At 68.4% G+C, this 56,649-nt stretch carries 53 protein-coding genes (1 of these 53 cut by a window edge); 24 read left to right on the top strand and 29 right to left on the bottom strand.

Going from position 1 to position 56,649, the window contains the following annotated elements:
* The 3 genes from AL072_RS10535 to sciP form a co-directional block, all read left to right on the top strand.
* Positions 1–1,666: the 3' portion of a flagellar hook-length control protein FliK gene (locus AL072_RS10535; RefSeq protein ID WP_045580373.1), read on the top strand. 230 nt of this gene lie to the left of the window's left edge; only the last 1,666 of its 1,896 coding nucleotides appear in the window; its start codon lies beyond the left edge, outside the window; the stop codon is at positions 1,664–1,666.
* A 72-nt stretch (positions 1,667–1,738) separates the two neighbouring features.
* A complete protein-coding gene (locus tag AL072_RS10530) occupies positions 1,739–2,479 on the top strand; it encodes a flagellar hook assembly protein FlgD (protein ID WP_045580374.1) in 741 nt (246 codons plus the stop codon).
* Positions 2,480–2,667: 188 nt separating this feature from the next.
* Positions 2,668–3,000, top strand: coding sequence for a CtrA inhibitor SciP (gene sciP, locus AL072_RS10525; RefSeq protein WP_045580375.1), 333 nt, complete (start codon positions 2,668–2,670; stop codon positions 2,998–3,000).
* A 59-nt stretch (positions 3,001–3,059) separates the two neighbouring features.
* Here the strand turns inward: sciP and AL072_RS10520 are convergent, their stop codons facing one another.
* Positions 3,060–3,668 carry a TetR/AcrR family transcriptional regulator gene (locus AL072_RS10520; protein WP_245636653.1) on the bottom strand — a complete coding sequence of 203 codons (609 nt, stop codon included), beginning with the start codon at positions 3,666–3,668 and terminating at the stop codon, positions 3,060–3,062.
* Positions 3,669–3,826: 158 nt separating this feature from the next.
* On the opposite strand from AL072_RS10520, the gene AL072_RS10515 reads away from it, so the two are divergent.
* On the top strand, positions 3,827–4,270 hold the full coding sequence (locus AL072_RS10515) for a MaoC family dehydratase (protein ID WP_045580377.1): 444 nt from the start codon (positions 3,827–3,829) through the stop codon (positions 4,268–4,270).
* A gap of 83 nt (positions 4,271–4,353) precedes the next feature.
* Here the strand turns inward: AL072_RS10515 and AL072_RS10510 are convergent, their stop codons facing one another.
* The 3 genes from AL072_RS10510 to AL072_RS10495 form a co-directional block, all read right to left on the bottom strand.
* Positions 4,354–5,442 (bottom strand): TRAP transporter substrate-binding protein, encoded by a 1,089-nt coding sequence (locus tag AL072_RS10510; protein WP_045580378.1) that lies wholly within the window; start codon positions 5,440–5,442, stop codon positions 4,354–4,356.
* A gap of 786 nt (positions 5,443–6,228) precedes the next feature.
* Entirely contained in the window at positions 6,229–7,104 is an 876-nt protein-coding gene (locus tag AL072_RS10500) for an S-methyl-5'-thioadenosine phosphorylase (RefSeq protein ID WP_045580380.1), read from the bottom strand.
* A gap of 63 nt (positions 7,105–7,167) precedes the next feature.
* On the bottom strand, positions 7,168–7,806 hold the full coding sequence (locus AL072_RS10495; protein WP_245636799.1) for a rhomboid family intramembrane serine protease: 639 nt from the start codon (positions 7,804–7,806) through the stop codon (positions 7,168–7,170).
* A 279-nt stretch (positions 7,807–8,085) separates the two neighbouring features.
* On the opposite strand from AL072_RS10495, the gene AL072_RS10490 reads away from it, so the two are divergent.
* Positions 8,086–8,883 carry an oxepin-CoA hydrolase, alternative type gene (locus tag AL072_RS10490; protein ID WP_045580382.1) on the top strand — a complete coding sequence of 266 codons (798 nt, stop codon included), beginning with the start codon at positions 8,086–8,088 and terminating at the stop codon, positions 8,881–8,883.
* Positions 8,884–8,919: 36 nt separating this feature from the next.
* On the opposite strand, the gene AL072_RS10485 is transcribed toward AL072_RS10490, so the two are convergent.
* Complete coding sequence (locus AL072_RS10485) at positions 8,920–10,371, bottom strand: methyl-accepting chemotaxis protein (protein ID WP_245636652.1); 1,452 nt, start codon at positions 10,369–10,371, stop codon at positions 8,920–8,922.
* A gap of 319 nt (positions 10,372–10,690) precedes the next feature.
* On the bottom strand, positions 10,691–12,034 hold the full coding sequence (locus tag AL072_RS10480; protein WP_245636798.1) for a DUF3422 family protein: 1,344 nt from the start codon (positions 12,032–12,034) through the stop codon (positions 10,691–10,693).
* A 297-nt stretch (positions 12,035–12,331) separates the two neighbouring features.
* Between AL072_RS10480 and tldD the strand changes: the two genes are divergently transcribed.
* The 4 genes from tldD (at position 12,332) to AL072_RS10460 (ending at position 15,436) form a co-directional block, all read left to right on the top strand.
* Positions 12,332–13,765, top strand: a complete 1,434-nt coding sequence (gene tldD / locus AL072_RS10475; protein WP_045580384.1) for a metalloprotease TldD — start codon at positions 12,332–12,334, stop codon at positions 13,763–13,765.
* A 147-nt stretch (positions 13,766–13,912) separates the two neighbouring features.
* Positions 13,913–14,482 carry a polymorphic toxin type 46 domain-containing protein gene (locus tag AL072_RS10470; protein WP_045580385.1) on the top strand — a complete coding sequence of 190 codons (570 nt, stop codon included), beginning with the start codon at positions 13,913–13,915 and terminating at the stop codon, positions 14,480–14,482.
* 41 nt (positions 14,483–14,523) lie between these two features.
* Positions 14,524–14,811: an immunity protein Tsi6 family protein gene (locus tag AL072_RS10465; protein WP_045580386.1), complete on the top strand. Its 288-nt coding sequence runs from the start codon at positions 14,524–14,526 to the stop codon at positions 14,809–14,811.
* 100 nt (positions 14,812–14,911) lie between these two features.
* Positions 14,912–15,436, top strand: coding sequence for a glycine cleavage system transcriptional repressor (locus AL072_RS10460; RefSeq protein WP_045580387.1), 525 nt, complete (start codon positions 14,912–14,914; stop codon positions 15,434–15,436).
* A 194-nt stretch (positions 15,437–15,630) separates the two neighbouring features.
* Here AL072_RS10460 and sugE read toward each other — a convergent pair whose 3' ends face one another.
* Positions 15,631–15,948 (bottom strand): quaternary ammonium compound efflux SMR transporter SugE, encoded by a 318-nt coding sequence (gene sugE, locus AL072_RS10455; RefSeq protein WP_045582310.1) that lies wholly within the window; start codon positions 15,946–15,948, stop codon positions 15,631–15,633.
* 249 nt (positions 15,949–16,197) lie between these two features.
* Here sugE and AL072_RS10450 point away from each other — a divergent pair, with 249 nt between their 5' ends.
* The 3 genes from AL072_RS10450 to AL072_RS35570 are packed head-to-tail and all read left to right on the top strand — an operon-like array spanning position 16,198 to position 21,172.
* Positions 16,198–16,521, top strand: a complete 324-nt coding sequence (locus tag AL072_RS10450) for an FAD assembly factor SdhE (protein ID WP_045580388.1) — start codon at positions 16,198–16,200, stop codon at positions 16,519–16,521.
* A gap of 54 nt (positions 16,522–16,575) precedes the next feature.
* Positions 16,576–20,217, top strand: coding sequence for a transcription-repair coupling factor (mfd, locus tag AL072_RS10445; RefSeq protein ID WP_045580389.1), 3,642 nt, complete (start codon positions 16,576–16,578; stop codon positions 20,215–20,217).
* Between the two features lies 1 nt (position 20,218).
* Positions 20,219–21,172, top strand: coding sequence for an ACT domain-containing protein (locus AL072_RS35570; RefSeq protein ID WP_245636651.1), 954 nt, complete (start codon positions 20,219–20,221; stop codon positions 21,170–21,172).
* Positions 21,173–21,340: 168 nt separating this feature from the next.
* On the opposite strand, the gene AL072_RS10435 is transcribed toward AL072_RS35570, so the two are convergent.
* Together AL072_RS10435 and AL072_RS10430 are read right to left on the bottom strand one after the other, a co-directional pair.
* A complete protein-coding gene (locus AL072_RS10435; RefSeq protein ID WP_045580390.1) occupies positions 21,341–21,538 on the bottom strand; it encodes a hypothetical protein in 198 nt (65 codons plus the stop codon).
* A 56-nt stretch (positions 21,539–21,594) separates the two neighbouring features.
* Positions 21,595–22,005, bottom strand: a complete 411-nt coding sequence (locus tag AL072_RS10430) for an HIT domain-containing protein (protein WP_045580391.1) — start codon at positions 22,003–22,005, stop codon at positions 21,595–21,597.
* Positions 22,006–22,261: 256 nt separating this feature from the next.
* On the opposite strand from AL072_RS10430, the gene AL072_RS10425 reads away from it, so the two are divergent.
* Together AL072_RS10425 and AL072_RS10420 are read left to right on the top strand one after the other, a co-directional pair.
* Positions 22,262–24,874 (top strand): glycosyltransferase family 2 protein, encoded by a 2,613-nt coding sequence (locus AL072_RS10425; protein WP_045580392.1) that lies wholly within the window; start codon positions 22,262–22,264, stop codon positions 24,872–24,874.
* Positions 24,875–24,962: 88 nt separating this feature from the next.
* The gene (locus tag AL072_RS10420; RefSeq protein WP_045580393.1) at positions 24,963–25,544 is read left to right on the top strand and encodes a hypothetical protein; all 582 of its coding nucleotides are present in this window, start codon (positions 24,963–24,965) and stop codon (positions 25,542–25,544) included.
* A 299-nt stretch (positions 25,545–25,843) separates the two neighbouring features.
* Here the strand turns inward: AL072_RS10420 and recA are convergent, their stop codons facing one another.
* The 8 genes from recA to flgB all read right to left on the bottom strand — a co-directional run bounded on the left by recA (position 25,844) and on the right by flgB (position 33,397).
* The gene (gene recA, locus AL072_RS10415; RefSeq protein WP_045580394.1) at positions 25,844–26,923 is read right to left on the bottom strand and encodes a recombinase RecA; all 1,080 of its coding nucleotides are present in this window, start codon (positions 26,921–26,923) and stop codon (positions 25,844–25,846) included.
* Between the two features lie 310 nt (positions 26,924–27,233).
* Entirely contained in the window at positions 27,234–29,747 is a 2,514-nt protein-coding gene (locus AL072_RS10410; RefSeq protein WP_052710017.1) for an ATP-binding protein, read from the bottom strand.
* 131 nt (positions 29,748–29,878) lie between these two features.
* Positions 29,879–30,955 carry a flagellar biosynthesis protein FlhB gene (flhB, locus tag AL072_RS10405; RefSeq protein WP_045580395.1) on the bottom strand — a complete coding sequence of 359 codons (1,077 nt, stop codon included), beginning with the start codon at positions 30,953–30,955 and terminating at the stop codon, positions 29,879–29,881.
* Positions 30,956–30,968: 13 nt separating this feature from the next.
* Entirely contained in the window at positions 30,969–31,739 is a 771-nt protein-coding gene (gene fliR, locus AL072_RS10400; protein ID WP_060721701.1) for a flagellar biosynthetic protein FliR, read from the bottom strand.
* Positions 31,736–32,095 (bottom strand): flagellar biosynthetic protein FliQ, encoded by a 360-nt coding sequence (locus AL072_RS10395; protein WP_045580397.1) that lies wholly within the window; start codon positions 32,093–32,095, stop codon positions 31,736–31,738. Before AL072_RS10395 ends, fliR begins: the two co-directional genes overlap by 4 nt.
* Before the next feature lie 46 nt (positions 32,096–32,141).
* Complete coding sequence (gene fliE, locus AL072_RS10390; RefSeq protein ID WP_045580398.1) at positions 32,142–32,441, bottom strand: flagellar hook-basal body complex protein FliE; 300 nt, start codon at positions 32,439–32,441, stop codon at positions 32,142–32,144.
* A gap of 77 nt (positions 32,442–32,518) precedes the next feature.
* Positions 32,519–32,929: a flagellar basal body rod protein FlgC gene (gene flgC / locus AL072_RS10385; RefSeq protein ID WP_045580399.1), complete on the bottom strand. Its 411-nt coding sequence runs from the start codon at positions 32,927–32,929 to the stop codon at positions 32,519–32,521.
* 63 nt (positions 32,930–32,992) lie between these two features.
* Positions 32,993–33,397 carry a flagellar basal body rod protein FlgB gene (gene flgB, locus AL072_RS10380; RefSeq protein WP_045580400.1) on the bottom strand — a complete coding sequence of 135 codons (405 nt, stop codon included), beginning with the start codon at positions 33,395–33,397 and terminating at the stop codon, positions 32,993–32,995.
* A 255-nt stretch (positions 33,398–33,652) separates the two neighbouring features.
* On the opposite strand from flgB, the gene AL072_RS10375 reads away from it, so the two are divergent.
* From AL072_RS10375 to AL072_RS10350, 6 genes are all read left to right on the top strand, one after another.
* Entirely contained in the window at positions 33,653–34,060 is a 408-nt protein-coding gene (locus AL072_RS10375) for an EscU/YscU/HrcU family type III secretion system export apparatus switch protein (RefSeq protein ID WP_082108792.1), read from the top strand.
* The gene (locus AL072_RS34910; RefSeq protein WP_045580402.1) at positions 34,057–34,464 is read left to right on the top strand and encodes a hypothetical protein; all 408 of its coding nucleotides are present in this window, start codon (positions 34,057–34,059) and stop codon (positions 34,462–34,464) included. The genes AL072_RS10375 and AL072_RS34910 overlap by 4 nt, the downstream gene beginning before the upstream one ends.
* 23 nt (positions 34,465–34,487) lie before the next feature.
* On the top strand, positions 34,488–34,877 hold the full coding sequence (locus tag AL072_RS10365; protein ID WP_082108793.1) for a FliO/MopB family protein: 390 nt from the start codon (positions 34,488–34,490) through the stop codon (positions 34,875–34,877).
* Entirely contained in the window at positions 34,874–35,683 is an 810-nt protein-coding gene (gene fliP / locus AL072_RS10360; RefSeq protein ID WP_045580403.1) for a flagellar type III secretion system pore protein FliP, read from the top strand. Before AL072_RS10365 ends, fliP begins: the two co-directional genes overlap by 4 nt.
* 249 nt (positions 35,684–35,932) lie before the next feature.
* Positions 35,933–37,831, top strand: coding sequence for a potassium transporter Kup (locus AL072_RS10355; protein ID WP_045580404.1), 1,899 nt, complete (start codon positions 35,933–35,935; stop codon positions 37,829–37,831).
* Between the two features lie 180 nt (positions 37,832–38,011).
* On the top strand, positions 38,012–38,557 hold the full coding sequence (locus AL072_RS10350; protein ID WP_045580405.1) for a fasciclin domain-containing protein: 546 nt from the start codon (positions 38,012–38,014) through the stop codon (positions 38,555–38,557).
* Between the two features lie 88 nt (positions 38,558–38,645).
* Here AL072_RS10350 and AL072_RS10345 read toward each other — a convergent pair whose 3' ends face one another.
* From AL072_RS10345 to AL072_RS35975, 5 genes are all read right to left on the bottom strand, one after another.
* Positions 38,646–42,158, bottom strand: coding sequence for a tetratricopeptide repeat protein (locus AL072_RS10345; RefSeq protein WP_045582314.1), 3,513 nt, complete (start codon positions 42,156–42,158; stop codon positions 38,646–38,648).
* A 2-nt stretch (positions 42,159–42,160) separates the two neighbouring features.
* Positions 42,161–42,880, bottom strand: coding sequence for an OmpA/MotB family protein (locus AL072_RS10340; RefSeq protein WP_045580406.1), 720 nt, complete (start codon positions 42,878–42,880; stop codon positions 42,161–42,163).
* Positions 42,877–43,689 (bottom strand): flagellar motor protein MotB, encoded by an 813-nt coding sequence (locus tag AL072_RS10335; RefSeq protein WP_082108794.1) that lies wholly within the window; start codon positions 43,687–43,689, stop codon positions 42,877–42,879. Before AL072_RS10335 ends, AL072_RS10340 begins: the two co-directional genes overlap by 4 nt.
* Positions 43,690–43,693: 4 nt before the next feature.
* Entirely contained in the window at positions 43,694–44,398 is a 705-nt protein-coding gene (locus tag AL072_RS10330; RefSeq protein WP_045580407.1) for a protein phosphatase CheZ, read from the bottom strand.
* Between the two features lie 330 nt (positions 44,399–44,728).
* Positions 44,729–44,860, bottom strand: a complete 132-nt coding sequence (locus AL072_RS35975; protein WP_281178630.1) for a hypothetical protein — start codon at positions 44,858–44,860, stop codon at positions 44,729–44,731.
* Between the two features lie 319 nt (positions 44,861–45,179).
* On the opposite strand from AL072_RS35975, the gene AL072_RS10325 reads away from it, so the two are divergent.
* Together AL072_RS10325 and AL072_RS10320 are read left to right on the top strand one after the other, a co-directional pair.
* Positions 45,180–46,196: a patatin-like phospholipase family protein gene (locus AL072_RS10325; protein WP_052710018.1), complete on the top strand. Its 1,017-nt coding sequence runs from the start codon at positions 45,180–45,182 to the stop codon at positions 46,194–46,196.
* 110 nt (positions 46,197–46,306) lie between these two features.
* Positions 46,307–47,887: a matrixin family metalloprotease gene (locus AL072_RS10320; protein ID WP_045580409.1), complete on the top strand. Its 1,581-nt coding sequence runs from the start codon at positions 46,307–46,309 to the stop codon at positions 47,885–47,887.
* Positions 47,888–47,923: 36 nt separating this feature from the next.
* Here the strand turns inward: AL072_RS10320 and AL072_RS10315 are convergent, their stop codons facing one another.
* A complete protein-coding gene (locus AL072_RS10315; RefSeq protein ID WP_245636650.1) occupies positions 47,924–48,901 on the bottom strand; it encodes an SAM-dependent methyltransferase in 978 nt (325 codons plus the stop codon).
* A gap of 232 nt (positions 48,902–49,133) precedes the next feature.
* Here AL072_RS10315 and AL072_RS10310 point away from each other — a divergent pair, with 232 nt between their 5' ends.
* Together AL072_RS10310 and AL072_RS10305 are read left to right on the top strand one after the other, a co-directional pair.
* The gene (locus AL072_RS10310) at positions 49,134–49,412 is read left to right on the top strand and encodes a (2Fe-2S)-binding protein (protein ID WP_045580410.1); all 279 of its coding nucleotides are present in this window, start codon (positions 49,134–49,136) and stop codon (positions 49,410–49,412) included.
* Positions 49,413–49,921: 509 nt separating this feature from the next.
* Positions 49,922–50,227, top strand: a complete 306-nt coding sequence (locus AL072_RS10305; protein WP_045580411.1) for a hypothetical protein — start codon at positions 49,922–49,924, stop codon at positions 50,225–50,227.
* Between the two features lie 62 nt (positions 50,228–50,289).
* Here AL072_RS10305 and era read toward each other — a convergent pair whose 3' ends face one another.
* From era to AL072_RS10275, 6 genes are all read right to left on the bottom strand, one after another.
* Entirely contained in the window at positions 50,290–51,195 is a 906-nt protein-coding gene (gene era, locus AL072_RS10300) for a GTPase Era (protein WP_082108950.1), read from the bottom strand.
* 295 nt (positions 51,196–51,490) lie between these two features.
* Positions 51,491–52,318, bottom strand: coding sequence for a ribonuclease III (gene rnc, locus AL072_RS10295; RefSeq protein WP_045580412.1), 828 nt, complete (start codon positions 52,316–52,318; stop codon positions 51,491–51,493).
* Complete coding sequence (lepB, locus tag AL072_RS10290; protein WP_045580413.1) at positions 52,319–53,086, bottom strand: signal peptidase I; 768 nt, start codon at positions 53,084–53,086, stop codon at positions 52,319–52,321.
* Entirely contained in the window at positions 53,083–53,568 is a 486-nt protein-coding gene (acpS, locus tag AL072_RS10285; protein ID WP_045580414.1) for a holo-ACP synthase, read from the bottom strand. The genes lepB and acpS overlap by 4 nt, the downstream gene beginning before the upstream one ends.
* Positions 53,565–54,314, bottom strand: a complete 750-nt coding sequence (locus tag AL072_RS10280; RefSeq protein WP_045580415.1) for a pyridoxine 5'-phosphate synthase — start codon at positions 54,312–54,314, stop codon at positions 53,565–53,567. The genes acpS and AL072_RS10280 overlap by 4 nt, the downstream gene beginning before the upstream one ends.
* A gap of 141 nt (positions 54,315–54,455) precedes the next feature.
* A complete protein-coding gene (locus AL072_RS10275) occupies positions 54,456–56,615 on the bottom strand; it encodes a RelA/SpoT family protein (protein WP_045580416.1) in 2,160 nt (719 codons plus the stop codon).
* Positions 56,616–56,649 lie beyond the last annotated feature (34 nt).

Genomic DNA, 56,649 nt, shown 5'->3' with positions numbered 1-56,649 from the left:
CAGGGACGCACGCGAGGCCCGCGCAGCCGACGCGCAGCGCAAGGCCGCGGTGCGGGCCGAGCCACGCAACGATCCGGGCCGTGACCGGGCTCTCCAGGCCGCCCGTTCCGATGCTGACGACGCGGACGCCGCCCGCATGCCGGACGCAACCAAACGGCAAGCCGACGGAACCGACGACCGCACCGCCCAGGCCCGGCGCGACGACCGCAAGCCGGCCGCGACCGACAAGCCGGCGAAGGCCCCGGCAAAAACCGACGCGGCAAAAACCGCCGACGGCACGGATGCTGCCGGGAAGGCGGCCGGCGACGACGCCGATGCGGCGCCTGCCGACGGCACCGGACAGCAGGAGGCGGACGCCGCCGCCAATGTGGCCGGGAACGGCGATCCGTCCAAGCAGGACGGTGCCGCCGAGGAACAGGCCGCGGCACCGGCCGAACCCGAGCCGACCCAGCAGACGGCCCAGCCGCCAGCCCAACCGCCGGTCCCCCAGGCCAGCGACCTGATCCTCGCCGCGCTGATGCCGGGAGCCAAGTCCGCGGCCGGAGATGCGGCCGATGCCGGGAGTCCGGGCGGCGACGCGGCCGGCGGTGCGGGCGGCGCCGTCGATCCGGCGGCCCAACTGGCGCAGGCGCAGGCGCAGGCGCAGGCCGCCGCCGGCCAGGCCGCCAAGACCGCGGCTGGCGACGCCGGCCGGGTCGACGGCCAGACCGCCGCCGGCCAGGGCGCCGTCGCCGCCCAGGCCGGGATTGCCCTGGCCGGAACTGCCGAAGCCGATGCTGCCGAGGCCGACGGCTCGTCGGCCGAAGCCCTGCCGACCGAGGACGGGGTGCTGCCCGACCGCTTCGCCGACCTGCTCGCCGCCGCCAAGGCAAAGAGCGGCGGCGCCAGGCAGGGCGGTTCCGACGGCAGCGGCAATGGCGGCACCAATGGCGGCGGGCGCGGCGATGCCCAGCCCCAGGCGATCCCCCAGCCGGCCGCGCAGCCGGCCCCGCTCGCCACCCCGGCCGCCCCGACTGCAGCGGCGATCGCCGCGGCCCGGGAGGCCGGCGCGCTGGAAGGCGGATTGGAGGGGGTCGGTGCGGCCGGCGCCACGGCCGGCAGCGGCTCCACCACCGCGGCCGGGCCGCATCTCCATCCGGCGCTGGCGGCGATGGAAGGCGTCCACACCATCGCGGCAGGCATCGACCAGCCCCATGCCACGGCGACCCTGCGCCCGTCGCGCGGCAGCGCCGGCATGCCGCTGGGCGTCCAGGACCAGATGGCCGTCCACATCAAGAAGAATGTCGGCGACGAGATCGACCAGTTCACCATCAACCTGCACCCGGCCGAACTGGGGCGGATCGACATCAAGCTGGACATCGGCGCCGACGGCCGGGTCAGCGCAATGGTCGCGGTGGAAAAGGCGCAGACCCTGGAACTCCTGCAGCGTGACAGCCGCGGCTTGGAACGGGCCTTGCAAGACGCTGGACTGCAGACGGACTCCAACAGCCTGAACTTCAGCCTGCGCGGCGAAGGCAACCCCTTCGCCAATGACGGGCGGGGAGACGGACGGGGAGGGTCGGGCCGGCGCGGCCGCGGCGTCGGCGGAAGCGGCGACGAGGAGGTGGCCGACGGTGCCGCCTACACCGCCACGCTCGGCAACGGGCGACTGGACATCCGCGCCTGACGCCTCATCCCGGCCACGGCCGGCGAGCGCAACCGAGACACAAGGCCAGAAGGGCCATAGAGGACGACCGCCATGACCACGACCGATCCCACCACCCCGACCCTGAACCAGTACGGCACCTATTCGGGTGGGAAGTCGACCGGGTCGACGACGTCCAACACCAAGGCGCCCCAGACCGATGCCGACAAGACCGCCTCGGCGACCAAAGGGCTGGGCGACAATTTCCAGACCTTCCTCACCCTGCTGACCACGCAGATGAAGAACCAGGATCCGCTGAAGCCGCTCGACACCAACGACCTGACCAAGCAGCTGGTCGACTTCGCGAACGTCGAGCAGAACATCGGCACCAACAGCCGCCTGGACAAGCTGGTGCAGTTGCAGGGCGCCGGCACCGCCTCCACCAACCTCGCCTATCTCGGCCGCCTGGTCGCCTTCCAGGGCGACACCTTCCAGTACACCAACGGCATGACCCAGGCCCCGCTGGGCTACGAGCTGGAGACCTCGGCCAAGTCGGTCCGCGTCGACATCCTCGACGCCAAGGGCAACATCATCCGCTCCATGAAGGGCGAGTCCACGGCCGGCACCAAGCATTCGGTCAATTGGGACTTCAAGGACAACGACGGCCGCGCGGTGCAGCCGGGCAGCTACCGCATGAACGTCGCCCCGGTTGCGGAGAACAAGGACGACACCATCAAGGCGACCACCTACACCTTCGGCACCGTCGCCGGCATCGGCAGCAACAAGGACGGCGAAACCGTGCTGAACATCGGCGCCAGCGAAGTCCCGCTGTCGAAGCTGACGACGGTCTACTGACCGGGATGCGGGGGACGGCAGGGTCGGCCCCGTCCCGCGCTGCCCCCTGCCCCGCCCTGTCATAACCTTCCGGAGGAGGCCTTATCCACAATAAATCATTAACTCTATCGTTTAGCCATTTGTTAAGTGCCGGCGCCTAGAGTACCCCGAAATCGTGGAATCCACAGTTTGGGTTGGAGCGTCCGCGCATGGCACTCGTAGAACTCGACATCGGCGACGACAGCGCAGCCGGTGCATCGGTCATTGGCCCCGAAGGGCGTCCCATGACCGAAAACGACCTTCCCCCGCCCGACACCAAGCGTTGGGTGATGCGCCGCAAGGCGGAAGTGGTCGCCGGCGTCCGTTCGGGCCTGATCAGCCTGGAGGAGGCCTGTCGCCGCTATACCCTGTCGGTCGAGGAATTCCTGTCCTGGCAGCGGCTGATCGACAGCCACGGCATGCGCGGCCTGCGCGCCACCCGCCTGCAGGACTACCGTCCCGGCCAGCAGCCCGTCCGCGACCGCCTCACCGTGGCGGAATAGCGCAACAGGCGGAGCAGCGCCGACCGAACGCCGCAGATCCGCCTGCGGCGTTCCTGCGTTTATTGGCCTGCGTTCAGGATTTTCCGGCCGGCAGGTCCCGCGCCACAGGCCCTGTCTATGAGGGCCGCCGCCGCGCTCGCCACCGCCCCGTTGCCCGCCCCCAGATCCAACGCCCGGCCGGCGGCATAGGCGCCTTCCATCAAAAGTTGCAGCTGCGCCGTCAAACGCTCCGGACAGTCCGCGCCCGCGGCGGCGGCCAGCGCGCGCAGGCGGTCGCGGACCATGCGCTTGTGCGCCACCGCCAGCGCATGCGCCGGATTGGCGGGATCGCGCAGTTCGGCGGCGGCGCTGGTGAAGGGGCAGCCCTGGAATTTCGGATGGTCGATCCAGTGGCCGAGCGCCGTGAACAGCGCCTGCATCTGGGCGCGCGGGTCATCCGGATGGCGGGCGGTCACCCTGTCCCACCACGCGGCATGCTGGGCGATGTTGCGCTCCAGATAGGCGCAGACCAGCTCATCCTTCGATGCGAAGTTCCGGTACAGACTCATCTTCGCTACGCCGGACCGGGCAATGACCGTATCGACTCCGACCGCGCGGATGCCGTCGCGGTAGAACAGCTCCGCCGCGGCGTCGAGAATCCGCTCGCGCGCCGGCTTCTTCACGGTCACGGTCTCTTCCATTCCAATCCCCGCCCTGTGGCAGCCGGCCCGGCCAAGCCGGCGGTTGACAATGATACAGACCTGTCTCACTCTGACTGTGATGAGACAGGTCTGTATCATAGACCGTCGGCACAGGCCTGACCACAATGACGAACGGAGCCCGGGGGATGCGCTATTTCGAGGATGTCACGGTAGGCGACCGCTTCACCGGCGGACCGTTGACCGTCGATGCGGCGGAGATCGTCGCCTACGCCCGCCAGTTCGATCCGCAGCCCTTCCACCTGGATGCCGACGCGGCGAAGGACACGCTGTTCCGCGGGCTGGCGGCCAGCGGCTGGCACACCGCCGGGCTGACCATGCGGATGATCGTCGGCAGCGACGCCCGGCTGGCCGGCGGCTATATCGGCATGGGGGTCGATCAGATCGGCTGGCCGCGGCCGACCCGGCCCGGCGACGTGCTGCGCATCGAGATGGAGGTGCTGGAAGCCCGGCGCTCGGCCAAGCGGCCCGACCAGGGCATCCTGCGGGTGAAGACCACCACCCTGAACCAGGACGGCGAGGTGGTGCAGACCATGATCGCCAACCTGCTGGCGCCCGGCCGCCCCGCCTGAAGAAGATGGCCTGAAAGGAAAGACCCCCGCGACCGGTCGGGTCGCGGGGGTCTTGGGCGGGGCTTTTTCGCCGGCGCCTGCCGTCAGCGCTTCAGGCCGGCGGTGAAGGCGAAGTTGTCGAAGGAGTTCTCGGCAACCCGGAACCACAGATATTCCTCGTCGCGGAACTTCTTCCACGGCTCGTAGATCTTGGCGAACTTCGGGTTCGTCTTCGCGGTTTCCTCATACAGCTCGGTGGCGGCCTTGTAGCAAGCCTCCATCACGTCTCGCGGGAACGGGCGCAGCTGGGCGCCACCGGCGACCAGACGGCGGAGCGCCGCCGGATTCTCGGCATCGTACTTGGCGTTCATGGTCAGGTTCGCCTCGAAGCAGGCGGCCTCCAGGACGGCCTTGTACTGCTTGGGCAGCTGTTCCCACTGCTGCTTGTTGACCAGCAGCGAGACGTTCAGCCCGCCTTCCCACCAGCCCGGATAGTAGTAGTATTTGGCGACCTTGTTGAAGCCCAGCTTCTCGTCGTCGTACGGGCCGATCCATTCGGCGGCGTCGATGGTGCCCTTTTCCAGCGACGGATAGATGTCGCCGCCGGCGATCTGCTGCGGCACGGTGCCCAGCTTGGCCAGCACCTGCCCGGCGAAGCCGCCGATGCGGAACTTCAGGCCCTTCAGATCCTCGACGGTCTTGATCTCCTTGCGGAACCAGCCGCCCATCTGCACGCCGGTGTTGCCGGCCGGGAAGTTCATGACGCCGTAGCCGTCGAAGAACTCGCGCAGCAGGGCCATGCCGCCGCCATTGTAGATCCAGGCGTTCTGCTGGCGGGCGTTCAGGCCGAACGGCACCGTCGCGTCGAAGGTGAAGGTCGGATCCTTGCCGACATAGTAATAGCTGGCGGTGTGGCCGCACTCGACCGTGCCGTTCTGCACCGCGTCCAGCACCTGCAGGCCGGGGACGATCTCGCCGGCGGCAAAGGGACGGATGGTGAACTTGCCGTCGGTCGCCGCGGCGACGCGGGCGGCGATGGTGTCGGCGGCGCCATAGATGGTGTCCAGGCTCTTGGGGAAGCTGGACGCGAGGCGCCAATGGATCTCCGGCTGCGACTGCGCGATGGCGGGAGCCGCCAGCGTGCTGGCGGCGACGCCGACGCCGGCCGAGGTCAGGAAGGAACGACGCTTCATGAACGTTTCCTCATCGTTATGGCCATGACGCCTGTTGCGGATGGCGCCATTTGCCGAACAGCGGACACTATAGTGGCCGAACAATCCTAGAAATCGAAGCGGGCATCCGGCAATTCTTCAAATTGCATGGCTTCCATTCCACAGCCGGTCCGCAGCTTTTCCATTCCGTGGAAAAGACCATCTGGACGCATTACAGCACCGGCAACGGATCGCCGCCGCCGCTTCCCGGAATTACAGAAGCATTGCATCGCAGGCCGGCGCGAGCATTGGCGATTGTTCCGGACAACCGCCATCTGCCGCATCGATCAACCGCAAAACCGTCTTGCCGTTGCCCGAATGGTTACGTGTACCGATGATATATGCGACGTCCGGTGAGGGTCACACCCCTACTTTCGTTCAGGGGGTGCAGGCCGCCGGCCCGTCAGGCGCCCTCGCCAAGACCTTTGCCATTGGCAAGTGTTTTCCGCGCGCACAAAAGCGAGCATGCAAAATTACATGCAACTTACGTCGTGCAAACGGCAGGGGTGCTTGGCATGGTTGCCGGGCGGTCGGGGCGGTGGACCGGCCACCGCCCGCGCCGCTCTGACGGAGGGAACGAGGATGAATCAGATCCTCACTCTCCTGATCCTGCTGTTGCAGCTGCTCAAGCTGGTGCTCGAGTATCTGAACCGCTGATCGGGCGGGCGTGCCGGGGGTAACGACCCCGTCACGCCTTCCCCGAAAATAGTGCTTTTCCGCGTTGTCGGCAATGTCCCGCAAGATCTCCGGGCACCGCGGCGCTCCGGCTCAGCCCAGCACCCGCTTCACGATCAGCGCCAGTTTTTCCAGCATCGCCGGGTCGCGGTGGGCGGGCGCGGTCATGATGGCGTTGTCGAGTGCGGTATGGCAGCCCTGGGCGCACAGCCCGTCGCGCGCCGCGACCTTCGGGGCCAGCGCCGCCACCAGCGAGCGGGCCTTGCCGGCATTGGCGACCACCACCTTGATCACCGCATCGACCGAGACATGGTCATGACCCTCGTGCCAGCAATCATAGTCGGTGACCATGGCGACGGTCGCGTAGCACATCTCCGCCTCGCGGGCGAGCTTGGCCTCGGGCATGTTGGTCATGCCGATGACGTCGCAGCCCCAGCTGCGGTAGAGGTTCGACTCGGCGACGGTGGAGAATTGCGGCCCCTCCATCACCATGTAGGTGCCGCGCCGCTGGTGCGGGATGTCCAGCTCGACCAGCGCCTCCTCGATCAGGTCGCCGAGCCGGCCGCAGACCGGATGACCCAGCCCGACATGGGCGACCAGCCCGCTGCCGAAGAAACTCTTCTCGCGGGCGAATGTGCGGTCGATGAACTGGTCGATCACCACGAAGCTGCCGGGCGGCAGATGCTCCTTCAGCGAGCCGACCGCCGACACCGACAGGATGTCGGTCACGCCCAGCTGCTTCAGCGCGTGGATGTTGGCGCGGAAGTTCAGCTCCGACGGCGGGATGCGGTGACCGCGGCCGTGGCGCGGCAGGAAGACCAGCCGCCGGCCCGCCAGCTCGCCGGTCAGCAGCGCGTCGGATGGGGCGCCGAAGGGCGTCGCCACCTCGACCCATCGGGTGTTCTCCAGCCCGTCGATGTCGTAGAGACCGCTGCCACCGATGACGCCCAGGACCGTATCGCCGCTCATTCCTCACCGCCTCCCGCTGAAATCCGCGGGAGTATTCCGGTCATGTCCAGCAATTGCAACCGTTCAGGTGCCGCCCGGTGCCGGCCGGCCCGACCGTCCCGGCCGGCACAGCAGCGCCCCCAGCAGCAGCCCGGCGGCCAGCCCGCCGGCATGGGCGCCCCAGCCGACCTCCGACAGCGGCGAATCGGCGGGCGGCGGCATCAGCATCATCGCCGCGTTCAGCAGCGCGAAGACCGCGATCACTCCCTGGACCAGCCGCCGCAGCCAGCGCCGGGCCAGCGGACCGCGGCGCGGACGCAGCCACAGGAAGGCGCCCATCAGCGCGCAGATCGCCCCGCTCGCCCCGATCAGCGGCGCCATGCGGTCGGCCGCCAGCACCCCCTCGGTCAAGGCCGCCGCCACGGTGCCGCCGGTGAACAGCAGCAGATGTCGGACATGCCCGGCCTCCCGCTCGACCGCGTCGCCCAGCAGCCACAACACCGCCATGTTGGAGGCCAGATGCGTCAGGTCGCCATGGATCAGCACATGGCCGAACAGCCCCCGCCACAGCGCCGCGGTCGGCAACGGGCCGGCCAGCTCGACGGTTCCGAAGAAATAGGCGGGGACGAAGGCGAAGGATTCCGGCGGCAGCCGTGCCACGAAGGCCAGGACGCAGAGCAGGATGACGGCACGGTTGGCATAGGGCGGCACCGGCGCCGCCATCACGTACCCACTTCCCCGTCCCTTCCCCTGTCCCTGTCCTTGTCCTTGCCCGCCCAGTGCCAGAGCCATCCCCCGCCATCTCCGCGTCGATAAGCCTCACCCCAAGGTAGGACGGGGTATTGCGGAAAAACAGGCGCTTCCCGCGCATGCCGCCCGCTTCCTATACCGGTCGGACGGATTGGAGCCGCACCGCGCCACTGACACAATGCCTCCACCAGTCGGCGAGGTTCCCTCCGCCGGGCACTCCGCCGGACAACGACAACCGGGGATGAAACGACCATGAACGAACGTCAGGATACCGGCAGCATGACGGTTGAACGCCAGGGCCGCGTCATGGTGCTGACCATGAGCGACGCCGGCACCCGGAACGCGCTCGGCCTGCGGATGATGGCGGCCGGCCGCGACGCGCTCGACGAGGCGACGCACGATCCCGGCATCGGCGCCATCGTGCTGACCGGTGCAGACGGGGCCTTCAGCTCCGGCGGGCACCTGAACAACCTCTATCACCACGGCAGCCGCTCGCGCTCGGAGAACCGGGACGGGATCGAGCGCTTCCACGGCTGGGTCCGCTCGATGCGCGAATGCCCCAAGCCGATCCTCGCCGCGGTGGAAGGGCCGGCGGCGGGCGCCGGCTTCTCGCTGGCGCTGGCCTGCGACCTGATCGTCGCGGCCGAGGACGCCCGCTTCCTGACCGCCTATGTCAAGGTCGGCCTGACCTCCGACGGCGGCGCCTCGGCCTCGCTGGCCCGGGCCTTGCCGCCGCAGCTCTATGCCGAGCTGATGCTGACCGGCGGACCGGTCGATGCGGCGCGCCTGCATGCCGCCGGCGTCGTCAACCGCGTGACCGCCCCCGGCCGGGCGCTGACCGCGGCGATCGACTGGGCGGCGATCATCGCGGACGGACCCGCCGGCGCCATGGGCCGGGCCAAGAAGCTGATGGAACTGGCCTATGGCAGCTTCGCCACCCAGCTCGCCCGCGAAAGCGACCTGTTCGTCGAGGCGCTGCACCATGGCGAGGCCAAGGAGGGCATCACCGCCTTCTTCGAGAAGCGCCCGCCGGAATTCCACCGGCGCTGACCCATCCTGGCGGCCCCCTTCTCAACGGCCCCCTTCTCAACGGACCAGGACCAGCGCCGCCTCCTTGGTTCGCGCGACGGCACTGCTGACCTGTTCCACCGTGGCGGAGATGGCGGTGATGTTGGCGGTCACCGTCGCCACCGCGGCGGATGCGGTCTGCATGCTGGAGGACATCGTCTGGGTGACGGCGCTCTGCTCCTCCACCGCGGACGCCGTGCCGGTCACATGCTCCCGCACGGCGGTGACCTCCTCGCGGATCGCGGTCAGCGCGTTGGCGACCTCGCTGGAGGTCGATTGGATGCCCTCGATCTCGGCGGAGATCTGCTCGGTCGCCCTGCCCGCCTGATTGGCGAGGTTCTTCACCTCGCTCGCCACTACGGCAAAGCCCTTGCCGGCCTCGCCGGCACGCGCCGCCTCGATGGTGGCGTTCAGCGCCAGCAGGTTGATCTGGCCGGCGATGCTGTTGATCAGCCCGACGATGCCGTTCATCGCCTGGGCCGCCGCCGCCAGACGCTCGGTGCTCGCGCCGACCGCAACGGTACGGTCGAAGGCGCCGTCGGTCGCCGCGCGGGCGCGGCTCATGCTCTGCGAGATCTCGCCGATGGAGGACACCAGTTCCTCGGCGCTGGCCGCCACCATCTGCACGCTTGCCGACGTCGACTCGGCGGCGGCGCTGGCCGAGCCGGCCTCCTCGTTCGACAGGAGGAGCGCCTGGTCGATCTCGCCGAAATTCCGGTCGATCATGCCCTTCAGGTTGTTCAGCAGGGAGACCTGCGCGGTGACGTCGACCGCGAACTTCACGATCTTCGTCACCCGTCCCTTCTCGTCGAAGATCGGGTTGTAGGCGCCTTCGATCCACACGTCCTTGCCGGATTTGGTGATGCGCCTGTATTGCGCCGCCTGGAACTCGCCGCGGCGCAGGGTGTCCCAGAAACGGGCATAGTCCGGGCTGTCGCGATAGGCCGGTTCGACGAACATGCCGTGGCGCTTGCCGACCACCTCGTCCAGCCGGTAGCCCATCACCTTCAGGAAATTCTCGTTGGCCTTGGTGATGACGCCGTCGGTGGTGAACTCGATCACCGCCTGCGACCGGCTGATCGCCACCATCTGGCTGGCGTAATCGACATTCTCCAGCCGCTCCTTGGCGTCGGCCCATTCGACCACGAAGCCGATGCGTTGGCCATTGTCGGTCAGCGGCGTGACCAGCAGGTCGAATTGGTGGCCGCCGACCTTGATGGTGGCGCTGTGCGGCTTGGTGAGGGCGCCAAGCATTCCGCGCTGGTGACTCGGATTCTTGTGGAAGATGTCGATGTTGCTGCCGACCAGCCGGCTCACGTCGAGCCGCGGCAACTCCTTGCGCAGGTCCGCTTCCGCCTCGCGCAGCAGCGCCGCCGCCGCGGGGTTGACATGGACGATGGTCAAATTCTCGTCCGCAATCATCACCTTCGCCCGCAGCGCGTCGAGCGCCGCCATCTTCTGCGCCAGCACCCGATTGTTTTTCCCCCGCCCGAACATCGCCCGCTCCATCCGCGTTCACTCAATTCAGGTCGATTATGCATACTCCAGTAGTGGATACTATTGGGGCAAATCCGATGTTTTGTGACAGTGCGTTAATGCCCGGAAACATTCCTGACATCTCCGTCAAACAGCGGAAGGATTTCCAGAGAAACGAAACAGAGGGGCATGAAGCGAACGAAACATTTCGCCGACCGGAAAGATCGCGTCCATTGCCTTGACATCATGCATAGCACCCTGCCGCCGGCTGAAGTTCGAGACCGTGACCCGCCCGGATAAGGGCAGGCTCCCCTCAATGCCCGCCGACCAGCACCTTGCGGATCCGCCGCACCCCCGACCAGACGAAGGCGATGACGATGGGAATCATCAGCCCGACCAGCATGTCGGGATCGACCTTCAGCCCGAACCCCTTCAAGCCCTTGGCGGCATAGCCGACGATGCCGACCAGATAATAGCTGATCGCCACCACCGACAGCCCCTCCACCGTCTCCTGCAGGCGCAGCTGCAGCTGGGCGCGGCGGTCCATCGACTGGAGCAGCTCGGCGTTCTGCCCCTCCACCGCGATCTCGACGCGGGTGCGCAGCAGGGTGCTGGCCCGCGCCACCCGCTGCGACAGCGACTCGATGCGCTGTTCGACCGCCTCGCAGGTGCGGATGGCCGGGGTCAGGCGGCGGTCCATGAATTCCTGGACGGTCTGCAACCCTTCGATCCGGATCTCGCGCAGTTCCTCGATCCGCCGCTCGACCAGCTCGTAATAGGCGCGGGCGGCGCCGAAGCGGAAGGCGGTCTCGGCGGCGATCTGCTCGGTCTGCGCCGCCAGCAGGGTCAGCCGGTCGAGCAGGTCGCGCTCGTCCTCCAGCCCGCGCAGGCCGGCGATGCGGGTGGTGACCTCCGACAGCCCGGCCTCGATCGGGCCGAGACGGGGCAGCACCCCCCGTGCCATCGGCAGCGCCAGCAGGGCCAGCACACGGTAGGTCTCGATCTCCAGCAGGCGCTGGACGACCCGGCCGGTCTGGCGCGGCGTCATCGAATGGTCGGCGACCAGCATGCGGGAGAAGCCGTCGCCATGGATGCGGAAATCGGTCCAGGCGGTGGCGGAGCGGCCGGCGATCCGCGAGCCGACATAGCTCTCCGACCCGAACATCGCCGCCATCATGTTGGCCGACGGTTCCGGCATGTCGGCGTCGAGCACGGCGACATGGATGCCGACCAGCAGATCCCCGGGCAGCCCGGCCAGCCAGTCGCGCGGCAAGGCCGACAGCGCCGGATCGACGAAGGGGTCGGCCAGGGCGCCCGCCACCATGGCGCTGGGCCGGAAGACAGTCCAGGTCGAGAATTCGGTGTGGCGCTCCCATTTCAGGTGGAAGCTGCCGAAGGACGCGCTGTGGTGGGTCGCCCCCTGCGGCGGGTGGACGACGCCGGCCCAGTCGCACAGGGCCTCCAGGTGCAGCCGCTCCGCCTCCGCCGCCCCCTCGCCCGACAGCATCGCCAGCATGGTGGCCCGCACCGGGGCGTTCAGCGATTCGGGCGGACGGGCATGGACCTCGTTGGTCAGGGTCTGGCGCAACGGATGGTCGCGCAGGGTCCGCGAACCGCCCACCGCGCCGGCCATAGCCCCGGCCATCGCCCCGGCCATCGCCACGGCAGGACCGCCGCCGACCGGCATCCCCGCAGCCGTCCGCACCGCACCGTCGTTCATCGTCGCCCCTCCCCCCACTTCGCTGGCCTTGCCTGCCCCTCGTGCCCGGCCGGACCGGCGGCGCATCGCCGAACCTCGCCGCCGAACCTTGCCGCCAAAGCTTGCCGGACGGCTCGCGCGTCGCCACACTATAGTCAGTCCGTTAGAACACATCGCAAGGCAGGGCGCGAGACCGCCCGCTATGACACTGTGTCCTACCTTGGAACCAGGCCCCATCAGACGTTCGGAGTTTCCATGAGCGCGCTTGCCGTCACCGACGACCTCTTCTTCAACCGCGCCGGCATGGACCGCGCCCGCGTGGAAGGCGTCGTGCAGGACGCCCTGCACAACGCCGACGATGGGGAGCTCTATCTGGAATATGCCCAGAGCGAGTCGCTGGGCTGGGACGACGGGAAACTGAAGTCGGCCAGCTTCGACACCACCCAGGGCTTCGGGCTGCGCGCCATCGCCGGCGAGGCGACCGGCTTCGCCCATGCCAGCAACCTGTCGGAAGAGGCGATCCGCCGCGCAGCCGCCACCGTGCGCGCCGTGCAGTCCGGCCACACCGGCACGCTGGCCGAGCCGCCGGCCGGCACCAACCGGGCGCTCTACATGCCCGACAACCCCCTGCATCTCGTCCCCTTCGAGGAGAAGGTTAAGCTGCTGGCCGACATCGACGCCTACGCCCGCGGCAAGGACGAGCGGGTTCGGCAGGTCAGCTGCTCGATCAGCGGCGAATGGCAGGCGGTGCAGATCATGCGCGCCGACGGCGTGCGCGTCGCCGACCTGCGCCCGCTGGTGCGGCTCAACGTCTCCGTCGTGGTGGCCGAGGGCGACCGGATGGAGACCGGCGGCTATGGCGGCGGCGGCCGCGTCACCTACGAGCATTACATCCAGCCGGAGACGTGGCGCGGCTTCGTCGACGAGGCGCTGCGCCAGGCGCTGGTCAACCTCGCCTCCGTCCCCGCCCCGGCCGGCGAGATGACGGTGGTGCTGGGCAGCGGCTGGCCCGGCATCCTGCTGCACGAGGCCATCGGCCACGGGCTGGAGGGCGACTTCAACCGCAAGAAGACCTCCGCCTTCGCCGGCCTGATGGGCCAGCGCATCGCCGCCCCCGGCGTCACCATCGTCGATGACGGCACCATCGAGAACTCGCGCGGCTCGATCAGCGTCGACGACGAGGGCACGCCCGGCCAGTGCACCACGCTGATCGAGGACGGCATCCTGGTCGGCTTCATGCAGGACCGCATGAACGCCCGCCTGATGGGCATGCGCCCGACCGGCAACGGCCGGCGCCAGAGCTTCGCCTACCACCCGATGCCCCGCATGACCAACACGGTGATGCGCAACGGCGACCACAGCCCGGAGGAGATCATCGCCTCGGTCAAGAAGGGCATCTACGCCAAGAATTTCGGCGGCGGCCAGGTGGACATCACCAACGGCAAGTTCGTCTTCTCGGCCAGCGAGGCCTACCTGATCGAGGATGGCAAGCTCGGCCCGGCGGTCAAGGGCGCGACCCTGATCGGCAACGGCCCGGACAGCCTGACCAAGGTGTCGATGATCGGCAACGACAGCCGCCTCGACCCCGGCGTCGGCACCTGCGGCAAGGACGGCCAGGGCGTGCCGGTCGGCGTCGGCCAGCCGACGCTGAAGCTGGAAGGCCTGACGGTCGGCGGCACCGCCGCCTGACGGCGGCCCGGGCACCGCAGCTCCCAGCCATCGGAAAGGGGTCGGGCCGCCGTTGCGGTCCGGCCCCATCCGCATTCGGGGCTTGGAACTCTCGATTTCATCGGTATCGTTCTTCCGGATATTTTCAACCTACTGGATTGAACGACCATGAAGACCTTTCATTTCCGCTCCATGAGCGGAGTGATATTCGCGTTTTTCCTGGCGTTGGCGACCGCACTGCCGGGCCAGGGCCATGCACAGTCCGCGCCGACACCGGAGCAGGCGGCCGTCGCCAAGGCCAACGGCGCCAGAGCCGACCAGTTGAACGCACGTGTGGTGGTGGCGAGCTATTTCTACGCCTCGACCGACCTCACCTCTGCCCGTTATGGCGACGACTCCAAGGGCATCGATTTCTCCAAGCCGCTGGAGGTGATCGACATTCCGGCCGGAACCGCATGGTTCCAGTATGTCCGCACCGGCTACGACAGCATCCGGTTCGGCAATTTCTTCTCGCCCGTCGTCACCGCCACCCCGGACTGCCTCGGCATCTCGGGCGCAGGCCGCGCGGAATACAAGGCGGTGCTACCCGCCGGCCAGGGGTTGAAGTCGATCGCGGCCCCCATCGTCGACAGCTGGAGCACCCCCGGCACCAGCGTCCAGACGCAGGGCGGCTGCACCCAGGTCGTGATCCCCAACAGCGTCAAGGCCGGCGTGACCAGCGGCGGCCCCGTCCAGTAAGGCCGTGACCGGCCGCCGTCCCTCTGCAACGGAGTCCCGCCATGCCCGACATCGCCACCACCGACGAGTTGCGCCAACGCATCGCCCGCGCCTCCGCCGGGGTTGCCGCACTGGCAGGGCGGGAACCGGAGAATGGCTGGCTGACCAGCATCCAGCGCCAGCTCGACTATGTGGACGGTGCGGCACGGGATGGCGCCAAGCGGCTGGACCGCGCCGACGACCTGAATTTCGGCCTGCTCGCCTCCCACTATGTCGACGATGTCGACCCGGCGCTGGCGGCGGAGCTCCATGCCATCAGCGCCGCCACCCGCCGGCTGTTCGCGGACTGAGGGCTGTTTTTCCGCTGGAGTTCCCGATAGACCGCTTCGATGATCGCGTATAACGGCCGCATCACGGCGGCACGATCATCATCGTCTAGGGAGGAACGCCATGACGGGATTGGCCCTGGTCTCCACCTTCTGCCCCGACCGGGTCGGGCTGGTATCCGGCATCACCAGCCATCTGTTCGAGCAGGGCATCAACCTGCGCGACGCCACCTTCGCCTCGCTCGGCAGCGGTGCGGAATTCTCCGCCGTCTGCGAGTTGCCCGACGGACTGACGGTGGCGGAGGTGCAGGACAGCCTGTCGTCGCTGCCGGTGCTGGCCGGCGCCGAGGTGAAGGTCACCCCCTTCGCCTTCGATCCGCAGCCCGGCCCGCAGGCGCTGATCACCCACCGGGTCGAGGTGTCGGGCGGCGACCAGCCCGGCCTCGTCGCGCGGCTGTCAGAGATCTTCACCCAGTTCGACGCCAACATCGTCCGGCTGGACGCCCAGACCCTGCCCGACCGCAGCGGCGAGCGCTATGTGCTGCGCTTTTCCGTCTCGATCCCGGCGGAACGGGCGGAGGTCTGCCTGTCCGCCATCGCCAACACCGCCGAGACGCTGGCGCTGACCTGCCGGACGGAGGCGCTGTGAGGGGTGGCAGATACGGTTTCCCCCTCGCGGCACTCTCCCCCTCTCCCCCCTGGGGAGAGGGTCGGGGTGAGGGGGATGCACATGCTGGATTTTTGGTGGAGGGCCGCCACGCGCCCCCCTCACCCTAACCCTCTCCCCGGGGGGGAGAGGGGACAAACCGCCGATGCGAGAGGGTGGGGGCACCCGGCGATCCCTCACCCGTGCAGCAGCTTCAACCCCGCGATCCCGCCGACGATGGCGGCGATGCACAGCAGGCGCAGCGCGCCGGCCGGTTCGCCGAACAGCCACATGCCGAGCAGGGCGGTGCCGACCGTGCCGATGCCGGTCCACACCGCGTAGGCCGTTCCAAGCGGCAGCGTCTTCAGCGCATAACCCAGCAGCACCAGGCTCGCCAGCATGGCCGCCGCGGTCAGCAGGCTGGGCATCAGGCGGGTGAAGCCTTCGGTGTATTTCAGGCCGACGGCCCATCCGATCTCGAACAATCCGGCAAAGAACAGCGTGACCCACGCCATGACGGCGACTCCGTCCTGGAATGGCGGGGTCGTCCCCACCCGGTTGCCCATCGTCGAGCGGCGGGGTCGTCCCCGCGGGCCACAGGGCAGATAGGACATCCTACACCCATGGTCAAGGCGGGCGGTCAAGGCGGGCGGCCAATGTTGCATCGCCGGCCCGGCCCGTGCAGGATGGGGTTCCTGAATGGTTCCCTCCTTCGCCCTCCCTTCGCCTCTGGCGCCGTCGGGGGCTTTCGACGTTGGACTGCAATGACCGAAAACGGCACCCCACCAGCTCCCGAGACGGCAGCTCCCGAGACTGCCGAATCGCTCGAGAACCGGCGCAAGCGGCTGCGCTTCCGCTCCTGGCACCGCGGCACGCGCGAGATGGATCTGCTGATGGGCAGCTTCGCCGACGCCCATGTCGTGACCTTCGACCATGACATGCTCGACCGCTTCGAGGCGCTGCTGGAACTGGGCGATCCCGACCTCTATGACTGGATGTCGGGCCGCGAGCCGGTGCCGGCCGAGCATGACGGCGATGTGATGCGCCTGTTGACGGCGTTCCAATACACACCACGTCAGGGCTCCTGACGGAGCCGGCCCAAGGCTCCAAACCCTCTCCCCGCATCCCCGAGGCATTTTCCTTTGGTCAGTTTCGATCTCCAGCCCGGCCGCGCCGGCCGTCTCCTGATCGGCGGCGCGCCCGAGGGTCACGATGCCCGCATCCTGGCGGAGCTTGCGCAGAAGGCCGGGGGCTATGGCCTGCTGCATGTGGCGCTGGACGACACCCGCGCCGCCCTGCTGGCCGAAGCGCTGGCCTTCTTCGCGCCGAAGCTGGAGGTGATGACCTTCCCGGCCTGGGACTGCCTGCCCTATGACCGGGTATCGCCGAACGGCGGCATCGTCGCCGGGCGCATCGACACGCTGACCCGGCTGATCGCCCGGCGCGACGCCGCGGCGAACCGCGACGGGCTGGCCCCGCTGATCGTGCTGACCACCGTGAACGCGGTGGTGCAGAAGGTGCCGCCGCGCAGCGCCTTCAAGGACGCGCTGTTCACGGCCAAACTGCGCGACCGCATCGACCTGGAGAAGCTGCAGCGCTACCTCGCCGGCAACGGCTACACACGCGCCCAGACGGTGCGCGAGCCGGGCGAGTTCGCCGTGCGCGGCGGCATCGTCGACCTGTTCCCGCCCGGCACCGACGAGCCGCTGCGCCTCGACCTGTTCGGCGACGAACTGGAGGGGGTGCGCGCCTTCGATCCGATGACCCAGCGCACCACCGACAAGCGCGAGCGGGTCGAGCTCAAGCCGATGTCGGAGGTGTTCCTGGACGAGGCGGGGATCGCCCGCTTCCGTTCCGGCTACCGCGAGCTGTTCGGCGCGGTGACCGACGACGACCCGCTCTACGAGGCGATCTCCGCCGGCCGGTCCTATGGCGGGATGGAGCATTGGCTGCCGCTGTTCCACGAGAGCATGGACACGGTGCTGGACTACCTGCCGCGCGGCATCGTCAGCCTGGACCATCAGGCGGCGGAGGCGCGCGACGCCCGCATGGCGCAGGTGGTCGATTTCCATGCCTCGCGCCTGTCGATGATGTCGATCGAGAAGCGGGCGGGATCGCCGGTCTACAAGCCGGTGCCGGTCGCCTCGATGTTCATCGACGCCGTCGGCTGGGACGCGCTGATGGGCGAACGCGCGGTGGCGCAGTTGCAGGTGTTCTCGACGCCCCCCGGCATCAAGGGCACGGTCGATGCCGGCGGCAAGCGTGGCCACGATTTCGCCGAGGAGCGCAACCGCCCCGACATCAACGTCTTCGACGCGGTGAAGGACCATATCCGGGCCCAGCGCGCCGACGGCCGGCGGGTGCTGATCGCCGGATATTCCGCCGGGTCGCGCGACCGCCTGTCCAACGTGCTGGCCGACCACGGCATCCCCGGCCTGGAGCCGGCGGAGAGCATGGAGGAGGTCCGCCGCTTCGACCGCGGCATCATCGGCACCATCGTGCTGGGGATGGAGCACGGCTTCACCTCGCCCGACCTCGCGGTCATCACCGAGCAGGACGTCCTGGGCGACCGTCTGGTCCGGCCGCACAAGAAGAAGCGCAAGGCCGCCAACTTCATCGCCGAGCATTCGGCGCTGCACGAGGGCGACATCGTCGTCCATATGGACCACGGCATCGGCCGCTATGACGGGCTGGAGACGCTGGAGGTCACCGGCGCCCCGCACGACTGCCTGCGCCTGGTCTATGAGGGCGGCGACAAGCTCTATGTCCCGGTCGAGAACATCGAGGTGCTGTCGCGCTACGGCTCGGAGGATGCCAACGTCCAGCTCGACAAACTGGGCGGCGCCGGCTGGCAGGGCCGCAAGGCGCGGGTCAAGAAGCGGCTGAAGGACATGGCGGAAGCCCTGCTGCGGATCGCCGCCGAGCGCATGCTGAAGAAGGCCGATCCGGTGCTGACGCCGGAGGGCGTCTACCAGGAGTTCGCCGCCCGCTTCCCCTACCCCGAGACCGACGACCAGCTGAAGGCGATCGAGGACATCTTCACCGACCTCGGCAGCGGCCGGCCGATGGACCGTCTGGTCTGCGGCGACGTCGGCTTCGGCAAGACCGAGGTGGCGCTGCGCGCCGCCTTCATGGTGGCGATGAGCGGCAAGCAGGTCGCCGTCGTCGTGCCCACCACCCTGCTGGCCCGCCAGCATTTCAAGACCTTCTCGACCCGCTTCAGCGGCCTGCCGGTGCGCGTCGTCCAGCTGTCGCGCATGGTCACCGCCCGCGAGCAGACCCTGGTCAAGAAGGAGCTGGCGGAGGGCACCGCCGACATCGTCGTCGGCACCCACGCCCTGCTGGCCAAGGGGCTGGACTTCAAGCGGCTCGGCATGGTCATCGTCGACGAGGAGCAGCATTTCGGCGTCAAGCAGAAGGAACGGCTGAAGGAGTTGCGCGCCGACATCCATGTGCTGACGCTGACCGCCACGCCGATCCCACGCACCCTGCAGATGGCGCTTTCCGGCGTGCGCGAGCTGTCGCTGATCGCGACGCCGCCGGTCGACCGTCTGGCGGTGCGCACCTTCGTCCTGCCCTACGACCCGGTGGTGATCCGCGAGGCGATCCTGCGCGAGCATTACCGCGGCGGCCAGTCCTTCTACGTCTGCCCGCGGGTGGAGGATCTGGCGAAGGTCGCCGAGCGGGTGCGCGAGCTGGTGCCGGAGGTCAAGATCGTCACCGCCCACGGCCAGATGGCGGCCAGCGAGCTGGAAGACGTGATGACCGCCTTCGACGAGGGCAGGTTCGAGGTGCTGCTGGCCACCAACATCATCGAGAGCGGCCTGGACATCCCGAATGCCAACACGCTGATCGTCCACCGCGCCGACCTGTTCGGGCTGGCCCAGCTCTACCAGATCCGCGGCCGCGTCGGCCGGTCGAAGAAGCGCGGCTACGCCTATCTGACCTATGCGCCGAACAAGCCACTGAGCGCCACCGCCCAGCAGCGCCTGCACGTCATCGAGACGCTGGACAGCCTGGGCGCCGGCTTCCAGCTCGCCAGCCACGACATGGACATCCGCGGCGCCGGCAATCTGCTGGGCGAGGAGCAGTCGGGACAGGTGCGCGAGGTCGGCGTCGAGCTGTACCAGCAGATGCTGGAGGACGCCGTCGCCAACGCCCGCGCCTCGATGCAGGAGGGCGCCGTCGCCGCGGCCGCCGCGCAGGACTGGGTGCCGCAGATCAATCTCGGCACGCCGGTGCTGATCCCCGAGGCCTATGTGCCCGACCTGACGGTGCGGCTGTCGCTCTACCGCCGCATCGCCGATCTGGTCGACCGCGCGGAGGTCGACGGCTTCGCCGCCGAGCTGATCGACCGCTTCGGCAAGCTGCCGGAGGAGGTCGAGAACCTGCTGGACGTCGTCACCATCAAGCGGCTGTGCAAACAGGCCAACCTCGACCGGGTCGATGCCGGGCCGAAGGGCGTGGTGCTGGCCTTCCACGACAATGTCTATGCCGAGCCGGCCAAGCTGCTGACCTACATCGCCCAGCACCTGACGCTGATGAAGCTGCGGCCCGACCACAAGCTGGTCTACAGCCGCGAATGGCCCGATCCGCAGGCCCGCGTCCGCAGCGTGCAGAAGCTGGTGAAGGATCTGGCGGAGATGGCGTCCGGCGGCGGCGTGCCGCGCGGCGAGACTCCGCCGCCGCCCCCTCCCCCGCCACCGCCCAAGCCGACCGGCGCCAAGCTGGTGTCGCGCCTGGGCAACAACACGCGCTTCGGCCGTCCGACCGGACGCCGGTGAGATGGACGACAGGATCCGTAACGTCCCGCTGGCCCTGCGGCTGGCGCGCGGCGACCGGCGGAGCGCGGGCGACGCCCCCTCCGTCGCCGCCGAGATCGTGGCCGACCGCGGCAAGCTGGCCGAACTGGTCGGCTGCCTGTTCGACCGCGATGCCAGCGTGCGCATGCGCGCCGCCGACGCGCTGGAACGGGTGTCGCGCGGCAATGCCGGCTGGCTCGACGCCTATGTCGACCATCTGCTGACCGATGCCGTCGCCATCGAACAGGTGGAGGTGCGCTGGCACATCGCCCAGATCGTGCCGCGCCTGAGCATGAGCGAGGAGCAGCGCCGCCGCGCCGCCGTCCTGCTGGCCGACTGGTTCGAGAACAGCCCGAGCCGCATCGTCCAGACCAGCGCGCTGCAGGCGGTGGTCGATCTGGCCGAATCGGACGCCGCGCTGCGCGCCACCTCGGCGGAGATGCTGGGCCGCGCCATGCGGTCCGGCGTGCCGTCTCTGGCCGCCCGCGCGAAGCGCATCCTGAAGCCCTTCGAGGTGGACGAGGCGACGCTGACCGCGGCACTGGTGCGCGAGCAGACCGGCCTCGCCCTGTCGGTGCTGCCCGACCGGCTGGCGGTGGCGCAGTTGCCGCCCGGCGATGGGCTGCCGGACTGGCTCGACTGGACCGACCCGCTGGTCGGCGCCACCCGCTCCGGCGACGAGCTATCGATCCTGTGCCGCGAGGAACGCGTACCCGACGGCGTGAAGGCCGAACGCGGCTGGCGCGCCTTCCGGGTCGAAGGCACGGTGGATTTCACGCTGTTCGGCATCCTGGCCCGCATCGCCGTGCCTCTGGCCCAGGCCCATGTGCCGATCTTCGCGATCTCGACCTACAAGACCGACTATGTGCTGGTGAAGGCCGACGACCTCGACAAGGCGGCCGACGTGCTGGCGCTGACCTGCACGGTGAACCGGTAGAGTCGTCGGCCCCCACCCTCCCACGCTGGCGCGTGGGCCCCTCCCTCCCCCGCTTTCGCGGGAGAGGGGAAGTTGGCTGGAGCGGCGGCAGTCCCCTCTCCCGCGATCGGACCGGCCTTCGGCCGACCGAGAGCGGGAGAGGGTTAGGGAGGGGGCAAATGGCTGCCCTCAGACCCCGCCGCCCTCCCGCCGGCTCTGCTCGGCGATGTCCTCCCGCTCGCCCATCTCGTCCCATTTCTTCTGGACCGGCTTGTCGGGATCGCCGGACGCCTTGCCGGTCTCCTCGACCAGCTTGTCCTCGATCTGCTGGGCGGCGTCCGACGGGGCATCGGAGGTCACGGATTTGGAGCGGTCCTGAGCGGTCATGGCGGCAGTCTCCCAAATGATGGTTGACCACTCAAACACCGGCGGACCGGCAAAGTTCACGCGCCCGCCTGCAATGCCTCCGCCAAACGTTCCACCAGCGCCGCGGCGGCGGCCGGCTCGTACGGCTCGGCATGGCCGGAGCCCCAGACCGGCCCCGGCCATGCCGGGTCGCCGCGCGTCCGCCCGATCACATGGACGTGCAGTTGCGGCACCATGTTGCCCAGCGCCCCGACATTCATCTTGTCCGGTGCGAACAGCGTCTCCAGCGCGCGGGACGCGCGGGCGGTCTCCCGCATCAGGGTGATCTGGTCTGCCTCGTCCAGCCGGTGGATCTCGACCGCGCCATCGCGCATCGGCACCAGGATCAACCAGGGCCACAGGGCGTTGTTCATCAGCAACACCCGGCAAAGATCCAGGTCCATGACAGGATAAGTGTCGGCTTGCAGCCGTTCGTTAAGGGAAAACATGCTTCTCTCCTGCTGGACCGGATCCTGGGGTGGAATGAACCGGAGGCTGGTCTGTTGTAGCCGCCAGTGGCGGAGCAACCGGGAAGCCTGTATAGAATGCCCCAGCGCGCCGGGCAAAGGCCGGTGCGGCATTCGTTGGATGGTGGAACGGTTTTGAGTTCGGTCCGAGGCGAAGGTCGGGGCGGCACTGGCCGCGCTGCGCCATTCCCACGGGCCGTTTCGGTTTTTTCCGGTGCGGCGAGCGAGAACGACCCACATGCGTAAATCGGCCTTCGCGGTTCTGATCCTGGTGATCCTGGGCAACATCGCCTTCTGGGCGCTGTGGAACCGCCCGGTGGACGAACGGTCCTGGGCCGGCGCCATCACCGGCGTCGCCTACACCCCCTTCCATTCCGACAAGAGCCCGTCCAAGGGCGACAAGGCGTCGGCCGACGACATCGAGAAGGACATGGACGCGCTGGAGGGCGCGGTGAAGGCGGTCCGCACCTATTCCACCACCGACGGCTCGGAGATGGTCGCGGCCATCGCCGCCAAGCACGGGCTGCCGGTCACCGCCGGCGCCTGGACCGCCGGCAAGCCCGAGATCGACGAGCCGGAACTGGCCGGACTGATCAAGCTGGCCCGCGCCAACAGCAACGTCCGCCGCGTGCTGGTCGGGAACGAGGCGATCCTGCGCGCCGACCTGACGGTCGCGCAGGCCATCGACTACGTCAAGCGGGTGAAGAAGAAGGTCAACGTGCCGGTTTCCATCGCCGAGCCGTGGCACGTCTGGCTGAAGAATCCGGAGCTGGCCGACGCGGTCGACTTCCTCGCCGTCCACCTGCTGCCCTATTGGGAAGGCGTTCCGGTCGACCAGTCGGTCGATTACGCCATGTTCCGCTACAACGAGCTGAAGGCGAAGTTCCCGAACAAGCACATCCTGATCGGCGAGATCGGCTGGCCGGCCGACGGCCCGTGGCGCCGCGGCGCCGAGGCCAGCCAGGTCAACCAGGCCAAGTTCATCCGCAACTTCCTGAACGTCGCCGCCCAGAACAAGCTCGACTACTTCATCATGGAGGCCTTCGACCAGCCCTGGAAGCGGGAGATCGAGGGCACCGCCGGCACCAGCTGGGGCCTGTGGGACTATCAGCGCAACCCGAAATTCCCGATGATCGGCGGGGTGAACGAGATCCGCAACTGGGAGGTCAAGTGCGCGACCGCGGTGGCGCTGGGCTTCCTGCCGCTGGTGTTCTTCCTGTGGCGGCGCAGCGACCTGAAGATCGGCGGCCAGATCTTCTACGGCGCGCTGATCCAGGCGGTCGCCTCCGTCCTGGTCTTCACCGTCAGCGCCGCATCGGCCGCCGGACTCGCCGTCACCACCGAGATCGCCTGGGGCCTGCTGATCTTCTGCCAGCTCGTGCTGTTCGCGGTGATGCTGATCGACGGCATGGAGCTGACCGAGGTCGTCTGGCAGCACAAGTTCAAGCGCAAGTTCATCCCCTGCTCCGCAGCACCTCTGCCCAATGCGGCGAAGGTGTCGATCCATGTGCCCTGCTACAACGAGCCGCCGCACATGGTCATGCAGACGCTGGACGCGCTGGCCGCCCTCGACTACCCGAACTACGAGGTGCTGCTGCTCGACAACAACACCAAGGATCCGGCGGTCTGGCGCCCGGTCGAGGAGTATTGCAAGAAGCTTGGACCGAAGTTCCGCTTCTTCCACCTCGACAACTGGCCGGGCTTCAAGGCCGGCGCGCTGAATTTCGGGCTGGCCCAGACCGCGCCGGACGCCGAGCACATCGCGGTGATCGACAGCGACTATCAGGTCCATCCCGACTGGCTGAAGGCGACCATCCCGCACTTCAACCGGCCGGAGGTCGGCTTCGTCCAGTCGCCGCAGGATTATCGCGAGTGGGAACACGACCTGTTCCAGCGCATGACCAACTGGGAATATGCCGGCTTCTTCCACATCGGCATGATCCAGCGCAACGAGCGCAACGCCATCATCCAGCACGGCACCATGACCATCATCCGCAAGTCGGCGCTGGAGAAGGTCGGGCGCTGGGGCGAATGGTGCATCACCGAGGATGCCGATCTCGGCCTGCGCCTGTTCGAGCATGGCTATGAGGCGGTCTATATGCCGGAGAGCTACGGCAAGGGGCTGGTTCCCGACAGCTTCTCCGCCTACAAGACGCAGCGTTTCCGCTGGGCCTATGGCGCGGTGCAGATCCTGAAGCATCATTGGCGCCAGCTGGCGCCGGGCGCCAAGGAACTGACCTCGGGCCAGAAGTACCATTTCATCACCGGCTGGCTGCCCTGGTTCGCCGACGCCGCCCATATGATCTTCGGCATTGCCGGCATCCTGTGGTCGATCGGCCTGATGGCCTTCCCCAAATATTTCGAGTTCCCGCCCAACGTCTTCATGATCCCGACGCTCAGCGTCTTCGCCTTCAAGGTCGGCGCGTCGCTGTGGCTCTACGAGGCGCGGGTGAAGTGCGGCTTCTGGGACAAGGTCGGGGCGGCGGTCGCCGGCATGGCGCTGACCCACACGGTCGGCCGCGCCATGTGGCTGGGCATCTTCACCTCCGGCCGGCCCTTCGTCCGCACGCCGAAATGCGAGAACCAGCCGGCGCTGATGCAGGCCTTCCTGATGGCGCGCGAGGAGCTGGTGCTGCTGGTGTCGCTGTGGGGCGCGGCGCTGGCCATCGTCATGGTCTTCGGCCACGAGAACCGCGACGCCTTCATGTGGTCGGGCCTGCTGGTGGTGCAGTCGCTGCCCTATCTGGCCGCCTTCATCACCGCGCTGATCAACGTCTTCCCGACCATCGGCTTCGGCAAGAGCAAGCCGTCCCCGGCCGACGGTGCCGTCGGTGCCGGGGCCGCCGACTGATGGTCATAGGCCGGCGCTTCGGCTTGGAAGGAAGCGCCGGCTATGCCAGAGTTGAGCACTGGGAGACACGGTCCCGGGGAGGCGGCTCATGTCCGGCAATCTCGCGTCCGGCCGCGGCATCGGCCCGCCGGAATTCAGCGTCCGCACCACCGCCGGGGTCGAACGCTCCGGCAGCGCCACCGACCGCAACCACCAGCGCAACCCGCGTCGGGAACAGCGGGACCGCGAGCAGGAGCGGCGGGAACAGCATCCGCCCAACCCGCAGCGCCGCCGTCTCTATGATCTTCTGTTCGACGAGGTCGACCAGTTCGACGGGCTCGACGAGCATCAGCGGGCCCGGCTGAAGGACAATCTGCGCAGCCACCTGTCCCGCCGCGTGCCGCCCTCCCCGCCGGGCGCCGCCCTGGCGCCGCAGCATGACGAGGAGGCACTGGCCGAGGCGCTGCTGAAGGACCCGGCCGCGCCACTCCCCGTCGACCCCGAACACATCGTCCAGGCCGCCACCGCCGCCGCAATGTCGGAGCCGGACCCGGAAACCGCGCGTCTGGCCGAACAGCTGCGCGACTGCCTCGCCCGCAACACCGACCGCGCCCGCAAGGTGGCGGTCTACCTGCACCTGCTGCTGACGCTGGAAGGCGCGTTCAGGCCGCATATGGTGGTGGATGTGTGAGGAGCCGGCCGCCAAATGCCCCCTCCCCATCCCTTCCCCCGCTCTCAGCGGACCTTCGGTCCGCCTGTCGCGTCAGCACAAACCGAAGGTTTGTGCGAGAGCTTGGCGGTGGAGGGGGTAGGACGCTTGTAAGCGTAGCGTAAATGCCCAGGCAGCAGGGTTCCCTCTCCCTCGAAGAGGGGGAGGGTTAGGGAGGAGGCAACCGCCGCCCGCAAATTTCCTGTCAGCCTGAAAATGCGAAAAAGCCCCGCCTCCCTTTCGGAAGGCGGGGCTTTTATCATCACACATACCCTCTGCGATCACTCCGGCGTGGAGGCTTCGGCGTCGCTTTCCGGGGTGCCCATCATGGCGTCGGCGACCAGACCAGCGTTGCCACGGATCTTGGCCTCGATCGCGTCAGCCATCTCGGGATTGTTGCGCAGGTAATTCTTGGCGTTCTCGCGGCCCTGGCCGATGCGGGTGCCGTCATAGCTGAACCAGGCGCCGGACTTGTCCACCACCCCGGCCTGGATGCCGAGATCGAGCAGTTCGCCGACCTTCGACACGCCCTCGCCATACATGATGTCGAACTCGACCACGCGGAACGGCGGGGCCATCTTGTTCTTCACCACCTTGACGCGGGTCTGGTTGCCGACCACGGCGTCGCGGTCCTTGATCGCGCCGATGCGGCGGATGTCGAGACGGACCGAAGCATAGAACTTCAGCGCGTTGCCGCCGGTCGTCGTCTCCGGATTGCCGAACATCACGCCGATCTTCAGGCGGATCTGGTTGATGAAGATGACGAGGCAGTTCGACTTGGAAATCGAGCCGGTCAGCTTGCGCAGCGCCTGGCTCATCAGGCGGGCATGCAGACCGACATGGCTGTCGCCCATCTCGCCTTCCAGTTCGGCGCGCGGCACCAGCGCCGCGACCGAGTCGACCACCAGCACGTCGATAGCGCCGGAGCGCACCAGCGTGTCGGCGATCTCCAGCGCCTGCTCGCCGGCATCGGGCTGGGAGATCAGCAGGTCGTCGACCTTGACGCCGAGCTTGCGGGCATAGGACGGGTCGAGCGCGTGTTCGGCGTCGATGAACGCGCAGGTGCCGCCGGCCTTCTGTGCCTGGGCGATGGCATGCAGCGCCAGCGTGGTCTTGCCCGAGCTTTCAGGCCCGTAGATTTCGACGATGCGGCCGCGCGGCAGGCCGCCGATGCCCAGTGCGATGTCGAGACCGAGCGAGCCGGTGGACACCACCTCCGTCTCGACCAAATTCTCCTTGGTGCCAAGCTTCATGATCGAGCCCTTGCCGAACGCACGTTCGATCTGGCTCAGGGCGGCATCCAGCGCCTTCTGCTTGTCCATGGAATCCTTCTCGACCAAACGAAGCTGTGCGGACGACATGCCCGGTACCCCTCTCTTAGAACACACGGTCGGCGCTCTTGCAACGAAGCTGAATGTACTCTTTTCGTTCTGGTTTGCAAGGGCCGATGTTTCTGGTGTGTTCCTGTTTTCCGGGGTTTGCCGGAGGACGCTTTTCCCACTCCCCCGGTGTCTCTCCCCGCTGCTTCTCCGCGCTGCCCCCTCCCCATCCCTCCCCCGCTTTGCGGGAGAGGGGGTTGGACGCTTGCGGAGGTCATACAAAGGACAGCGGCAGTTCCCTCTCCCACCGCAGGTGGGGGAGGGTTAGGGAGGGGGCGGGGAAAACGCGCCCTCACCGGCTGTCGCGGATGACCTCCTTCACCTTGGAGGCCAGTTGCTTCAGCGAGAAGGGCTTGGGCAGGAAATGGGCCACCTCGACGCCGTCGATCTCGCCCAGCCGGTCCTCGGCATAGCCGGAAATGAAGATGACCCGCATCTCCGGCCGCAGCCGGCGGACATGGCGGGCCAGCGTCGGGCCGTCCATCTGGGGCATCACCACGTCGGTGATCAGCAGGTCGATGGAGGCGCCGTTGGTCTCGATCTGCTGCAGGGCCGCCTCGCCGTTCTTGGCCTCCAGCACCTGATAGCCCTTGTTGCGCAGCGCACGGGCGGAGAAAACGCGGACCGCGTCCTCGTCCTCGACCAGCAGGATGATGCCGGTGCCGGTCAGGTCGCTGCCGCGCCGCTCGCGCGGCTCCGCCGTGTCGACCGGGCGCAGCTCGCCCTGGTGGCGGGGCAGCAGGATGGTGAAGGTGGTCCCCTCCCCCACCGCGGAATCGACCAGCACGAAGCCGCCGGTCTGCCGCACGATGCCATAGACCGTCGACAGCCCCAGACCGGTGCCCGACCCGACCTCCTTGGTGGTGTAGAAGGGCTCGAAGATGCGTTGCAGGTTCTCGCGCGCGATGCCGCAGCCGGTGTCGATCACCTCGATGGAGACATAACCGCCGGGCGGGATCGTCTCATGCTCGCGCCGCTCGGGCTGGTCCAGGACGAGGTTGGTGGTGTTGACAGTCAGCTTGCCGCCGCCGGCCATGGCGTCGCGGGCGTTGACCACCAGATTGATGATGACCTGCTCCAGCTGGTTCTGGTCGACCTTGACCAGCCCCAGGTCGCGGCCATGGATCATCTTCAGCTCGATGTTCTCGCCGATCAGCCGGCGCAACAGGTTCGCCAGCTCGGCCAGCACGTCGGTCACGTTGATGACGCGCGGCTGCAGCGTCTGCTGGCGCGAGAAGGCCAGCAGCTGCCGCACCAGATTGGCGGCGCGGTTGGCGTTCTGCTTGATCTGCATGATGTCGCTGAAGGACTGGTCGCCCGGCTTGTGCCGCAGCAGCAGCAGGTCGCAGAAGCCGATCATTGCCGTCAGCAGATTGTTGAAGTCGTGCGCGACGCCGCCGGCCAGCTGGCCGACCGCCTGCATCTTCTGCGACTGGGCGAACTGGGCCTCCAGGCTCTTGCGCTCGGTCATGTCGATGAAGTGAAGGATCAGTCCGCCCCCGTCGCGCCGTCCGTCCGGCTTGACCGGGCCGACCAGCCGCCGGGCATAGAGCTGGGCGGTCAGCTCCCGCCCGCCGGACAGCCGCACCTCCAGCGGGGTCGCCGGATCGGCGCCACCCTGGACCGCCTTCAGCCGGGCGGTCACCGCCTCGCGCTCCGCCGGGACGATCAGGTCGGGCATCGGCCGGTCGATGACGCTGCCCGCCTCGCTGCCGATCAGCGCCAGGAAGGCCTCGTTGCATTCGGTCAGCTGCCCGGTTTCGTCGACCAGGGCGATGCCGATCGGCGCATCCTCGAAGAAGCGCTGGAACCGCTGCTCGGAATGGCGCAGCGCCTCCTGCCACTCGCGTTCCGGCGACAGGTCGCGCACCACCGACCGGGTGTGGACGGTGCCGTCGTCGGCCCGCACCACGCTCTGCGCGACCGCCACCTGGAACCGGCGGCCATGCAGCCCGACCATGGTCAGCTCGCCGCGCTGCTCGCCGCCGCCATGGTCGAACAGGTCGTAGGGGGCGGCGGCCGGGGGAGCGGCGAGGACGCCGTGCAGCCGCAGCTCACCGTCGGTCAGGTCGCCCGGCGAGGCCTCCAGCCATTGGGCCAGCGTGGCGTTGACGAACAGGAACTGGCCGTTCTGGTCGACGGAAAAGAAGCCGACCGGCGCATGCTCCATGAAATCGGCGAGCTTGGCCTGCTCGCGCAGCATGACATGCTCCAGCTCGCGCCGGGCGGTGATGTCCTCGACCCGCCAATGGACGGAGCCGGGAAAGCCGGCGACCGGCTGGCCCTGGACCTTGCGCCATTCCGGCGGATGGCCGTCCAGCGCCGGGATCGCCAGCTCGGCCGACGCCGCCGCCCCCGCCCGCACCCGGTCGCGCAGGCGGCCGAACTCGCGCGCGCTGTCGGGATCGCCGGAGAACTGGCGCGCCAACGCCTCCAGCGGCCGTTCGCCGCGGCGCCAGCCCGCCAACTCGCGGAAGGCGGCATTGACGAACAGCACCTCGTCGGCGCCGTCGCAGACCAGCTGTCCGGCCGGCATCCCTTCGAGCGCACCGCCCAGCAGCGCGCCGACGCGCGCCGATCGCCGCACCACCGCGACGCTGCGGCCGATCAGCAGGCCGGTGCCGGCCGCCGCCGCAGCCGCGCCCAGCCAACCGACCGCATCGCGGTCCAACAACAGGCCGGCGGCCAGCAGCAGCAGCCCGGCCGGCGCCAGCCCGTACTGGAGCAGCAGCATCGCCCCGCCGGGCGGAGCGCCGCCGGTGATCCTGCGGCGTGCGGTGTCGGAAAGGGAAGTTGACTCGTCCACCGAAACTCCAAGCCGCACATATTCCAAAACCGGGGGCAAACCGATGATGCCTCCATCGGGATGCATCCGCCGCCCACGCGCGCCGCCCATGCCCGCCGATCGCTTCCGCCGCCAGCTTCCGGAGCGGCCGATCAGTTGCGCAGCGACCGCCCCTTGAGCTTGAAGACATAGGTAATGACTTCGGCGACCGCCCGATAGTGCTCGGATGGGACTTCCGCGTCGATATCGCATGCGGCATAGAGCGCACGGGCGAGCGGAGGGTTCTCTATGACCGGAACATTGTTGGATTCTGCGATCTCGCGGATCTTGAAGGCGACCTGGTCGACGCCCTTGGCCAGCACCATCGGCGCGCCCATCTGGTCGGGATCGTATTTCAGCGCGACCGCGAAGTGGGTCGGGTTGGTGACCACCACGTCGGCGCTGGGCACCGCGGCCATCATGCGCTTGCGCGCGCGCTCGAACCGGATCTGGCGGATGCGGCCCTTGACGATGGGATCGCCTTCCTGCTGCTTGTGCTCGTCCTTCACCTCCTGCTTGGTCATCTTCATCTTCTTGTCGAATTGGTGCTTCTGCCACAGGAAGTCGCCGGCGGCGATGAAGGTCAGCACCACCAGAACCCAGATCAGCAGGCGGTGGGCCAGACCATCCATCTGCTTCAGCAGCGCCATGATGTCGATGCCGATATAGGCCTCGATGCCGGCGAACATCGGCGCCAGCGCCATGTAGGCGACGCCGCCGACCACCGCCAGCTTGGCGATGCTCTTAAGCAGTTCCACCCCCTGGTTGGCCTTGAACATGTTCATCAGGCCGGGCAGCGGGTTCAGCTTGTTGAATTTCGGCGCGATCAGCTCCCACGAGACGTGGAAGCCGGTCTGCCCGATGGTCGACAGCACGCCGGCCACGACGAACAGCAGGATGGGCAGCCACAGCGCCCACAGCGAATCCATCATCACCCGGAACAGCAGCGTCCCGACCCCGGCGCGGTCGAAGGTGAACTGGTCGACATTCTCGAAATAGTAGTTCAGCCGGAAGAAAAGCCCCTTCATCGTTCCGGGCAGGATCGAGATCAGCACCACCAGCATCGCCGCGACCATCAGCCAGTTCGCGGCCTCGCGGGTCATCGCGAACTGGCCCTGCTTGTGGGCCTCATCGAGTTTCTTGGAGGTCGGGTCCTCCGTTTTGGAGGATTCGTCCGGTTCTTCCGACACCGGCCTTCTCCCTCTACAACGGCTTCAGCAGGTCGACGAAGGTCGACTCGAAGCGCGACAGCCAGAACATCATCATCGCGCCCAGCGTCAGCGCGAACATGAACAGCCCGAGCAGCACCTGGACCGAGGTGAAGAGCTGGAACACCTGCACCTGAGGCGCCAGCTTGTTCAGCAGCCCAAGCGCCAGCGCGAACAGGACGCCGGTGATCAGGAAGGGGGCCGACATCTGCACCCCCATCATGAAGGTCTTCGACACCAGCTGCCCGACCACGTTGGCCATGTCGTCGACCGGGATCGCCGCCCCCGGCACGAAGGTGGCATAGCTGTCGACCACGGCCATGATCAGCAGATGGTGCAGGTCGGTGACGAACAGCAGCAGCAGCCCGAGCCAGCCCATCAGCGACCCCGGCAGCGAGCCTGCGGTCGCCAGCGCCGGGTTGAAGATCTGGGCGTTGGCCAGGCCGCTCTGCAGGCTGATGATGGTGCCGGCGACCTCCAGCGTGCCCATCAGCAGACGCGCCACCGTGCCGAGGAAGATGCCGACCGTCATCTCGCCGGCCGCCAGCACCAGCAGTTGGAACGGGCTGCCCGGCATCGGCGGCAACTGCGGCCGGATCGCCGGAGCCACCAGCACGCTGACCGCCAGCGCGAGCAGCAGGCGGGTACGCGCGGTGACGAAGGCGTCGCCGATGGTCGGCATCACGCTGAAGGCGGTGCCGATGCGCAGGAACACCAGCATCCAGACGAAGAGCTGCTCGCCCAGGAGCTGCTGGAGGACGTTCATTGGCCCGCCGCGGCGGCGGTCGGGGCCGGGGCCGGGGTTATGCCGGTGCCGGGGGTGAAGGGGGCGCCGCCATTCTCGTGGGCGCCGACGCCGATGGCGACGATGCGGTCGGCGACCTCATGCTCGAAGAACTCGGTCAGCTTGCCCAGCATGAAGGGCATCAGCAGGATGCTCAGCCCGAAGACCAAAAGCAGCTTCGGCACCATCGCCAACGTCTGTTCGTTGATCTGGGTGACGGCCTGGAACACCGATATGACGGTGCCGAGCATCATCATGATGACCAGAATCGGGCCGCACACGATCACCAGCGTGACGATCGAGGTGCGGCAAAGCTCGATGACTTCGGTCTCGCTCATGACGGCGACATGAAGGACAAGCCGGGGGACGGGGACGGGAAGCCCGTCACATCGGCATGCGCAGGATTTCCTGGTAGGCGTTCAGCACCTTGTCGCGCACCGCGGTGACGGTCTGCAGCGTCACCTCGGCGTTGGTCACCGCCTGCACAACGTCGTTCAGGTCGGCCTTGCCGACGGAGGCCAGCGCGGACATGTCCTCGCTCTTCTTCAGGGTGCCGATGCTCTCCTTGGCCGCCTGTTCCAGCACGTCGCCGAAGGAGACGCCGTCGCGCGCGGCCATGCCGGGACCGGTGGTCTTGGATGCCGTGGTGGCGTAGGCCGCGGCGGCGTTCAGCGGATTGATCATGGCGGCGGTTCCGGTCGGTCAGGGAAGGAGGAGGCGAGGCGGCAAATCGGACGGATACGGATCGGGTGGACGGCGCGTCAGGTGCGCAGGATATCGATGGTGCGGGTCAACATCTGGCGCGCGGTGTCGATGGCCGACAGGTTGGCCTCGTAGCTGCGCTGCGCCTCGCGCATGTCCATCGCCTCGACCACCGAATTCACGTTCGGCAGCAGCACATAGCCGTCGGCGTCGGCCGACGGGTGGGACGGGTCGTAGCGGCGCTGGAAATCGCCCTTGTCCACATCGACCTTGGCGACGCGGACCTTGTCGACGTCCATCGCCCGGTCCAGTTCGTTCTTGAAGATGACCGTCTTGCGGCGATAGGGCAGATCGCCCGGCGTTTCCGCCGTCGTGTTGGCGTTGGCCAGATTCTCGGAAATGACCTTCAGCCGCGTGCCCTGCGCCTTCAGGCCCGACGCGGAAACCGCCATCGACTGGTAGAGATCCATCGCACCGCCTCCTCAAACGCCCAACGGAACCATCCGGCGGCCGGCATGCAAAGCAAAGCCGGATCAGCCGCCGGTCCGGATCGCCGATTTGATCATCGCCACCTGCTTCTTATACAGGTTGGTGATGGTCTGGTAATCCATCGAATTCTGGCTCATCCGCATCATCTGGTCTTCCAGGATGACGTTGTTACCGTCCGGCGCCGTCTCGTACGGGTCGCGGACCTTCTCTTCCTTGGCCATGCCGCCCGGTCCGCGGGTGCCGGCCAGATGGGACGCATTGGTCGACACCGGGGTCAGCCGCCGGTTGTCGCTCAGCGCGTCGCGGAAGCTGAAGGATTTCAGGTCGCGGCTCTTGTACTCGGGCGTGTCGGCGTTGGCGATGTTCTGCGACAGGACCTGCTGACGCTGGGTCAGCCAGTCCATCTTGCGTGACATCAGCTTGAAGATGCCGAGATTCCCGAGGTCCATGGCCCAGATCCCGTTCAGGTCCGCCTGCGTTCCGCGCGCCCTCCTCCCGGCCCGCCCCGCCAGAGCCCGGCGGCAGCGGAGAGCCGGGCAGCGGAACGCCGGAAGGATGGCATCGCTTCCGATGGTCGCCCGTTTGCGTTAACGAAGGATGAATCACCCCTTGCGCCGATCGGCGGACATGCCGTCCTTTACAGTTCGTTAAGCCTGCCGGTCCAGGATGCGGGCCGAGATAAGGACCCCGGAAAGGCTTCCTTCTTGTCTGCGCATCCCCGCTCCCCCGTCACGGCTCCCGCAGGCCCGGCTCACGCCGGCAAGACGCCCGCCGGCAAGACGCCCCGCCCGGCCCGGCGTCCGGTGGCGGTCGCGCTGAAATACGAGCTGGGAACCAAGACGCTGCCGCGGATCGTCGCCAGCGGCAAGGGCACGGTGGCCGAACAGATCCTGGAGGTCGCCTTCGCCAACGGGGTGAAGGTGCGCGAGGACGCCGACCTGGTCGAGATCCTGTCGGCCATCGAGGTCGACAGCGACATCCCGGTCGAGGCCATCGCCGCTGTGGCCGAAATCCTGGCCCATGTCTACCGTGCCAACGGCACGCTGCCGCCGGAGCCGCAGCCCGACGCCGAGGAACCGGCACAGGGAGAGCCAGTGGAGGACATGCCATGACCGGTACGGCTTCTCCGCCCGCCCCGCTGGCCGAGCGGGCGGCGGCGCTGGCCGCCACGCTCGACGACGCCCGGCGGGAGGCCGAGTCCGGCGTCCTGATCGACCTCGCCGGGCTGGAGGATCGCGTCGCCCGGCTCTGCGCCGAGGCGGAAGGGCTGCCGCGCGGCGCGGCGCGTGCCCTGCTCGGCCCGCTGGGCGACCTCGTCGCGGCGCTCGATCCGCTGGCCGCGGCGCTGACCGACCAGCAGGCGCAGCGCGAGGAGGCCATCGCCGCCGCGCTCGACGGCCGCGACGACCCGCACACCGCCCGCCGCCGGGCCGCCGCCGCCTATGGCCGCCCCGACTCCGCCGCCCCGGCGCCATCACCGGCGCCATCCCCGGCACCGTCCGACGATACGCCCTGACCACAGAAAGCCCGCCGGTTCCCATGGATCTCGACCAGTATATCCGCTTCCTGATGGCGCTTCTCTTCGTGGTGGCGCTGATCATGGTCGTCGCCTGGGTGCTGCGCCGCGCCGGCATGGCGGGCGGCAGGGTGCGCGGCCGCGGCCGCCAGCGCCGGCTGAGCGTGGTGGAGGCCCTGCCGATCGACGCCAAGCGGCGGCTCGTCCTGGTCCGCCGCGACGACCGCGAGCATCTGATCCTGCTGAGCGCCAACGGCGACCTGCTGGTCGACAGCGCGCCTGCCGCCGGCTTCGACACCGCGCTGGTCCAGAGCGCGCTGGTCCAGAGCGCGCAGCGGCAGGACGGCACGGCGCGGCCGGACATTCCGCCTTTGCAGGGCAACGCCGAGTCGGCCGGGGCCGGGCCGCGATGACGCCGTTCCGCCTGCGCATTCCCCGGTTCCCCCTGCCCGGCCGCAGGCAGGCCGTCGCCGGGCTCCTGCTGGCGCTCGCCATCGGCGTTCTGGCCGGGCTGGCGGTCGGGCTGACTGCCGGGCCGGCGCTGGCGCAGAGCCTGACCTTCGATCTCGGCGACGCAGGCGGCACGGCGACCGGCCGCATCGTCCAGATGGTCGGGCTGGTCACGGTGCTGTCGCTGGCGCCGTCGATCCTGATCATGATGACGGCCTTCACCCGCATCGTCATCGTGCTGTCCTTCCTGCGCAACGCGCTGGGCGTGCAGCAGGTGCCGCCGACGACGGTGATGATGTCGCTGGCGCTGTTCCTGACCTTCTTCGTGATGGCCCCGGTGTTCGAGCGCAGCTACAACCAGGGCATCCAGCCGCTGATCAACCAGGAAATCGACGAGATGGAGGCGTTCCGCCGCACGGTGGCGCCGCTGCGCGAGTTCATGCTGCAACACACCGCCGAGAAGGACCTCCGCCTGTTCATGGACATGGCCCGCCTCCAGGCGGTGCCGGAGCCGGCCGACATGCCGCTCCATGTCCTGGTGCCGGCCTTCATGATCTCGGAGATCAAGCGCGGGTTCGAGATCGGCTTCCTGCTGTTCCTGCCCTTCCTGATCATCGACATGGTGGTGTCGTCGATCCTGATGTCGATGGGCATGATGATGCTGCCGCCGACCATGGTGGCGATTCCCTTCAAGATCATCTTCTTCGTGCTGGTCGACGGCTGGTACCTGATCGCCGGATCGCTGGCCCGCAGCTTCGGGACGATCTGAGGCCGCCCGTCCGGCGCGAATCCCAGGCACACTTCGTCGCATCCCGCGGGCTCCCCCCCGCGCGATGCAAGCCGGCACTGGCGTTGCGTCCGGCAAACGCGTATGAGGGAGGCGATGCGGGACGGACGGGGCATGGCGAAAAGCCGCACCGCCGGAAGTTTCCGACCGCCCGCTCCCGCCGAAAGGGACGCGGGACGGCCGGGGCGCCGCCATCGCACCGACGGACCAACTTCGGACCGCAACCACCGCATGACTGACACCGCTTTGAAAGCCGCGCAGCCGGACACCGGCAAGCTCGCGACGCTGACCCTCGGCGCCCTCGGGGTCGTTTTCGGCGACATCGGCACCAGCCCGCTCTATACGCTGCGCGAATGCTTCGGCGGCGAACACGGGCTGCCGCTGACCCCCGACAACATCCTCGGCATCATGTCCCTGGTGTTCTGGGCGCTGGTGATGGTGGTCACGATCAAATACGTGGTCTTCGTCATGCGTGCCGACAACAAGGGCGAGGGCGGCATCCTGTCGCTGCTGGCGCTGGCGTCGAAGACGCGGCCCGACGCCTCGGGCAGGCTGACGGTGCTGACGGCGCTGGGGCTGTTCGGCGCCGCGCTGTTCTATGGCGACGGCATGATCACCCCTGCGATGTCGGTGCTGTCCGCGGTCGAGGGGCTGGAGGTGGCGGAGCCGGCGCTGGAATCGGTGGTGGTGCCGCTGACCGTCGCCATCCTGATCGCGCTGTTCGCCATCCAGAGCCACGGCACCTCGCGCGTCGGCGCACTGTTCGGCCCGATCATGCTCGCCTGGTTCTCGACGCTGGGCATCCTCGGGCTGCTGGAGGTGGTGCAGCAGCCGGGCGTGCTGGTCGCCTTCAGCCCGGTCTACGCCGTCTCCTTCTTCGCCGCGCACGGCATCGCCGGCTTCCTGGTGCTGGGCGCCGTCGTGCTGGCGGTGACCGGCGGCGAGGCGCTGTATGCCGACATGGGGCATTTCGGCCGCCGGCCGATCCAGGTCGCCTGGATCGCCCTGGTGCTGCCGGCGCTGCTGCTGAACTATCTCGGCCAGTGCGCGCTGCTGCTGAGCGACCCGACGGCAGTGCGCAGCCCCTTCTACCTGCTGGCGCCGGACTGGGGCCTCTACCCGCTGATCGGCCTGTCGACCGCCGCGACCGTCATCGCCAGCCAGGCGGTGATCTCCGGCGTGTTCTCGCTGACCCGGCAGGCGGTGCAACTCGGCCTCTGCCCGCGGCTCGACATCCGCCACACCTCCAACGAGGAGGAGGGGCAGATCTACATCCCCCGCGCCAATTGGGGCCTGCTGGCCGCGGTGCTGGGGCTGGTGGTGCTGTTCCAGTCCTCCAGCCGGCTCGCGGCGGCCTACGGCATCGCGGTGACCGGCGACATGATCATCACCACCACCCTGTTCCTGGTGGTGGCGCGGCGCCGCTGGAAGTGGAGCCTGCCGGTCTGCCTTGGCGTCGGCGCGGTGTTCCTGACGGTCGAGATCTCCTTCTTCGCCGCCAACGCGGTAAAGATCCCGCATGGCGGCTGGGTGCCGCTGGTGATCGCCGTCCTCACGCTGGGCCTGATGGCGACCTGGCGCCGCGGCCGTGCCGTGCTGACCAAGCGGCTGGCCGAGGAATCGCTGCCGCTCGACGCCTTCATCCGGCGGCAGGCCAAGTCCGGCGACATCCACCGGGTGAAGGGCACCGCGGTCTTCATGACCTCCAGTTCCAACACCGTGCCGATCGCCCTGCTGCACAACCTGAAGCACAACCAGGTGCTGCACGAGCGCGTCGTCTTCGTGACGGTGGTGGTGGAGGATGTGCCGCGCGTGCCGGCCAAGGACCGCGTGGTGGTGGAGGGGCTGGCCGAGGGCTTCTACCGCATCACCGTGCGCTACGGCTTCTCGCAGGAGCCGAACATCCCCAAGGCGCTGCGGCTGTGCAAAGCCTTCGGGCTGGAGTTCGACGTGATGGCGACCTCCTTCTTCCTGGGTCGGGAGACGCTGATCCCGCAGATGAACTCGCAGATGGCGCTGTGGCGGGAGAAGCTGTTCGTGGTGATGTCCCGCACCTCGGTCAGCGCCACCGACTTCTTCAAGCTGCCGCCCAACCGCGTGGTGGAGCTGGGAACCCAGGTGCAGCTGTAAGGGGTCCAGCTGTAAAGGGAGCAGCTGCAAGGGAAACGGCTGCACTCCAAAAGTGCTACCTCCTTCCGATCCAAGAAAAATCGTCATCGCGCGCAGGAACGGCGTGATCTGACCGGAGGCCCTCGCCGTAATGGTGATGTGTCCGCGAACAGCGGACCTTCACCGATAAGAGGGAATGCTATGAAGAAGGTTGCCACCGTGGCGATCGCCACCCTTCTTTTTGCCGGTTGCGCCAATGCCGCCATGGAAAAGATGGTCGGCGGCGCGCCGATGTATCCCAACAAGACCATTGTGGAGAACGCGTCCCAGTCCAAGGACCACACCACGCTCGTCGCCGCCGTGAAGGCCGCCGGGCTGGTCGACACGCTGAGCGGCAAGGGCCCCTTCACCGTCTTCGCTCCCACCAATGCGGCCTTCGCCGCATTGCCGGCCGGCACCGTCGACACGCTGCTGAAACCGGAGAACAAGGGCCAGCTGACCAAGGTGCTGACCTATCACGTCGTCCCCGGCAAGCTCGACGCCAAGACCCTGGTGGCCGACATCAAGAAGGGCAACGGCAAGGCGATGCTCAAGACGGTGGAGGGCATGCCGCTGACCGTCACCCAGTCCGGCGACGCCGTGATGGTCGCCGACGCCTCCGGCACCATGGCCCGCGTCACCATCGCCGACGTCGAGCAGTCGAACGGTGTCGTCCATGTGATCGACAAGGTGCTGCTGCCGAAGTAACGGCACAGGAGTTGGGCGGCGGGACGGCCTCACGCCCCCCGCGAGGAGGTTCCGCCGCTTCAGGAAGCCGGTCTCGGGAAGCCTGACATCAGGATGTCGGTTTGTCCGCGGTCTGCTTGCCGCGATATTCCTTCAGGAACTTCTTGAACATGTCCACTTCCGCAACGCGGGAGCGGATGGTGCCGACATCGATCAGCCCCATGGCCTGTTCCGGCCGGGTCAGGATGCGGAAGGCGTCCTCGTTGGGGCCGCCCTTCATCGCCCCCTCGAAATCCCTCTTCAGCAGGTTCAGCCCGTTGCCGTCGCCGGCCAGCGCCAGCGCCACCGCACGGTTCAGCACCAGCTGCGAGGCGTTGGGGTCGAGCTGCTTGCCGGCGGCCGGCGGCGGCCCGACCACCTTGTTCAGCGCCAGCGCCGCGGCATCCCATTTCTGGCCCTTCCAGGCGATGTCGACGCGCAGCAGGTTGGCGTTGGTGCTGTCGTCCTGGGCCAGGATCTGCAGCGCCTCGTCGCCACGGTTCAATTCGGCCAGCGCCTTGGCCTGCATCAGCCGCCGCTCGGCCGCCAGATCGGCGGGCAGCCCGGCGATGTTCGACAGCTCCAGCGCCTTCAGCGCCTCTTCCGGCTTGTTGTCGAGCAGCCGGACCGAGGCCAGCCGCGTGCCGACCCGCGCCTTGTCCAGCCCGGACAGGCGGAATTCCACCTGATGCTGCAGCAGGTCGGCGGCGCGGTTCAGCAGGTCGATGGAGATCAGCCGCTCGGCCAGCTGCCGGATGATCTCGTCGCCGGCCTCGCCCACCGGGGTCAGCTCGCGGAACTGGTCGTAGAGCTGGAGCGCGTCCAGCGTCGGCAGCCGCTGCGCACCGTCCTTGTAGAGGTCGGCGAAGATGCGCGACATCTCCTTGGTGATCGCCTCCGCCCGGGGAGTGTCGGCGACCAGGGCCGCCGTCTCCTTCATGGTGTTGAACCCCTTGGCATATTCGCCGCCGGCGATCAGCACCTCGCCCATGCGCGCGCGGATCTGCATCTCCAGATCGTCGCCGCGCCAGGTGAAGGTCAGGCCGGCCAGCTGCTCCGCCGCCGCCGTCGGCGACATCTTGCCTTCCGACAGCTCCAGATTGGTCAGCGCCAGCCCGGCCTTGGCCCGGTAGAAGCGGTCGTAGCTGTTGAAGGCGGCGGTCAGTTGCTCGCGCGCCTGGTCGGTCTCGCCGGTCTGGGCGAACAGCAGGCCGCGCAGATACTGGGTCTGCGGGTTCTCCTCCTGGTCCGGGCCGCTGTGCTCCAGCACGCGGTCGAGCAGCCGCTTGGCGGTGGCGGTGTCGCGCGTCTCCAGCGCCGTCTCCGCCGCGCGCAGCCCGAGCTTGCCGATCATCGGTTCCGGGTAGGAATTCAGGATTTGCCCCGACGCCCTGAACCCGGCCATCGCCTTGGGCCAGTCGCGGCGGTCGGCGGCGATGGCGGCGCGCCACAGCCCGGCCTCCGGATTGCCGGCCAGCGCCGGGATCGACAGGTCGGCCTCCGCCCCGTCCAGGTCGCCGGTCAGCACGCGGGCCGCCCCGCGCAGGGCGCGGAACTCCGGCCAGCCCTCCAGATCCGGCTGGTTCTGCTGCAGCACGTCGAGCAGGCCGAGCGTCTCCTGCCCGAAGCCGTTGGCGAAATAGAAGCGCGCGAGGTCCAGCTGCGCCTTGGCCCGCTCGGACTCCGGCGCGTTGACGACGGCGAGCTGGAGATCCTGCCGCGCCTCGGTGAAATGGTCGAGGTCGCCGCGCTTCCAGGCCGGCAGGTTGAACAGGCGGCGGCCCTGCATCTGGGCGGCTGGCTGCGCCCGCGGCGGCTCCATCGCCGCGGACGAGCCGCCGGGTGGCGGAACCTGCTGCGGGGCGGCGGCGAACTGGGAAGGCACCGGCTGGGGCACCGATTGGGGCGCCGGCATGCCGGGCGGCGGCGGGGCGACCGCCGGGTTGCCGGCATCGGCGGCGGGGGACAGATGCAGGCCGCCGGCAGTGGTCAGCTCGACCCCCTCCTTGACCGGCCGCACCGTGACATTGTCGGAAACCGGCCGGACCACCACGCCCTGATATGAGGGCATCACCTCAAGGTCCGGATAGCGGTGGGGTTCCGGCATTCCCTGCCCCGGATTGGGCAGTGGCACCACCTGGATGCGGTCGCCGACATCGGGATCGGTGAATTGGACGACGTTGGCCGCGTCGGGAGCGCGCACCAACAGCCGGGCACCCAGCAGGAAATCGGGGTCCGGCTCCACCCGCAGGTCGCCGGCACTGGTCATGTTGGCAGGACGGGCCGACGACTGGATGCGCCAGACGGTTCCCTGCCGATCCACCGACGGCCACACCATCGGGCCGATCTTGGTGCGGAACACGCTGCCGCCGGTCGCCGGCACCGGCTCCACCGCGCCCATCAGTTCGGAACCGGGGCCGCTCAGCTTGCCGGCACCGATCGGCATCGGCCGGTCGAACACGACATAGAGCTGCCCGGCCCGCGGATACACGGCGATCGAGGCCGGCCCGCCGGTGTCAAAGGTCAGCACCGGCCCCTTCGGCCCGGCAGCGGGCTGCGACTTGGCGTCCGCCGGTGCGGCGGGTGCCGGCTTCGCCTCAGCCGGAGGAATTGCCGCAGGGGTGGCCGCCGCTGCATTGGCGGCAGTCGCCGAGCGGCCGGAGCTGGTCGACGCCACCATCGGCGCATCCCTGGCCGGCACCGGAGCCGGCTGGGCAGCGGCAGGCTGGGCAGCGTCGGTCTTGGGCGTGTCGGTCTTGGGCAGGCCTGCCCGCGAGCCGGGATTGCCGACCGCCAGCACCACCGATCTGCCCGCCGCGCTGTCCGTCACCTCGGCATCCTGCGGCACCGCGAAGGTGACCGCCAGCGCGCCGTCGGGCTGGCGATAGGACTCGACATTCTGGATGTTGCGCAGCTTCGCCCTGGCCAGCGCCGACAGGTCGGGGGTGCCGCCCTTGTCGAAGGCGACCGTCACCGCGGCGCCATCGCGCTTGACCGAATAGCCGACCGGCGACGGCCAGTCGAAAGTCAGGCGGCTCTGATCGGGCCGGTCTGCGGCCTGCACCCGCACCCGCCCGGCCGACGGCACCGGCTTGGCGGCGGCAGGCGCCGGTTGCGGTGCGACGTTGGGCGGCGCGTTCGGGGGAGGCGTGTTCTGGGGCGCGGCATTCGCCGGGGCGGGCGACAGGTCGAGGGCGACGGCGTTGCCGTTGCGGAAGCTCCTGACCGACACCGGGCGCTTCAGGTCGAAGGACACGGTCCTGCCGTCCGCCTCGACCCGGCCGGCGGCCAGATAGTCGGGCAGCGCCCGCACCGGTGGGCCGAGCGCCGCGTCGATCGGCTCGGTGAAGGCGACGACCAGCCGGCCGCCCTCGACGGACGTGGTGAAATCGACCTTGACCGGCCAGTCGAAGACCAGGCGACCGAACTCCTTGTGGCTGCCGGCGCGCACCGGCACGGTGGCGGCCTCGGCAGCCCCGGCGAGGAGACCCGGCGACAGCAGGACCGGCACGGCCAGCAGCGCCGCCGCGGCGGAACAGCCGCGCAGCCAACGCTTCCTTCGATGTGCCGACCGTCCCGCCACCGTCAATCCACCCCCTCCTCACGCACCACGATGTCCACCGGCAGCCGTCCGCCGCCGGTCTCGCCAGCCGGCATCATGACCGCCCGCGCCACCAGATCGCGGCGATAGCCGGTCTCGCGCAGCGCGGCGGAGACGGCGACCGCCCGGGTCAGCGCCCGTTCCCAGGCCACGCCGCCGCTCGGATCCTCGCGTTCGGCATGGCCGACCAGCTCGATCCGGTTGCCGATGCGGCCGATGACCGCCCCCAACAGGAACAACACCCGGCGCCCCTCCTCGGTGAAGGCGGCGCCGGTCGGATCGAAGATCCGCTCGCCCGGCAGGCGGATGACCACGCGGTCGTCCTCGCGCCGGACATCGACCACCGACAGCTCGGCGTTGGAGCGCAGCTGGCTGCCCAGCAGGGCTGCCAGATAATACAGGTCGATGGCCACCCGCGCCTCCACCGCCTGGGCGTTGAAGGCGGCGTTCGGATCGGCCGGCCGGTCCGACGGCGCGGTCGCGGTCGACCGTGCGGCGGGGATCGACTCCGACATGCCCTTGGCCAGACGGGTCCAGCGTTCCGCTTCCGGCTCGCTCATCGAATACATCAGCACGAAGAAGGCCAGCATCAAGGAGATCAGGTCGGTGAAGCTGATCAGCCACAGCGTCTTGCGCTGGCTGGCGCCCGCCTCCGCCGCGGCCCTGCCGCCGGCGCCCGTGCCAGTGCCCGGCACGCGGATCATGTCCGCCCCCCTGGCTTGGTGCCGTCGCGCCGGGCCGGCGCCTCGTCGTCCCAACGCAGGGTGAACAGCAGGCGCACCCCGCCCGGTTCGCCGCGTTCGATGCCGACGGTGACGTTGCGCTCCGGCGCGCCGTCGGCGATCAGCGCGCGGGCAAGCGCGCCGGCCCGGGCCACCGGGCCCGGCGGCTGGCTCGGCGTGCCGGTCGGGCCGATGCCGAGCAGGGCGTCCAGTTCCATCCGCTCGCCCTGGCGCGACTGGCGCAACGCATCGGCGATGCGGTCGATCAGCCCCTGGCGGTCGGGCCGCAGCGCCATGGTGCCGGGAACGAACAGGTCGTCGGCGGGCAGCCGCACCTCCAGCAGCCGGCCGGGGGACACCACCTCCACCTTGGCGACGGCGACGGCGGTGGCGAACAGGGTGCCGATGCCCTCCAGCCGCTGCACCGCGAACACCGTCCCGGCACGCGAGGCCACCTGTTCCGTCCCGTCGCGCAGCCGCGGGTCGATGACGAAGCTGGGAAAGGTCCGCTCCAGCGAGGCGGCGACCGCCTTCACCTTCTGCGCCGTCTGCACCGAATTGGCGTTCAGCACGATGAAGAACACCAGCAGCAGCAGGAACAGCGACAGCAGCAGCAGGATGCTGCCGTTGTTGGGATTGGCATGGCCTGTATTGGGGCCGACACCGGGTGGCCCGGCATTGGGGCCGGACCCGAGCATGCGGCGGCCACCGGCCCGCAGCCTCGACAGCGCGTCGGCCGCCGATGAGGCGCCGGACGCCGTCTGGCCGCTGGTGGGTTTGCCGGCCCGCATGGCGTCAGTCGAAGCTGGCGAGCAGGCGGTCGATCTCGTCCTGGTCCATGGCGTTGCCCGGCAGCTGCGGGCCGTGCAGCAGTTGCTGATCCGCCTCCGCGGCACTCATCGGCTCGTAATGGGCGGCTTCCGCATCCTCCGCCGCCAGCTTCGCCAGCCGCGGGGCGTGGTTCTGGCGCACCTCGCTGCCGAAGGCGGCGACGATCATGTCGACCTTCGATTCGATGTGCTTGAGCGTACGCACCACCTTGGCGATGCGCTGGCCGGTAATGTCCTGGAAGTTGCAGGCTTCGTAGATCTTGGTGATCTGGTCGTTCAACTGGGCCGAGGTCGCGGCCTCCGACTGGCCGGCGATGGCGCCGATGGCGTCGCAGGCGTCGAAGATGGCGAAGGTCGCCTTCTCGGTCGCGCCGATCACCGCGTCCAGCTCGTCGGTGGCGCTGCGGATGTGCTCGTCGCGGATCTCGGCGGGCTGGAGGGCCGCGATCTCCTGCTTGGCGGTCTCGATGTATTTGGCGAGGTCCACGACCTCCTTGTACAGGCGCAGGTCGGTGGCGGAGATGTCGCCGTCCATGCTGCCCAGGATGTTGCGGACGATCTCCGTCACCTCGTCGCGCGACAGCGGCTGCGCCGCTTGGGCGAAGGCGGAGTCGAGGCGCTGCCTCAGCATCTTCTGTTCCGTCACGGCGGATTGGGCGGAGAAGGTCATCGGGCGTGTCCAGCGAGAGGGGCTATGGCCTTGCGGGCAGATGCCGGACCCTTCCCTGTCGGCGCCCTCCGGCGAGCGCCCGTCGGTGCCCTTGTGGCGGAGCTGCAACGCTCCGGCCGCATGCGGCGCCCGACCGTCCCAGGAACTGTCCGAGCGGGCCAAGCCTATGGCGCGAGGGTTAAGAGCCCGTAAAGACAATGTCGCCACCGCCACGGAGTGGCGAGTATGCAACGGCCACGGAGTGGCGGGTTTGCAACGGCCACGGGGCGGCGCCCGGGCCTCGGCCGCGGAGCGGCGGGTCGCAACGGAGTTGCGCGTCGGCTGGTCCGGTCAGAACAGCCCGTCGGCGGCACGCGCGGCCAACAGCATGGCGATGACGAGCAGGATTGTGACCGCGGTCAGCCTTTCCACCGGCGACCAGCGTTTCCAATCCTTCCTGAAGCTTTTCAGTTCGTCGGCCATGACGGTTCTTCCGGGTTCGAGAACTTCACTGCAATGCAACGAAATTAGTCACCAGCCAGTTGACGCATGGTTAACGCCCAGCATAGGGATATCCTTCCCGCCCAACTGGCACAGAAATGCCACAGTCGCCGACCCGGCTTCGATGACCCAGGTCAAAGGTCGGGAGAATTGTCGATAATTCCCACCTCCCACGCGGCGATGGTCCGGCCTCCGGCGGCGTGCCTCTTCCGGCCGCTTCCGATACCCGGCCGCGCTGCCCGGATGGTAAGCTCAAGATCAAGGCCGGATATGCACCGGCCGGCTGTGACAGGGGATGTGGATGGCGAAGGGGACCGACCTGAAGATCGGGCTGGCGCTGGGCAGCGGCGCGGCGCGGGGCTGGGCGCATATCGGCGTCCTGCGCGCGCTGGAGGAGATCGGGATCGAGCCGGACATCATCTGCGGCACGTCGATCGGCGCCGCGGTGGGGGCGGCCTACCTGACCGACCAGCTCGACGAGCTCCAGGCCTGGGCGCAGAAGATGGGCTGGCTCGGCATGCTGGGCATCATCGACCTGACCTTCCGCCGCGGCGGGCTGGTCGCCGCCGAGAAGGCCTTCGGCCGCTTCGACAACGAGCGCAGCAACGTCCGGATCGAGGATCTGCGCCGTCCCTTCGCCACCGTCGCCACCGACCTGTCGACGGGGCGCGAGATCTGGCTGCGCGACGGGCCGCTGATGTCGGCGGTGATGGCGTCGGCGGCGATGCCCGGACTGTTCCCGGCGGTGCGGCGCGACCATCATCTGCTGGTCGACGGCGCGCTGGTGAACCCGGTGCCGGTGTCGCTGTGCCGGGCGCTGGGGGCGGACATCGTGGTGGCGGTCAACCTGAACAGCGAGCTGTCGCCGCTGGGGCGGCCGGGCGGCCGCAACGGCAAGGGGACGGGCGGCAAGGGAGCGGCTGCCAAGGTGACGCCACCGGAGCCGGTGGTGGCCGGCGGCGATGCCGGTTCCCCCGCCCTGTCGCAACTGACCAGCCAGATCTCGACCTGGCTCGGCCGCAAGCCCAGCCGGCGCACCCGCTTCCTCGCCGACCAGATCGACGACACCCAAACCCATGCCCGCGCCCACCGGCAGATGCCGAACGCGCTGGAGGTGATGGCAGGGTCGATCGACATCATGCAGGACCGCATCACCCGCTCGCGGCTGGCCGGCGAGCCGCCGGACGTGCTGATCGCGCCGCGGCTGGCCCATATCGGCATCCTGGAATTCGACCGCGCGGCCGAGGCGGTGGAGATCGGCCACGCCGCCGCGGCGATGCTACGCCCCTCCATCGAGTTCGCCCTACGCCGGGCGTAAGCGGTGTCTTAACCGGCCGCGCCGGACCATGCCCCTTTCGGCCGTATCACCAGTCGGCCGGGTCCACCCTCCCCGGAAGCCAGACCCGCGATTCCTCCCGAGAGCCGCCCATGAGCCAGTCCGTGCTGACCGATTACATCTCCGCCCTGCTGGCCAGCGGGACGCCGCATTGGGGCAGCAACGGCACCGTACTGGACGGCAGCGCCGTCGGTGGCGCCGTCACCGTCACCTACGCCTTCCTGACCAGCTCGCGGCAGGTGTCCTCGGCCGATTCCAGCGGTTTCGCGACGATGAGCACGGCGCAGCGCGCCGCCGTCCGCCAGGCGCTGGCGGCCTGGAGCGCCGTCGCCAACATCACCTTCGTCGAGACCACCGACGTCTCCGGTGCGACCATCGCCTTCGGCACCAACCGCCAGTACGGCCAGTCGGCGGCCTACGCCTACTATCCGTCGACCGCGTCGCAGGGCGGGCAGGTATTCCTCGCCAACGACAGCGCCGCCAACAGCAGCCCGACGCTGGGCAGCTACGGCTATCTGACACTGGTCCACGAGATCGGCCATGCGCTGGGGCTGAAGCATCCCGGCAACTACAACGCCGGCTCCAGCGACGGGACGGAAGGGCCCTATCTCCCGACGGCGACCGACAACTACGCCTACAGCATCATGTCGTACGTCGACAACGACGCCCTGCCCTCCGGCAGCTACCTGACCGGCCCCAGCCTCTACGACATCGCGGCGATCCAGTATCTCTACGGCGCCAACACCGCCACCGGGGCCGGCGACACCAGCTACACGCTGAACAGCGCCAGCTTCACCACCCTGTGGGACGCCAGCGGGCGCAACGGCCTGGACGGCAGCGCACAGACCGCCGCCCTGTCGCTCGACCTGCGCGCCGGCGGCTTCAGCACCGCGGGAAGCACCCTGTTCCTGGCACTGGCCTACGGCACCACGATCCAGCAGGCCACCGGCGGGTCCGGTGACGACAGCATCACCGTCAACAGCCTGGGCAACGTCCTGGACGGCGGCGCCGGCACCGACACCGTGGTGTTCAGCGGCACGCGCTCCCAATACCGGGTGCTGCAGTTCGACGGCGGCCGCTATGTCGTCAGCGGCGCCGACGGCAACGACCTGCTGACCGGCATCGAGTATCTGCGCTTCTCCGACACCGGCACGGCGCTCGCCGCCAGCGTGTCCGGCAGCTTCGACGCGCTGCGCTACATCGCCTCCAGCGGCGACCTGATCGCCGCCTTCGGCACCGATGCCGGCGCCGGAACGCAGCATTTCGCCACCAACGGCCTCTATGAGGGGCGCAGCCTGACCGGGTTCGATCCCTACAACTACCTGGCCGGCTACGGCGACCTGTTGAACGCCTTCGGCAGCGATGCCGGCGCCGCGACCCGGCACTACATCGAGTTCGGCAACCGCGAAGGCCGCAGCGCGACCCTGTTCGACACCCTGTCCTACGAGGCCAGCAACCCCGACCTGATCGCCGCCTTCGGCAGCGACAGCGAGGCGGTGGAACTGCATTACATCGTGTACGGCCGGTTCGAGGGACGATCCTTCACCGCCTTCGACGCCGCCGCCTATCTGGCCGTCAATCCGGACGTCGCCGCCGCGGTGAGCGGAAGCCTGACCGGAGCCAAGCAGCATTACGTCAGCTACGGCTATGCCGAAGGCCGGGCGCTGGCATGAGAAGCGGCGCTACTCCGACGACGCCGTCCGGCGGCGCTACTCCGAGGACGCCGGCCACATCCAGGTCAGTTCGTGCTTGTTGTGGTGCAGGTGCAGCACCCGGCCGCCGGGGATCGCGGCGAAGGCGCGGGCGGTCTCATGGTCGGTCTCGGCCTGGAACTTCAGCGTGCAGACGAAGCGCTTGGCCAGCCCGCTGTCCATCCACTCCCGCACCAGCCGCAACAGCCGCGTCGGGTAGCAGATCACGTCGCAGCACAGCCAGTCCACCGGCCCGACATCCTGCGGCTTCAGCCCGAAGGCACTTTCCTGGCGGATCTGCACCCGCGGCAGCGCGGCGATGGCTGGGTCGAGCGGCGCCTTGTCGACGCTGACCACCGACGCACCCAGCTCGTGCAGCACCCAGGTCCATCCCCCCGGACAGGCGCCGAGATCGAGGCAGCGGTCGCCCGGCCCCGGCTGCTCGCCGAACAGGGTCAGCGCCTCCCACAGCTTCAGATAGGCGCGGTTGGGCGGAGCGGTGCGGTTCTCGACGAAGGTCACCTCGCCGTTGCGGAACGGGCTGGAACAGCGCGCCGCGGCGATGATCGTCGACTCGTCCAGCAGCGTCCAGGATCCGAGCGGCGCCGTCGGCAACGGCGACGGGAAGACCACCGGCTTGGCCGAGACATGCGGCAGGTTCTCCTGGATCAGCGCGGCGCGGCGGTGATGCCGCTGCGACCACAGCGCCCAATTGCGCTGGATGCCGCGCAGGGCCTTCGCCCCGCTCTTGATCGAGGCGAACTCGATCCGCACCGGGTCGTGCCAGATGTTCTGCGCCCAGGCGGCCGGCCGCGCCGGGCCGTCGGCGAAGACCAGCCGGCCGTCGACCGATTCGACGTCCCCCAACTCGGCCACCAGATCGTCGAGGAAGCCGTCGGCCGCCAGATAGACCGTCTGGCCGAGCGGGACCGTCTCCGCGCCGGGCGCGGCCTGCGGGCGGGATGAGGTGGTGTTTTCGGGGGTGCTGTCGTCCATGCCCCAGGGGCTACCGCCGCCGGGCGGCGATTGCAAGCCCAAGCATGCGGTTCGCCACCTCCCCTGCCCGATCCCCACCCCTTTCGCGGTGACGCGAAGGAGGATGTGACAAAGTCGCCCACCCCCCTCTTATATGCGAGCGGTTCGCAATGGCGTCATTGACAACGATTCTCAGTATCAGCTATTCCTGAGGCAGGGAGACAGCTTCAACACCGACCGTTGCCGAGGGCTTATGTTCGTCTGCATCTGCCACGCGTTGAACGACAAGAAGGTCAAGTCCGCCCTGGACCAGGGCGCCACGACCCCGGCTTCGGTATTCCGCCATCACCAATGCCAGGTGCAGTGCGGCAAATGCGTGCCGATGATGCGCAGCATGGCGAGCGAGCATCGCGCCGCCATGGCCCAGCAGGCCGCCATTTCCGCCGTCGCCCCGCTCCCGTGCCATGCCGCCGCCACCCCCGAACCCGCCAATGCCGAGGCCGTTCCGGCCTACGCCATAGCCGCCGAATAGGCCGCCGGACAGGCTGCCGGGCAGCGCAGGCCGTACCACCTCCGACTTATCGGCCGATACCAGTCCTGCAACCTCGCCTTTAGACTGCGACAGAGTGCGCCGGGGGTATGATTTTTGGGCGAATTGACCCGCCCCCTCCAATCCGGCACAAAAGCGTCACGAAAACAAAAGAACGTCGTCAAAATGACGGCGTATAAAAAAGCCAATGGGCTGGATGAAACCGGCCCCGGAGGAAACGCAATCCAACCGGGAAGACTTCCTTAGCCACCGGGTTTGCATACTCCAGCACGAAATTCCGCAATGGAATTCCGTGATGGAACGGTGCAACCCGGCGGGATTTGGATTCGGACGGGAATACCGCATCTGCCCAGGCGCACCGATTTCGCATGGCGGCACCGCTCCAACGGGCTGTGCCGACTGTGCTTCCGTTGCGTTCTCGCGGCACCGGTGCGGCACTGCCCTGCCGGCTGAAAGATCCAGAACGGTTGAGGATCAAAGGAGGACAGTTCATGAGCCGCCGCAACCGGCAAGCCTTCGACACGCTGAGCCGCGACCTCGTCCTGCGCACCACCGACCGCATGGAGACGCTGCGGTCGATGGTGGAACGTGCGGACAGCAACCACCGTGAGACATGGGAACGCACGCTCGACCGCCTGCGCGGCCTGAACAACCGCGCCACCGCCCGCATCGAAGCCGCCCGGATCGCCGATGACGACGCCTGGCCCTTCGCCCGTGCCCAGGCCGAACAGGCGATGATGGATTTGATGCGCGCGCTGGACGATTTCGACGGTCACCTGCGCCTGCTGGCCGCGTAAACGCTCTTCGCAAGCGCCCCGCAAGGAAAAGGCCCTCTCCCGCCGGGAGAGGGCCTTCGTCGTCACGACGCCCCGAAATCCAGCCCCCAGGCCGAATAGCGTTCCGGATCGTCGACCCAGCCCTCGCGGACCTTCACGAACAGGATCAGGTGGACGCGGCGTTCCAGCATGCCCTGCAACTCGCCGCGCGCGGCGGAGCCCAGCGCCTTGATCCGCTGGCCGCCCTTGCCCAGCACGATGGCCTTCTGGCTTTCGCGCTGCACGAAGATGACCTGGGAGATCTTGACCGACCCGTCCTCGAACTCCTCCCACACCTCGGTCTCGACCGTGGCGGAATAGGGCAGCTCCTGGTGAAGCTGGATGAACAGCTTCTCACGGGTGATCTCCGCCGCCAGCAGGCGCATCGGCATGTCGGAGATCTGGTCCTCCGGGAAATGCCAGGGGCCGTCCGGCAGGCGGGCAGCCAGGAACCGCTTCAGGTCGGCGACGCCGTCGGCGGTGGAGGCCGACACCATGAAGATGTCGGTGAAGATCCCCTCCTGCTGGAAGGCGGCGGCGATGCCGAGCAGCACGTCGCGCTTCACCAGATCGATCTTGTTCAGGATCAGGACCGCTTCGCGCCCCTGTTCCTTCAGCCGGGCGACGATGCTGCGGGTGTCCTCGTCGATCGAGCGGCGCGACACGTCGTACAGCACGCCGATGACGTCGGCATCCTCCGCCCCCTGCCAGGCCGCCGCCACCATGGCGCGGTCGAGCCGGCGCTTGGGCTTGAAGATGCCGGGGGTGTCGACGAAGATCATCTGGGTGTCACCCTCGATGGTGATGCCCAGCACGCGGGTCCGCGTGGTCTGCACCTTCGGGCTGACGATCGAGACCTTGCTGCCGATCATCGCGTTCAGCAGCGTCGACTTGCCGGCGTTCGGCGCGCCGACCAGCGCGATGAAGCCGCAGCGCGGGTGATCCGGCATCACCGGCAGCGGCGGCAGGACCGACATCGGCTGCCCGCGCGGGGCATCCTCGTCGTCCTCGTCGTCATATTCCTCGTCGTCGTAGTCGCCGTCCTCGCCGTCGAGGTCGTCGCCTTCGAGGTCACCCTCCTCGAAGTCGCCGTCGCCTTCGGCGACGACGCCGTCCTCCGGCGCCTCATCGCCCGGCGTCACCGCGCCCGGCATCACTTCGTCCGGTGCCCCTTCCGGCTGCGCCGGCTCGGGCGCCCCAACCTCGGGCATCTGCTTCTTCGTCTCGTCGATGTCGTCGCGACCGTCAGTCATCGACTTGCACTCCCACCTGGCGCAGCAACGCGCTGGCCGCCTTCTTTTCCGCGATGCGCTTGGACGAGCCGGATCCGGTGACCGGTTCCATGCCCGCAACGCGCACCGCAACCACGAACAGCGGCTCGTGCGCCGGGCCGCTGCGTTCGATCTGTTCATATTGGGGCAGCGGCTTGCCGCGCCCCTGCGCCCATTCCTGCAAGGTCGTCTTGGCATCGAGCGGCGGCGGGGTCGCCTTGTCGATGGCCTCGGCCAGCGCCTGGCGGACAAAGCGCGTCACCGGCTCCAGCCCGCCGTCGAGATACATGGCCCCCAGCACCGCCTCGCAGGCGTCGCCCAGGATGGTGCGGTTGGTTCGGCCGCCGCTCTGCGCCTCCGCCGGGGACAGGCGCAGATAGGCGCCCAGCCCGATGGCGTCGGCGACGCGGCCCAGCGATTCCCGGCGGACCAGCGAGGCATGGCGCTTGGCCAGCGCACCTTCCCGCTCGTTCGGATAGCGTTCGAGCAGCCATTCCGCCACCACAAGCCCGACGACGCGGTCGCCCAGGAACTCCAGCCGCTCATAGGCGATGCCCGGCCCCTTGTGCCCCTTGCGGCCGGCCCGCTCCAGCCCCATCAGGCTTGGATGGGTGACGGCGTCGCGCAGCAGCGACGGATCGGCGAAGCGGTAGCCCAGCGCTTGCGCCAGATCCTCCACGTCCGCGGCGACCTCGGCGGCCTCGGCGGCATGGTCGCGGACGACATGGCCCGGGGCGGCATGGCCCGAGGCTGCTTCCGACCCGGCGCCCGCATCGGCGGGCGCCTTCGTGACGGTGGACACTTACCGGACTCCGTTGAACAGGCGGCTGAAGCGCAGATCGACCGGCCAGCGCCAGATCTCGTAGAAGCGCGTGCCCTCGTCGAGCGAGAAGAACAGGAATTCGGCACGGCCGACCATGTTCTCGATGGGAACGAAACCGACCTGCGACGGCACCCGGCTGTCCAGCGAGTTGTCGCGGTTGTCGCCCATCATGAACAGATGGTTTTCCGGCACCTTGAACACCGGGGTGTTGTCGAGCGGGCCGTTGTCCGACTCCTCGATGATGCGGTGGGTGCGGCCGTTGGGCAGCGTCTCGATGAACTGCGCGGTGCGGATGCTGCGGCCCAGCGAATCGGTGGTGACGAAATCCTCGATCCGCTCGCGCTTCACCGGCTGGCCGTTGATGTGCAGGATGCCGCCGATCATCTGGATGCTGTCGCCCGGCAGGCCGATCACCCGCTTGATGTAGTCGGTCTTATTGTCGCGCGGCAGCTTGAACACCGCCACGTCGCCGCGCTCCGGCTGCGATCCCAGGATGCGGCCCTCGAACAGCGGCAGGCCGAAGCCGACCGTGTATTTGCTGTAGCCGTAGCTGAACTTCGACACGAACAGGTAATCGCCGACCAGCAGCGTCGGGATCATCGAGCCCGACGGGATGTTGAAGGGCTCGAACGCGAAGGTCCGCACGCCGAATGCGATCAGCACCGCGAAGATCACCGTCTTCACGGTTTCGACGAACCCGGAGTCCTTGGTCTTGGCGTCGGACGCCGCCTGCTTGTGAAAGGTCATTCTGGGTTCGCCGTATTGGTGGGCATTGTGGACTCGGTAGGGGCGGACTCGATCGGTTCGGCGCTGATGACGACGAACGCCTCGGCCATCGGGTATTCGTCGGTCAGCGTCACATGGATGCGGGCGCGCATGCCCGGCGGCGTGATCGCCTCCAGCCGGGCGAGCGCGCCACCGGTGAGACGCATGGTCGGTTGCCCCGACGGCAGATTGACCACCCCCATATCACGCCAGAACACGCCGTCGCGGAAGCCTGTGCCCAGCGCCTTGGAGCACGCCTCCTTGGCGGCGAAGCGCTTGGCATAGGTGGAGGCGCGGGCATTGTTCTTCGCCGCCGAGTTGGCCCGGCGTTCGGACTTGGCCTGCTCGACGTCGGTGAAGATGCGGTCGATGAAGCGCTTTCCAAAGCGCTCCAGCGACTTCTCGACCCGCCGGATGTCGATCAGGTCGTTGCCGATGCCGAGGATGGTGCCGGACAACATCATGCGGAGGCCGCCGCGGCTCGCGCGCTGTCCATCGCCTTGCGCATGCGGGCTATCGAATTGGTCAGGCCGACGAAGATCGCCTCGCCGACCAGGAAATGGCCGATGTTCAGCTCGACGATGGTCGGGATCGCCGCGACCGGGCCGACGCTGTCATAGGTCAGGCCGTGGCCGGCATGGCATTCCAGCCCGATCGCCTCGGCATGGGCGGCGGCGCGGACGATGCGCGCCAGCTCCGCCGCGCGCTGCGCAGGGTCGTGCGCGTCGCAATAGGCGCCGGTGTGCAGTTCGACCACCGGGGCGCCGAGCCGCCGGGCGGCGTCGAGCTGCGCCGGCTCCGGATCGATGAACAGCGAGACGCGGATGCCGGCGGCTCCCAGCTCGCCGACCGGGCCGGCCAGCTGGTCGTACTGGCCGATGACGTCCAGCCCGCCTTCGGTGGTGACCTCGGTGCGCTTTTCCGGGACGAGGCACGCGGCGTGCGGCTTGTGGCACAGCGCGATGGCCAGCATCTCGGCGGTCGCCGCCATCTCGAAGTTCAGCGGACGGTCGATCTCTGCCATCAGCCGGTCGATGTCGCGATCCACGATGTGCCGCCGGTCCTCGCGCAGATGGGCGGTGATCCCGTCGGCACCGGCCTCGATGGCGAGCTTGGCCGCGCGCACGGGATCGGGATGGGCCCCGCCGCGGGCGTTGCGGACGGTCGCCACATGGTCGATGTTCACGCCGAGGCGCAGGAAGCGGGACATGCACGGACTCCGAAGCGTCGCCGCCCGCCGGAACGGGCGGGAGCGATTCCGTCTATATAGCGGTGCCGGGGCGGCGCGTCACGCCGAACCGACCGACGGGGCCGCGGATGACAGGGAATTTACTGTCGAACGGCAGGGATTTCAGCGTCCCCGCGCCCGCTCCACCGAATGGATGGCCGGGGTCGCGCGCAGGGCGGCCATGATGTTGGTCAGGTGCTTGGCGTCCTTTACGTCGATGTCGATCAGCAACTCGAAATAATCGGTGCTGCGGTTCGTGATCTTCTGGTGGATGACGTTGCCCTGGTTCTTGCCGATCACCGTGAACAGCGTGCCGAGCGAGCCCTGTTCATTGGCGATGACGACGGTGACGCGGCCGACATGCTCCTCCGGCGAATCCGGGCCGGTCTCCCACGACACGTCGATCCAGCGTTCCGGCGATTCATGGAAGCTTTCCAGCGTCTCGCAATCGATGGTGTGGATGGTCACGCCCTTGCCGGTGGTGACGATGCCGACGATGCGGTCGCCCGGCAGCGGGTGGCAGCAGCGGGCGTAATGCACCGCCATGCCCGGGATCAGGCCGCGGATCGGCAGGGCCGATTCCTTGCGCGCCTTGGCCTTGGGCTTGGGCGCGCTCTCGTCGGTCTCGCGGACGGCGGGGGCGGCCTGGGCCTTGTGGCCGGGGAAGACGGCGTGGAAGACCTCGCGCACCGAATGCAGGCCGGAGCCGACGCCGGCCATCAGATCGTCCACCGTCGGCTGCTGGAAAATCTTGATGGCGTTTTCCAGCGCCTTCTCGGTGAATTCGTAGCCTTCCGACTTGAACTGACGCACCAGCATGCCGCGGCCCAGCTCCATGTACTGGGCGCGCTGCTGGGTGCGCAGGAACTTGCGGATGCGGGCGCGGGCCTTGCCGGTGACGACGAAGCGTTCCCAGCCCGGAACCGGCGTCTGCGCCTTGGAGGTGACGATGTCGACCTGGTCGCCGTTCTGCAGCTGGGTGCGCAGCGGCAGCATGCGTCCGTTGATCTTGGCGCCGACGCAATGGTCGCCAACCTGCGAATGGACGGCATAGGCGAAGTCGACCGGGGTGGCGCCGCGCGGCAGCGCGATCAGGTCGCCCTTCGGCGTGAAGCAGAACACCTGATCCTGGAACAGCTCCAGCTTGGTGTGCTCCAGGAACTCTTCCGGCTTCTGCGCATGCTCCAGGATGTCGAGCAGCTCGCGCAGCCAGCGGTATTCGCCGCCGTTCGGGCGCGGCTGGTGGTCCTGCTTGTAGGCCCAGTGGGCGGCGACGCCCAGCTCGGCGATCTCGTGCATGTCGTCGGTGCGGATCTGCACCTCGATCCGGTTGCGGCCGGGACCGATCACGCCCGTATGCAGGCTGCGGTAGCCGTTGGGCTTGGGCGTGGAGATGTAGTCCTTGAAGCGCCCCGGCACGACCGGATAATGGGCATGCACGACGCCCAGCGCCTGATAGCATTCGCCGACCGAGCCGACCGTGATGCGGAAGGCCATGATGTCGGACAGCTGCTCGAAGCTGACATTCTTGCGCTGCAGCTTGCGCCAGATCGAATAGGCCGACTTTTCGCGCCCCGACACCGTCGCTTCCGGCAGCCCTTCGGCGGCCAGCAGCTCGCGCAGTTCGGTGATGATGGTCTGGACGCGGTTCTCGCCCTCGCTGCGCAGGCGGGCCAGCTGGGCCAGGATGCTGTCGCGCGCGTCCGGGTTCAGCTCGGCGAAGGCGAGATCGTCCAGCTCGTCCTTGATCTTGTGCATGCCGATGCGCTCGGCCAAGGGCGAGTAGATCTCGATGGTCTCGCGGGCGATGCGGCGGCGCTTCTCCGGCTTCTTCAGGTGGTAGAGCGTGCGCATGTTGTGAAGCCGGTCGGCCAGCTTCACCAGCAGGACACGGATGTCCTCCGACATCGCCAGCACCAGCTTGCGGAAATTCTCCGCCTGCTTGGCCTGTTCGCTGTTCAGCTCCAGCCGCGACAGCTTGGTCACGCCGTCGACCAGCCGCGCGATCTCCTTGCCGAACACCCGCTCGATGTCCTCGAGCGTGGCGACGGTGTCCTCGACCGTGTCGTGAAGCAGCGCCGTGGCGATGGTGCCGGCGTCCAGCTTCATCTGGGTCAGGATGCCGGCGACCTCCAGCGGATGGAGGAAGTAGGGATCGCCCGACGCACGCGTCTGCGACCCGTGCGCCTTCATCGAATAGACATAGGCGCGGTTGAGCAGATCCTCGTCGGCGGAGGGATCATACGCCTTGACGCGCTCGACAAGCTCATACTGCCGGATCATGCGGCCCGACCCGGCGCACGGGGCGCCTCAAAGA

Origin of the sequence: Azospirillum thiophilum, assembly GCF_001305595.1 — a bacterium.
GTDB lineage: Bacteria > Pseudomonadota > Alphaproteobacteria > Azospirillales > Azospirillaceae > Azospirillum > Azospirillum thiophilum.
This window is presented reverse-complemented; position numbering and strand designations above follow the sequence as displayed.

Coding starts and splice junctions, on each gene's coding strand:
- AL072_RS10530 (WP_045580374.1), top strand. CDS start 1,739: ATGACCACGACCGATCCCACCACCCCGACCCTGAACCAGTACGGCACC.
- sciP (WP_045580375.1), top strand. CDS start 2,668: ATGGCACTCGTAGAACTCGACATCGGCGACGACAGCGCAGCCGGTGCA.
- AL072_RS10515 (WP_045580377.1), top strand. CDS start 3,827: ATGCGCTATTTCGAGGATGTCACGGTAGGCGACCGCTTCACCGGCGGA.
- AL072_RS10510 (WP_045580378.1), bottom strand. CDS start 5,442: ATGAAGCGTCGTTCCTTCCTGACCTCGGCCGGCGTCGGCGTCGCCGCC.
- AL072_RS10500 (WP_045580380.1), bottom strand. CDS start 7,104: ATGAGCGGCGATACGGTCCTGGGCGTCATCGGTGGCAGCGGTCTCTAC.
- AL072_RS10495 (WP_245636799.1), bottom strand. CDS start 7,806: ATGGCGGCGCCGGTGCCGCCCTATGCCAACCGTGCCGTCATCCTGCTC.
- AL072_RS10490 (WP_045580382.1), top strand. CDS start 8,086: ATGAACGAACGTCAGGATACCGGCAGCATGACGGTTGAACGCCAGGGC.
- AL072_RS10480 (WP_245636798.1), bottom strand. CDS start 12,034: ATGGCCGGGGCGATGGCCGGGGCTATGGCCGGCGCGGTGGGCGGTTCG.
- tldD (WP_045580384.1), top strand. CDS start 12,332: ATGAGCGCGCTTGCCGTCACCGACGACCTCTTCTTCAACCGCGCCGGC.
- AL072_RS10470 (WP_045580385.1), top strand. CDS start 13,913: ATGAAGACCTTTCATTTCCGCTCCATGAGCGGAGTGATATTCGCGTTT.
- AL072_RS10465 (WP_045580386.1), top strand. CDS start 14,524: ATGCCCGACATCGCCACCACCGACGAGTTGCGCCAACGCATCGCCCGC.
- AL072_RS10460 (WP_045580387.1), top strand. CDS start 14,912: ATGACGGGATTGGCCCTGGTCTCCACCTTCTGCCCCGACCGGGTCGGG.
- sugE (WP_045582310.1), bottom strand. CDS start 15,948: ATGGCGTGGGTCACGCTGTTCTTTGCCGGATTGTTCGAGATCGGATGG.
- AL072_RS10450 (WP_045580388.1), top strand. CDS start 16,198: ATGACCGAAAACGGCACCCCACCAGCTCCCGAGACGGCAGCTCCCGAG.
- AL072_RS35570 (WP_245636651.1), top strand. CDS start 20,219: ATGGACGACAGGATCCGTAACGTCCCGCTGGCCCTGCGGCTGGCGCGC.
- AL072_RS10435 (WP_045580390.1), bottom strand. CDS start 21,538: ATGACCGCTCAGGACCGCTCCAAATCCGTGACCTCCGATGCCCCGTCG.
- AL072_RS10430 (WP_045580391.1), bottom strand. CDS start 22,005: ATGTTTTCCCTTAACGAACGGCTGCAAGCCGACACTTATCCTGTCATG.
- AL072_RS10425 (WP_045580392.1), top strand. CDS start 22,262: ATGCGTAAATCGGCCTTCGCGGTTCTGATCCTGGTGATCCTGGGCAAC.
- AL072_RS10420 (WP_045580393.1), top strand. CDS start 24,963: ATGTCCGGCAATCTCGCGTCCGGCCGCGGCATCGGCCCGCCGGAATTC.
- recA (WP_045580394.1), bottom strand. CDS start 26,923: ATGTCGTCCGCACAGCTTCGTTTGGTCGAGAAGGATTCCATGGACAAG.
- fliR (WP_060721701.1), bottom strand. CDS start 31,739: ATGAACGTCCTCCAGCAGCTCCTGGGCGAGCAGCTCTTCGTCTGGATG.
- AL072_RS10395 (WP_045580397.1), bottom strand. CDS start 32,095: ATGAGCGAGACCGAAGTCATCGAGCTTTGCCGCACCTCGATCGTCACG.
- fliE (WP_045580398.1), bottom strand. CDS start 32,441: ATGATCAATCCGCTGAACGCCGCCGCGGCCTACGCCACCACGGCATCC.
- flgC (WP_045580399.1), bottom strand. CDS start 32,929: ATGGATCTCTACCAGTCGATGGCGGTTTCCGCGTCGGGCCTGAAGGCG.
- flgB (WP_045580400.1), bottom strand. CDS start 33,397: ATGGACCTCGGGAATCTCGGCATCTTCAAGCTGATGTCACGCAAGATG.
- AL072_RS34910 (WP_045580402.1), top strand. CDS start 34,057: ATGACCGGTACGGCTTCTCCGCCCGCCCCGCTGGCCGAGCGGGCGGCG.
- AL072_RS10365 (WP_082108793.1), top strand. CDS start 34,488: ATGGATCTCGACCAGTATATCCGCTTCCTGATGGCGCTTCTCTTCGTG.
- fliP (WP_045580403.1), top strand. CDS start 34,874: ATGACGCCGTTCCGCCTGCGCATTCCCCGGTTCCCCCTGCCCGGCCGC.
- AL072_RS10355 (WP_045580404.1), top strand. CDS start 35,933: ATGACTGACACCGCTTTGAAAGCCGCGCAGCCGGACACCGGCAAGCTC.
- AL072_RS10350 (WP_045580405.1), top strand. CDS start 38,012: ATGAAGAAGGTTGCCACCGTGGCGATCGCCACCCTTCTTTTTGCCGGT.
- AL072_RS10340 (WP_045580406.1), bottom strand. CDS start 42,880: ATGATCCGCGTGCCGGGCACTGGCACGGGCGCCGGCGGCAGGGCCGCG.
- AL072_RS10335 (WP_082108794.1), bottom strand. CDS start 43,689: ATGCGGGCCGGCAAACCCACCAGCGGCCAGACGGCGTCCGGCGCCTCA.
- AL072_RS10330 (WP_045580407.1), bottom strand. CDS start 44,398: ATGACCTTCTCCGCCCAATCCGCCGTGACGGAACAGAAGATGCTGAGG.
- AL072_RS35975 (WP_281178630.1), bottom strand. CDS start 44,860: ATGGCCGACGAACTGAAAAGCTTCAGGAAGGATTGGAAACGCTGGTCG.
- AL072_RS10325 (WP_052710018.1), top strand. CDS start 45,180: ATGGCGAAGGGGACCGACCTGAAGATCGGGCTGGCGCTGGGCAGCGGC.
- AL072_RS10320 (WP_045580409.1), top strand. CDS start 46,307: ATGAGCCAGTCCGTGCTGACCGATTACATCTCCGCCCTGCTGGCCAGC.
- AL072_RS10315 (WP_245636650.1), bottom strand. CDS start 48,901: ATGGACGACAGCACCCCCGAAAACACCACCTCATCCCGCCCGCAGGCC.
- AL072_RS10310 (WP_045580410.1), top strand. CDS start 49,134: ATGTTCGTCTGCATCTGCCACGCGTTGAACGACAAGAAGGTCAAGTCC.
- AL072_RS10305 (WP_045580411.1), top strand. CDS start 49,922: ATGAGCCGCCGCAACCGGCAAGCCTTCGACACGCTGAGCCGCGACCTC.
- era (WP_082108950.1), bottom strand. CDS start 51,195: ATGCCGGATCACCCGCGCTGCGGCTTCATCGCGCTGGTCGGCGCGCCG.
- lepB (WP_045580413.1), bottom strand. CDS start 53,086: ATGACCTTTCACAAGCAGGCGGCGTCCGACGCCAAGACCAAGGACTCC.
- acpS (WP_045580414.1), bottom strand. CDS start 53,568: ATGATGTTGTCCGGCACCATCCTCGGCATCGGCAACGACCTGATCGAC.
- AL072_RS10280 (WP_045580415.1), bottom strand. CDS start 54,314: ATGTCCCGCTTCCTGCGCCTCGGCGTGAACATCGACCATGTGGCGACC.
- AL072_RS10275 (WP_045580416.1), bottom strand. CDS start 56,615: ATGATCCGGCAGTATGAGCTTGTCGAGCGCGTCAAGGCGTATGATCCC.